At 64.5% G+C, this 56,962-nt stretch carries 47 protein-coding genes, 2 tRNA genes, 3 rRNA genes and 2 other RNA genes (2 of these 54 cut by a window edge); 11 read left to right on the top strand and 43 right to left on the bottom strand.

Features of this window, described 5'->3' with window-relative positions; all coding sequences use genetic code 11:
- From AC6CR5_RS24660 to AC6CR5_RS24640, 5 genes are all read right to left on the bottom strand, one after another.
- On the bottom strand, positions 1 to 11 hold the beginning of the coding sequence (locus AC6CR5_RS24660) for a tripartite tricarboxylate transporter substrate binding protein (protein ID WP_006388793.1). Its footprint begins 979 nt before the window's first position; the window shows 11 of its 990 coding nt (coding positions 1-11); it begins with the start codon at positions 9 to 11; its stop codon lies beyond the left edge, outside the window.
- Positions 8 to 751, bottom strand: coding sequence for a GntR family transcriptional regulator (locus AC6CR5_RS24655; protein WP_058665253.1), 744 nt, complete (start codon positions 749 to 751; stop codon positions 8 to 10). Before AC6CR5_RS24655 ends, AC6CR5_RS24660 begins: the two co-directional genes overlap by 4 nt.
- A 184-nt stretch (positions 752 to 935) precedes the next feature.
- Entirely contained in the window at positions 936 to 1,655 is a 720-nt protein-coding gene (locus tag AC6CR5_RS24650) for a VOC family protein (protein WP_437262836.1), read from the bottom strand.
- Positions 1,656 to 1,667: 12 nt separating this feature from the next.
- Positions 1,668 to 4,403, bottom strand: a complete 2,736-nt coding sequence (gene secA / locus AC6CR5_RS24645) for a preprotein translocase subunit SecA (protein ID WP_173000763.1) — start codon at positions 4,401 to 4,403, stop codon at positions 1,668 to 1,670.
- Positions 4,404 to 4,578: 175 nt separating this feature from the next.
- Complete coding sequence (locus tag AC6CR5_RS24640) at positions 4,579 to 5,562, bottom strand: M23 family metallopeptidase (RefSeq protein ID WP_006388789.1); 984 nt, start codon at positions 5,560 to 5,562, stop codon at positions 4,579 to 4,581.
- Between the two features lie 127 nt (positions 5,563 to 5,689).
- Here AC6CR5_RS24640 and AC6CR5_RS24635 point away from each other — a divergent pair, with 127 nt between their 5' ends.
- The gene (locus tag AC6CR5_RS24635; RefSeq protein WP_006388788.1) at positions 5,690 to 6,097 is read left to right on the top strand and encodes a flagellar hook-length control protein FliK; all 408 of its coding nucleotides are present in this window, start codon (positions 5,690 to 5,692) and stop codon (positions 6,095 to 6,097) included.
- Between the two features lie 199 nt (positions 6,098 to 6,296).
- On the opposite strand, the gene lpxC is transcribed toward AC6CR5_RS24635, so the two are convergent.
- The 16 genes from lpxC to rnpB all read right to left on the bottom strand — a co-directional run bounded on the left by lpxC (position 6,297) and on the right by rnpB (position 25,346).
- Positions 6,297 to 7,220, bottom strand: coding sequence for a UDP-3-O-acyl-N-acetylglucosamine deacetylase (gene lpxC / locus AC6CR5_RS24630; RefSeq protein ID WP_006388787.1), 924 nt, complete (start codon positions 7,218 to 7,220; stop codon positions 6,297 to 6,299).
- A gap of 239 nt (positions 7,221 to 7,459) precedes the next feature.
- Entirely contained in the window at positions 7,460 to 8,644 is a 1,185-nt protein-coding gene (gene ftsZ, locus AC6CR5_RS24625; RefSeq protein ID WP_020925134.1) for a cell division protein FtsZ, read from the bottom strand.
- 191 nt (positions 8,645 to 8,835) lie between these two features.
- On the bottom strand, positions 8,836 to 10,062 hold the full coding sequence (gene ftsA, locus AC6CR5_RS24620) for a cell division protein FtsA (protein WP_006217473.1): 1,227 nt from the start codon (positions 10,060 to 10,062) through the stop codon (positions 8,836 to 8,838).
- Positions 10,063 to 10,066: 4 nt separating this feature from the next.
- Positions 10,067 to 10,891, bottom strand: a complete 825-nt coding sequence (locus AC6CR5_RS24615; protein WP_047992646.1) for a cell division protein FtsQ/DivIB — start codon at positions 10,889 to 10,891, stop codon at positions 10,067 to 10,069.
- A gap of 12 nt (positions 10,892 to 10,903) precedes the next feature.
- The gene (locus AC6CR5_RS24610; RefSeq protein WP_024067750.1) at positions 10,904 to 11,854 is read right to left on the bottom strand and encodes a D-alanine--D-alanine ligase; all 951 of its coding nucleotides are present in this window, start codon (positions 11,852 to 11,854) and stop codon (positions 10,904 to 10,906) included.
- Positions 11,851 to 13,257, bottom strand: a complete 1,407-nt coding sequence (murC, locus tag AC6CR5_RS24605) for a UDP-N-acetylmuramate--L-alanine ligase (RefSeq protein ID WP_054439604.1) — start codon at positions 13,255 to 13,257, stop codon at positions 11,851 to 11,853. Before murC ends, AC6CR5_RS24610 begins: the two co-directional genes overlap by 4 nt.
- Positions 13,254 to 14,333 carry an undecaprenyldiphospho-muramoylpentapeptide beta-N-acetylglucosaminyltransferase gene (murG, locus tag AC6CR5_RS24600; RefSeq protein ID WP_020925138.1) on the bottom strand — a complete coding sequence of 360 codons (1,080 nt, stop codon included), beginning with the start codon at positions 14,331 to 14,333 and terminating at the stop codon, positions 13,254 to 13,256. Before murG ends, murC begins: the two co-directional genes overlap by 4 nt.
- Complete coding sequence (gene ftsW, locus AC6CR5_RS24595; RefSeq protein ID WP_006388781.1) at positions 14,330 to 15,523, bottom strand: putative lipid II flippase FtsW; 1,194 nt, start codon at positions 15,521 to 15,523, stop codon at positions 14,330 to 14,332. The genes murG and ftsW overlap by 4 nt, the downstream gene beginning before the upstream one ends.
- Entirely contained in the window at positions 15,520 to 17,052 is a 1,533-nt protein-coding gene (murD, locus tag AC6CR5_RS24590) for a UDP-N-acetylmuramoyl-L-alanine--D-glutamate ligase (protein WP_107315855.1), read from the bottom strand. The genes ftsW and murD overlap by 4 nt, the downstream gene beginning before the upstream one ends.
- A complete protein-coding gene (mraY, locus tag AC6CR5_RS24585; RefSeq protein WP_006388779.1) occupies positions 17,049 to 18,218 on the bottom strand; it encodes a phospho-N-acetylmuramoyl-pentapeptide-transferase in 1,170 nt (389 codons plus the stop codon). Before mraY ends, murD begins: the two co-directional genes overlap by 4 nt.
- Positions 18,208 to 21,072, bottom strand: a complete 2,865-nt coding sequence (gene murF / locus AC6CR5_RS24580; RefSeq protein ID WP_054513492.1) for a bifunctional UDP-N-acetylmuramoyl-L-alanyl-D-glutamate--2,6-diaminopimelate ligase MurE/UDP-N-acetylmuramoyl-tripeptide--D-alanyl-D-alanine ligase MurF — start codon at positions 21,070 to 21,072, stop codon at positions 18,208 to 18,210. The genes mraY and murF overlap by 11 nt, the downstream gene beginning before the upstream one ends.
- A complete protein-coding gene (locus tag AC6CR5_RS24575) occupies positions 21,069 to 22,796 on the bottom strand; it encodes a peptidoglycan D,D-transpeptidase FtsI family protein (RefSeq protein WP_006388777.1) in 1,728 nt (575 codons plus the stop codon). The genes murF and AC6CR5_RS24575 overlap by 4 nt, the downstream gene beginning before the upstream one ends.
- Positions 22,793 to 23,083 (bottom strand): cell division protein FtsL, encoded by a 291-nt coding sequence (gene ftsL / locus AC6CR5_RS24570; protein WP_006388776.1) that lies wholly within the window; start codon positions 23,081 to 23,083, stop codon positions 22,793 to 22,795. The genes AC6CR5_RS24575 and ftsL overlap by 4 nt, the downstream gene beginning before the upstream one ends.
- A complete protein-coding gene (gene rsmH, locus AC6CR5_RS24565; RefSeq protein WP_054473194.1) occupies positions 23,083 to 24,180 on the bottom strand; it encodes a 16S rRNA (cytosine(1402)-N(4))-methyltransferase RsmH in 1,098 nt (365 codons plus the stop codon). The genes ftsL and rsmH overlap by 1 nt, the downstream gene beginning before the upstream one ends.
- A 7-nt stretch (positions 24,181 to 24,187) precedes the next feature.
- Positions 24,188 to 24,616 (bottom strand): division/cell wall cluster transcriptional repressor MraZ, encoded by a 429-nt coding sequence (gene mraZ / locus AC6CR5_RS24560; protein WP_006392946.1) that lies wholly within the window; start codon positions 24,614 to 24,616, stop codon positions 24,188 to 24,190.
- A gap of 324 nt (positions 24,617 to 24,940) precedes the next feature.
- Positions 24,941 to 25,346: RNase P RNA component class A (gene rnpB, locus AC6CR5_RS24555), an RNA gene on the bottom strand.
- Positions 25,347 to 25,454: 108 nt separating this feature from the next.
- Between rnpB and AC6CR5_RS24550 the strand changes: the two genes are divergently transcribed.
- Entirely contained in the window at positions 25,455 to 27,290 is a 1,836-nt protein-coding gene (locus AC6CR5_RS24550; protein WP_006388772.1) for an ATP-binding cassette domain-containing protein, read from the top strand.
- A 47-nt stretch (positions 27,291 to 27,337) separates the two neighbouring features.
- Here the strand turns inward: AC6CR5_RS24550 and pyrC are convergent, their stop codons facing one another.
- Positions 27,338 to 28,402, bottom strand: a complete 1,065-nt coding sequence (gene pyrC, locus AC6CR5_RS24545; protein WP_006388771.1) for a dihydroorotase — start codon at positions 28,400 to 28,402, stop codon at positions 27,338 to 27,340.
- Between the two features lie 11 nt (positions 28,403 to 28,413).
- Positions 28,414 to 29,607, bottom strand: coding sequence for a M20 aminoacylase family protein (locus AC6CR5_RS24540; protein ID WP_006388770.1), 1,194 nt, complete (start codon positions 29,605 to 29,607; stop codon positions 28,414 to 28,416).
- Positions 29,608 to 29,754: 147 nt separating this feature from the next.
- Here AC6CR5_RS24540 and AC6CR5_RS24535 point away from each other — a divergent pair, with 147 nt between their 5' ends.
- Entirely contained in the window at positions 29,755 to 30,033 is a 279-nt protein-coding gene (locus tag AC6CR5_RS24535) for an SWIB/MDM2 domain-containing protein (protein ID WP_006217453.1), read from the top strand.
- A gap of 313 nt (positions 30,034 to 30,346) precedes the next feature.
- On the opposite strand, the gene gcvA is transcribed toward AC6CR5_RS24535, so the two are convergent.
- A complete protein-coding gene (gene gcvA, locus AC6CR5_RS24530) occupies positions 30,347 to 31,252 on the bottom strand; it encodes a transcriptional regulator GcvA (RefSeq protein WP_045952873.1) in 906 nt (301 codons plus the stop codon).
- A gap of 100 nt (positions 31,253 to 31,352) precedes the next feature.
- On the opposite strand from gcvA, the gene AC6CR5_RS24525 reads away from it, so the two are divergent.
- Complete coding sequence (locus AC6CR5_RS24525) at positions 31,353 to 31,988, top strand: LysE family translocator (protein WP_235442372.1); 636 nt, start codon at positions 31,353 to 31,355, stop codon at positions 31,986 to 31,988.
- A gap of 124 nt (positions 31,989 to 32,112) precedes the next feature.
- On the opposite strand, the gene AC6CR5_RS24520 is transcribed toward AC6CR5_RS24525, so the two are convergent.
- The 7 genes from AC6CR5_RS24520 to AC6CR5_RS24490 all read right to left on the bottom strand — a co-directional run bounded on the left by AC6CR5_RS24520 (position 32,113) and on the right by AC6CR5_RS24490 (position 39,921).
- Complete coding sequence (locus AC6CR5_RS24520) at positions 32,113 to 32,478, bottom strand: DUF4870 family protein (RefSeq protein ID WP_006388767.1); 366 nt, start codon at positions 32,476 to 32,478, stop codon at positions 32,113 to 32,115.
- 334 nt (positions 32,479 to 32,812) lie between these two features.
- Positions 32,813 to 32,925 (bottom strand): 5S ribosomal RNA (rrf, locus tag AC6CR5_RS24515).
- Between the two features lie 201 nt (positions 32,926 to 33,126).
- Positions 33,127 to 36,007, bottom strand: a 23S ribosomal RNA gene (locus AC6CR5_RS24510).
- Positions 36,008 to 36,290: 283 nt separating this feature from the next.
- A tRNA-Ala gene (locus tag AC6CR5_RS24505) sits at positions 36,291 to 36,366 on the bottom strand.
- 30 nt (positions 36,367 to 36,396) lie between these two features.
- Positions 36,397 to 36,473: transfer RNA gene (locus AC6CR5_RS24500), tRNA-Ile, on the bottom strand.
- A gap of 130 nt (positions 36,474 to 36,603) precedes the next feature.
- Positions 36,604 to 38,134, bottom strand: a 16S ribosomal RNA gene (locus tag AC6CR5_RS24495).
- Together the 16S, 23S and 5S rRNA genes with 2 tRNA genes alongside form the textbook arrangement of a ribosomal RNA operon.
- 1,310 nt (positions 38,135 to 39,444) lie before the next feature.
- On the bottom strand, positions 39,445 to 39,921 hold the full coding sequence (locus tag AC6CR5_RS24490; protein ID WP_026382449.1) for an Lrp/AsnC family transcriptional regulator: 477 nt from the start codon (positions 39,919 to 39,921) through the stop codon (positions 39,445 to 39,447).
- Positions 39,922 to 40,077: 156 nt separating this feature from the next.
- Between AC6CR5_RS24490 and hppD the strand changes: the two genes are divergently transcribed.
- Complete coding sequence (gene hppD / locus AC6CR5_RS24485) at positions 40,078 to 41,190, top strand: 4-hydroxyphenylpyruvate dioxygenase (RefSeq protein ID WP_024067744.1); 1,113 nt, start codon at positions 40,078 to 40,080, stop codon at positions 41,188 to 41,190.
- A gap of 85 nt (positions 41,191 to 41,275) precedes the next feature.
- Here hppD and msrA read toward each other — a convergent pair whose 3' ends face one another.
- From msrA to ilvD, 3 genes are read right to left on the bottom strand one after another with little or no spacing between them, the layout of a single operon-like run.
- Entirely contained in the window at positions 41,276 to 41,830 is a 555-nt protein-coding gene (gene msrA, locus AC6CR5_RS24480) for a peptide-methionine (S)-S-oxide reductase MsrA (RefSeq protein ID WP_020925148.1), read from the bottom strand.
- Positions 41,831 to 41,868: 38 nt separating this feature from the next.
- Positions 41,869 to 42,204, bottom strand: a complete 336-nt coding sequence (locus tag AC6CR5_RS24475) for a c-type cytochrome (RefSeq protein WP_006388761.1) — start codon at positions 42,202 to 42,204, stop codon at positions 41,869 to 41,871.
- Positions 42,188 to 43,873: a dihydroxy-acid dehydratase gene (gene ilvD / locus AC6CR5_RS24470; RefSeq protein ID WP_054448775.1), complete on the bottom strand. Its 1,686-nt coding sequence runs from the start codon at positions 43,871 to 43,873 to the stop codon at positions 42,188 to 42,190. The genes AC6CR5_RS24475 and ilvD overlap by 17 nt, the downstream gene beginning before the upstream one ends.
- Positions 43,874 to 43,963: 90 nt before the next feature.
- Between ilvD and lgt the strand changes: the two genes are divergently transcribed.
- Positions 43,964 to 44,752 (top strand): prolipoprotein diacylglyceryl transferase, encoded by a 789-nt coding sequence (lgt, locus tag AC6CR5_RS24465; RefSeq protein ID WP_054448774.1) that lies wholly within the window; start codon positions 43,964 to 43,966, stop codon positions 44,750 to 44,752.
- Here lgt and AC6CR5_RS24460 read toward each other — a convergent pair.
- The 4 genes from AC6CR5_RS24460 to AC6CR5_RS24445 all read right to left on the bottom strand — a co-directional run bounded on the left by AC6CR5_RS24460 (position 44,727) and on the right by AC6CR5_RS24445 (position 46,557).
- Positions 44,727 to 45,497, bottom strand: coding sequence for an SIMPL domain-containing protein (locus tag AC6CR5_RS24460; protein ID WP_054448773.1), 771 nt, complete (start codon positions 45,495 to 45,497; stop codon positions 44,727 to 44,729). The genes lgt and AC6CR5_RS24460 overlap by 26 nt on opposite strands.
- Positions 45,498 to 45,571: 74 nt before the next feature.
- Positions 45,572 to 45,756, bottom strand: a non-coding RNA gene (gene ssrS, locus AC6CR5_RS24455) — 6S RNA.
- A gap of 43 nt (positions 45,757 to 45,799) precedes the next feature.
- Entirely contained in the window at positions 45,800 to 46,111 is a 312-nt protein-coding gene (locus AC6CR5_RS24450) for a cell division protein ZapA (protein WP_006388757.1), read from the bottom strand.
- The gene (locus tag AC6CR5_RS24445; RefSeq protein ID WP_020925151.1) at positions 46,111 to 46,557 is read right to left on the bottom strand and encodes a hypothetical protein; all 447 of its coding nucleotides are present in this window, start codon (positions 46,555 to 46,557) and stop codon (positions 46,111 to 46,113) included. The genes AC6CR5_RS24450 and AC6CR5_RS24445 overlap by 1 nt, the downstream gene beginning before the upstream one ends.
- A 484-nt stretch (positions 46,558 to 47,041) precedes the next feature.
- Between AC6CR5_RS24445 and AC6CR5_RS24440 the strand changes: the two genes are divergently transcribed.
- From AC6CR5_RS24440 to AC6CR5_RS24425, 4 genes are all read left to right on the top strand, one after another.
- Positions 47,042 to 47,506, top strand: coding sequence for a tripartite tricarboxylate transporter TctB family protein (locus AC6CR5_RS24440; protein WP_054446657.1), 465 nt, complete (start codon positions 47,042 to 47,044; stop codon positions 47,504 to 47,506).
- A 13-nt stretch (positions 47,507 to 47,519) separates the two neighbouring features.
- The gene (locus AC6CR5_RS24435; protein WP_047993450.1) at positions 47,520 to 49,025 is read left to right on the top strand and encodes a tripartite tricarboxylate transporter permease; all 1,506 of its coding nucleotides are present in this window, start codon (positions 47,520 to 47,522) and stop codon (positions 49,023 to 49,025) included.
- Between the two features lie 203 nt (positions 49,026 to 49,228).
- On the top strand, positions 49,229 to 50,833 hold the full coding sequence (locus AC6CR5_RS24430; protein ID WP_047993451.1) for a gamma-glutamyltransferase family protein: 1,605 nt from the start codon (positions 49,229 to 49,231) through the stop codon (positions 50,831 to 50,833).
- A 52-nt stretch (positions 50,834 to 50,885) separates the two neighbouring features.
- Positions 50,886 to 51,791: an NAD(P)-dependent oxidoreductase gene (locus AC6CR5_RS24425; protein ID WP_006388752.1), complete on the top strand. Its 906-nt coding sequence runs from the start codon at positions 50,886 to 50,888 to the stop codon at positions 51,789 to 51,791.
- Between the two features lie 52 nt (positions 51,792 to 51,843).
- Here AC6CR5_RS24425 and AC6CR5_RS24420 read toward each other — a convergent pair whose 3' ends face one another.
- Positions 51,844 to 52,476 (bottom strand): FMN-dependent NADH-azoreductase, encoded by a 633-nt coding sequence (locus AC6CR5_RS24420; RefSeq protein ID WP_006388751.1) that lies wholly within the window; start codon positions 52,474 to 52,476, stop codon positions 51,844 to 51,846.
- 124 nt (positions 52,477 to 52,600) lie between these two features.
- Between AC6CR5_RS24420 and AC6CR5_RS24415 the strand changes: the two genes are divergently transcribed.
- The gene (locus AC6CR5_RS24415) at positions 52,601 to 53,542 is read left to right on the top strand and encodes a LysR family transcriptional regulator (RefSeq protein ID WP_006388750.1); all 942 of its coding nucleotides are present in this window, start codon (positions 52,601 to 52,603) and stop codon (positions 53,540 to 53,542) included.
- Here AC6CR5_RS24415 and AC6CR5_RS24410 read toward each other — a convergent pair.
- The 4 genes from AC6CR5_RS24410 to AC6CR5_RS24395 all read right to left on the bottom strand — a co-directional run.
- A complete protein-coding gene (locus tag AC6CR5_RS24410) occupies positions 53,536 to 54,465 on the bottom strand; it encodes a 2-hydroxyacid dehydrogenase (RefSeq protein WP_047993452.1) in 930 nt (309 codons plus the stop codon). The genes AC6CR5_RS24415 and AC6CR5_RS24410 overlap by 7 nt on opposite strands.
- 111 nt (positions 54,466 to 54,576) lie before the next feature.
- Positions 54,577 to 56,100 (bottom strand): tripartite tricarboxylate transporter permease, encoded by a 1,524-nt coding sequence (locus AC6CR5_RS24405; RefSeq protein WP_047993453.1) that lies wholly within the window; start codon positions 56,098 to 56,100, stop codon positions 54,577 to 54,579.
- A gap of 6 nt (positions 56,101 to 56,106) precedes the next feature.
- The gene (locus AC6CR5_RS24400; RefSeq protein WP_006388747.1) at positions 56,107 to 56,586 is read right to left on the bottom strand and encodes a tripartite tricarboxylate transporter TctB family protein; all 480 of its coding nucleotides are present in this window, start codon (positions 56,584 to 56,586) and stop codon (positions 56,107 to 56,109) included.
- A gap of 212 nt (positions 56,587 to 56,798) precedes the next feature.
- A protein-coding gene (locus tag AC6CR5_RS24395) for a sensor histidine kinase (protein WP_026382455.1) crosses the window boundary here: on the bottom strand, positions 56,799 to 56,962 show its end. Its footprint extends 1,369 nt past the window's final position; only the last 164 of its 1,533 coding nucleotides appear in the window; its start codon lies off the right edge, out of view; the stop codon is at positions 56,799 to 56,801.

Here is a 56,962-nt window from a genome sequence, read left to right as displayed (position 1 = left end):
GTGTAGGTCATGTGTTTTCCCCTGCTGTTGTGGTGTTGGCCGGCGCTGCGATAGCGGGTTCGGCCTGGTCCCGCATGTAAATCGTGGAAAAGCCGGTGCGGATGACATCGGTGATCTGGTCCAGCCGCCGGCCGATGTGGCTGCGCATCATGTCCGGCAAGGCGTCGACGTCGCGCCGCTCCAGCGCCTGGACGATGCGCATGTGTTCGCCCTGGGTATGGCTGCGGCGCCCCTGCTGCATGTCGATCCAGCGCACGAAATGGATGCGGGCATTGACGCTTTCCAGCGCCCGCACGAATTCGTCGTTGCGCGAGTAGCGCGCCAGGGTCAGGTGAAACGCCTCGTCCAGTTCCAGCAGGCGGGTCGCATCGCTGTCTTCGGGCACGTCGCGGGACCGTTCGACAAAGGCCCGCAAGGCTGCCAGTTCCTCGTCGGTGGCGCGTTCGCAGGCAGCGCGCACGATGCCGGCTTCGAGCACCGCGCGGTATTCATAGAGACTGTGAATCTGCTTGGCATCCAGCAGGCGGGCGATGAACCCCCGATTGACCGAGCGGGTCAGGAACCCTTCCACCATCAGCTGGTTGAGCACCTCGCGCAGGGGCGTGCGGCTCACGTTGAACCGTCGGGCCAGTTCGACTTCGTTGATGCGCTCGCCTGGCTTGAATTCGAAACTCACCGCCATCGCCTTGACGGCGTGGTACAGCTCGGCCTGGCCGGCCATGGTGCGGGCTGCGGGTCGGGATGAGGTCATGAGCGTGCGGGCCGCCAGGGCGCTCCGGGGTGGGGATAAAGTGCATACTAAAGTGCATACACTTTGCCTCACAACCCGGGTTTGCCCGCAACGCGCACGGCCACAATCCGTCCCCCAAGAAGGGTGAGCGGGAAGATTTCAGGAAGGGGAAGGCGCCCGCCCGGCGATCGCGGGCGGGACAGGATCAGACGCCGGTATCGAGCGTGTAATGGGCGCCGTCGCGATTTTCCAGCGTCAGCGTGGACAACACCGGCGTCGCCGCCATGGCGTCTTCCCGCACGTGGATGCGCAGGTTGGCCAGCGGCACGTCCCAGCCGCCCGCGGCGGCCTCGGCCGTCACGCCTGCCACCAGGGCCAGCCGCTCGGCCACCTGGCGCGGCTGCGCGGCGCGGGCGTCGATGCGAAGCAGACTACGGGCGCCGTTGGGATGCGCCATCAGTGCGGGCGACCAGACGCACTCGGGCGTCAGGTGGCGGCAGAAATACATGCGGATGCCGGGCAGCGGCTGCTCGGCGAAACGCACGGTATGGAAACGGGCCTCGACTTCCTGGCCGTCCAGCATCGCCGGACGGGACAGTTCCTGCATCGGATTGACGGCGAAGCCGGCCGCGAGCAGGCGCTCGCGGGTGGCCTCGGCGTCATAGGTGCGGAACACCAGCGCTTCGAGCCCGAAGGGCGAATCGGCGATTTCCTTGCGCGCCGGCGGCGCGCCGGGCGGCCAGCCCAGCAGTTCGACGTAGGTGCCTTCGAGCACGATCAGGCGGTTGCACGAACCCAGGTTGTGCACCGCCTTGTCGCTCAGGTGAAAGCCCTGGCGCTCGAAGTGCGGCGCCAGCGCATCCAGCCGGTCGCGCACCATGACCACCGCGTGGTCGAACTCGGTCTGGCCGACGGCATGCAGCATGGCGTTATCCGCTCAGACCAGCTTGCCGTGGCACTGCTTGTACTTCTTGCCGCTGCCGCACGGGCACGGATCGTTGCGGCCCACCTTGGGCAGCGCATTGCGCACCGGCTGGGCGCCCGTGTCCTCGGCCGACTGGGCCAGGGCTTCGTCGTAGTCGGAGTGGTGGTACTGCACGTTCTGCACGTGCGACTGGGCCGCTTCGGCCTCGGCCTGCTCGACCTGCTCGGACGACTGCACGCGCACCGTCATCAGCACGCGCACCACGTCGTCGCGGATGCGGTCCAGCATGCCGGAAAACAGTTCGAAGGCCTCGCGCTTGTATTCCTGCTTGGGGTTCTTCTGCGCATAGCCGCGCAGATGGATGCCCTGGCGCAGGTAGTCCAGCGCCGACAGGTGCTCGCGCCAGTGCGTGTCGATCGCCTGCAGCATGATCGAACGCTCGAACTGCGACCACGATTCGGTGCCGACCTGGTCGACCTTGGCCTGGTAGACGTCGCGGGCCGCGGCGACCACGCGTTCGCGCAGGTCTTCGTCGGTCAGGGAAGCTTCCTTCTCGAGCATCTCGGTCAACGGCAGATGGATCTGCCAGTCGGCCTCCAGCGCCTTCTGCAGCGCCGGGATGTCCCACTGCTCTTCCACCGATTCCGGCGGCACGTAGGTGTTGAACAGGTCGACCACGGCGGCATCGCGCAGGTTCTCGACCATCGCGCCGACGCTGGCCGCTTCCAGCACTTCATTGCGCTGCGAGTACAGCACCTTGCGCTGATCGTTGGCGACGTCGTCGTATTCCAGCAGCTGCTTGCGGATGTCGAAGTTGCGGCCTTCGACCTTGCGCTGCGCGGTCTCGATCGAACGCGTCACCATGCCAGCCTCGATCGGCTCGCCCTCGGGCAGTTTCAGGCGTTCCATGATGGCGCGCACGCGGTCGCCCGCGAAGATGCGCATCAGCGAATCTTCCAGCGACAGGTAGAAGCGCGACGAACCCGGGTCGCCCTGGCGGCCAGCGCGGCCGCGCAGCTGGTTGTCGATACGGCGCGATTCGTGGCGTTCGGTGCCGATGATGCGCAGGCCGCCGGCGGCCTTGACCTGCTCGTTGAGCGGCTTCCAGTCGGCGCGCACCTTTTCGATGCGGGCGGTCTTTTCGGCTTCGGACAGCGATTCGTCGGCGCGGATCAGGTCGACCTGCTTGTCGACGCTGCCGCCCAGCACGATGTCGGTGCCGCGGCCCGCCATGTTGGTGGCGATGGTGATGTGGCCCGGCTTGCCGGCTTCGGCGACAATCTCGGCTTCACGCGCGTGCTGCTTGGCGTTCAGCACTTCGTGGGGCAGCTTGGCCTTTTTCAGCAGGCCCGACAGCAGCTCGGAGTTCTCGATGCTGGTGGTGCCCACCAGCACCGGCTGGCCGCGCTCGTGGCAATCGCGGATGTCTTCGAGAATGGCGTTGTACTTTTCCGTGTCCGTCTTGAAGACCTGGTCGTTCTGGTCCTTGCGGATCATGGGCTTGTTGGTCGGGATGATGACCGTCTCGAGCCCGTAGATTTCCTGGAATTCGTACGCTTCCGTGTCGGCCGTGCCGGTCATGCCGGACAGCTTCTCGTACATGCGGAAGTAGTTCTGGAAGGTAATCGAGGCCAGCGTCTGGTTCTCGTGCTGGATCTTCACCCCTTCCTTGGCCTCGACCGCCTGGTGCAGGCCGTCGGACCAGCGGCGGCCCACCATCAGGCGGCCCGTGAATTCGTCGACGATGATGACTTCGCCGTCCTGCACCACGTACTGCTGGTCGCGGAAGAACAGCGTGTTGGCGCGCAGCGCCACCATCAGGTGGTGCATCAGCGCGATGTGGCGCGGGTCGTACAGCGATTCGCCTTCGGGCAGGATGCCCAGGCGCGCCAGGATGCCTTCGGCATTGACGTGGCCGGCTTCCGACAGGTAGACCTGCTGGCTCTTTTCGTCGACCCAGTAGTCGCCCTCGGGTTCCGGTTCCTGCGGCTTGGGCTCGCTGGCCATGCGGGTCAGCAGCGGCGGCACCGCGTTCATGCGGATGTAGAGTTCGGTGTGGTCTTCGGCCTGGCCGGAGATGATCAGCGGCGTGCGCGCCTCGTCGATCAGGATCGAGTCCACTTCGTCGACGATCGCATAGAACAGCGCGCGCTGGCGCCGGTCCTCAACACGGTATTCCATGTTGTCGCGCAGGTAGTCGAAACCGAATTCGTTATTGGTGCCGTAAGTGATGTCGGCGGCGTAGGCGGCCTTCTTTTCCTCGTTCGGCTGCTGCGGCACCACCACGCCCGTGGTCAGGCCCAGGAACTGGTACAGGCGCCCCATCCACTCGGCGTCGCGGCGGGCCAGGTAGTCGTTCACCGTGACCACGTGCACGCCCTTGCCCGCGATCGCGTTCAGGTAGACCGGCAGCGTCGCCATCAGCGTCTTGCCTTCACCGGTGCGCATTTCGGCGATCTTGCCGCTGTGCAGGGCAATGCCGCCCAACAGCTGCGCATCGAAGTGGCGCATGCCGAACACCCGCTTGCCCGCCTCGCGCACGACGGCGAAGGCTTCGGGCAGCAGGTCGTCGAGCGACGTGCCCTGGGCATGACGGGAGCGGAACTCCTCGGTCTTGGCCGCCAGCTCCGCATCGGAGAGCGCGGAGATCTTGGGCTCCAGCCCGTTGATCTGGGTTACCAGCTTGCGATACTGCTTAAGCAGCCGGTCGTTGCGGCTGCCTATGAGTTTTTTGAGCAGAGAAACCATGCGTATGTCGGCCGCACGAGCCCCGCCGCGCCCGCGATGGGCAGAGGGCGGCGTCGCCCGTGACTTGATGTTATTGGTTGAGCGGGGGTCCGCTGGGAAACGAACCAGTTTAACGCACCTGGCGCGTAATAGCCTGGCACTATGGTCAGGCAGGCACTGTAGCCCGGATCGGGATTCAGCGCGCGGCCGTGCCGGCGCCGGCCTGGGCCACCGTCGGCGGCGCGTTCTGCTGCGGCCCCAGGAACAGACGCGGATCCAGTGGCTGTCCCGCCAGCCGGACCTCGAAATGCAGGTGCGGCCCGGTGGAACGGCCCGAGGATCCGACGCGCGCCACTTGCTGGCCGCGCTCGACCAACTGGCCCTGTTTGACCATCAGCGACGAGGCGTGGGCGTAACGCGTAATCAGACCATCGCCATGGTCGATTTCGACCATGTTGCCGTAGCCGGGATGGAATTTGGCTTCCAGCACCACCCCTCCCGAGGCGGCCAGGATGGGCGTGCCCGGCGGCGCGGCGAAATCCAGCCCTTCATGCATGGCGGAACGTCCGGTCACCGGATTGCGGCGCCAACCGTAGGAAGAACTCAGGTAGGGATAGTCGGTGATCGGCATCGCCGTTGGCATGCGGGCCTGGTCGGCCGAGCGCCGGGTCAGCGCCGCATCCAGCAGCTTGAGGTTGTCGGTCTGCAGGGCCAGCCGTTCCTGGATCTCGTCCAACTGGCGTCCCAGCTCCTCGGCCGAGGCCGCGGAAGGCGGCGTGCCCTCGGTGAAAAGATCATCCATGACCTGGGTGGCTTCGGGCGCATGGGGCGCCTCGGCTGGCGCGGAGGCCAGTTGCTTGGCCACCTCAGGATCGGTGTAGGCCACCCCGGCGACCTGGGCCACCCGCTGGCCCAGCCCGTCGATGCTGGCCAGCTTGGCCTGCAGCGCGCCCACCTTGGCGGCCAGCAGGTTCATGTTGCCGCGCAGGAAATCGGCGTCGCGCCCCGGCTGTTCGGACAAAGGCCATCCCACCGTATGTACGGCGGGCAGGATGGGAGTAATGTAGCGCTGTAGCGCGGCGCCGAAGATGGCGGCCGTCACCAGGGCGCCCCCCAGAAACAACGCCAAGCGCGCGCCTCCCAGGGTGAAATGCCCGTCCTGCCCGTCGCGGGCGTGCATAATCACGATTTTCAAGGTTTGCTTCCTAATTCTCAGAGCCGGGATGAATAGACCCACTTCATACCGTCAACGTTCCAGTTCCAGCCGGCGAGGGGAAAATACCGCCCTGGGATGGCTGGGTCATGACATGCGGGGCGCCGGGGTACTGGCGACCGCCCGCAAGCACTTGCAAATCCAATATGCGGTGGCGGCGATCCTGCCCGCCCCGTTGGGCTCCGTCTGCCAGGTAGGCAAGCTGGAAAACCAGCGCCTTCAACTGGTGGTGCCCAGTGCCGCGCACGCGGCGAAGATGCGTCAATTGGCCCCGCGCATCGCGCAGGCCTTGGCCGACCAAGGCTGGAACCTTAACGAAATTGCCGTGAAGGTACAAGCCGGCCTGCCCAAGCCCGGCGCCCGCAAGCCGCTGCCTCCCAAAGAGGCGCAACCGCTGGGAGACGCGGCGCTGGGCGCCTTTGAAACCCTGCACGACAACCTGCGTCCCGGCCCGCTGGCCGACGCGGTCGCCAGGCTATTGAAGCACCACAAGAGTAGCTGAGATAGCCGGGCTTGTCCGGATGCCAGTCTTTCGGATGGCCGCAATGGCCGGATGGCGCGACAGGATGAGCCCACGGCCTGCACCCGCAGGGTGTGGGCGCGACGGTCGGATGGCAACCATCGGCGCCATCCAAATGAAAATGGCCGGTAGTCAGCCGGGGACGGCCCCCGGCGCACCGACCATCAGCGGCAAGCCGGCCTCAGGCCAGCTGCCATTCGTGCCGGAACGCCTGGGGCGCCTCGGCCTGCGATTCGTAGCTCACCAGTTCCCAGGCATCGCGCTGCGCCAGCAGCGCGCGCGCCAGCTGGTTGTTCAGGCCGTGGCCCGACTTGCAGGCCACGTAGCGCGCCACCAGGGGCTTGCCCAGCAGATACAGGTCGCCGATGGCGTCCAGGATCTTGTGCTTGACGAATTCATCGTCGTAGCGCAGCCCATCGCTGTTCAGCACCCGGTATTCGTCCATCACGATGGCGTTGTCCAGGCTGCCGCCGCGGGCCAGGCCCATCGAGCGCAGCGCCTCGACTTCGTTGACGAAGCCGAAGGTGCGGGCGCGCGCGATCTCGCGCACGTACGAATGGGTGGCGAAGTCGATTTCGGCGAAATTGGCGGTTGAGTCGATGGCGGGGTGGCGGAAGTCGATCGAGAACGCCAGCGCGTACCCTTCATGGGGTTCGAGCCGGGCCCACTTCTCGTTGCGGCCTTCGCCCTCGCGCACTTCCACCGTTTTCAACACACGGATGAACTGCTTCGGCGCGTTCTGCTCGACGATGCCCGCCGAGCGCAACAGGTACACGAAGGTTGCCGCACTGCCGTCCATGATGGGGACTTCTTCGGCAGTGAGGTCGATATGCAGGTTGTCGATGCCCAGGCCGGCCAGCGCCGACATGAGATGTTCCACCGTGGACACGCGCACGTTGCCCTGCTGCAGCACCGAGGCCATGCGCGTATCGCCCACGCCCGTGGCCTGCGCGGGCAGGTCGACGACTTCGGGCAGATCGACGCGGTGGAACACGATGCCCGTATTGGGCGCCGCCGGACGCAGAGTGAGCTCGACCCGCCGTCCGGAGTGGACGCCGACGCCTGTCGTGCGGACGAGATTCTGAATGCTGCGCTGTCGGAACATGAGACTAAGGTATTTTGAGCCAGGAAGCCGGCAAGATGACAAGAGATTGCCAGCGTAACTGACGTATTGTAACTCTGTCCGGTTCTCAACGCCATCAAAGCGTCAGGACCGACCGATAAAACCGTCCCCGATTCACATCATACAAACGAAAAACGGACCGCTCCGCCTCCGGCCTGCCCGCGGGGACAGGCAGGCCGGAGATGAGGGAGTGCATAGGAGCCTGAAACCAGGCTCCAGGTTCAATCCGCCTGCTTGCGCAGGAATGCCGGGATGTCGAAGTGATCCATGCCCGAGCTTTCCAGCGCGCGCACCTGGGCCGACGCCTGGCTGCGCGGGTTGCGCATGACAGACGGCATGTCCAGATTGCGGTAGTCGCCCTGACCGGCGGCCGGCATCGTGCCCATGGGCAGGTTGTCGGTGCCGGTGCGCAGCGCCTCGGCGGTGTTCTGCACCAGTTGCGGACGCGCCTGCGCACGGCCCAGGCCGGTCGCAACCACGGTCACGCGCAGGTTTTCACCCATCGATTCGTCGTAGGCGGTGCCGAAGATCACGGTGGCGTCGTCCGAAGCGTAGCTGCGGATCGTTTCCATGATTTCGCGCGTTTCGCGCATCTTCAGCGAGCGGCTGGCGGTGATGTTGACCAGCACGCCGCGGGCGCCGTTCAGGTCCACGCCTTCCAGCAGCGGGCAGGCGATGGCGTGCTCGGCGGCGACGCGGGCGCGGTCAGCGCCCGAAGCCGATGCCGTGCCCATCATGGCCTGGCCCTGCTCGCCCATGATCGTCTTGACGTCTTCGAAGTCGACGTTGACGTTGCCTTCGACGTTGATGATTTCGGCGATACCCGCGCAGGCGTTGTGCAGGATGTCGTCGGCCGAACGGAAGCAGTCTTCCTGCGTCGCGTCCTCGTCCATCAGTTCATACAGGTTCTCGTTGAGCACCACGATGAGCGAATGCACGTGCTTGGCCAGTTCGGCGATGCCGTCCTCGGCCATCTTCAGGCGCTTGTTGCCTTCGAACGAGAAGGGCTTGGTGACCACGCCCACCGTCAGAATGCCCAGCTCCTTGGCGACTTCGGCCACGACCGGGCCTGCGCCCGTGCCGGTGCCGCCGCCCATGCCCGCGGTGATGAAGACCATGTGCGCGCCGTTCAGGGCGGCACGGATCTCTTCACGCGCGGTTTCGGCCGACGCGCGGCCTTGCTCGGGCTTGGCGCCCGCGCCCAGGCCGGTGCGGCCCAGGCGGATCTGCACCGGGGCGTTGGTCGCCGCCAGCGCCTGCGCATCGGTGTTGGCGCAGATGAAGTCCACGCCGTGCACGCCGCTGCGAATCATGTGCGCGACGGCATTGCCGCCCGCACCGCCCACACCAACGACCTTGATTACGGTCCCTTTGGTGTTGTTCTCAAGCATCTCAAAGTTCATCATGATGACTCCCTCACAAGTCCGATTTTGCAAATCACAAAAATTCCCCAACAACCTATATTTTGTGAATCGCCTCAAAGCCGAAGCCGACTGCTTTGGTCCGCAACGGGTTTGAGACGCCTCCCCTTTCTGGCCCGGCCCGCCCTACCGCCGCGGATCGTGCCAAGGAGCAGGCCCCAACCTGCCCCCCCTCTTCAATTCATGAACCATTCCTTCATGCGCGCCAGCAGGCTCTTGAAATTGCCGGTCTGCGCGGCCACCTTGCGGCCGCGCACGCGCTGCATGCGCGCTTCCTGCAGCAAGCCCATCACCGTCGAGAAGCGCGGATTGCGCATCACGTCGGCCAGGCTGCCTTCGTATTCGGGCACCGCCACGCGCACCGGCTTGAGGAACACGTCCTCGGCCAGTTCGATCATGCCGGGCAATTGCGCCGAGCCGCCGGTCAGCACCACGCCGGAAGCCAGCAGGTCCTCGTAGCCGGAGTCGCGCACCACCTGCTGCACCAGCGTGAACAGTTCTTCCACGCGCGGCTCGATCACGGCGCCCAGCGCCTGGCGCTTGACCTGGCGCGGGCCGCGGTCGCCCAGGCCCGGCACTTCCACGGACTCGTCCGGGCTCGCCAGCACCTGCTTGGCCACGCCGTAGCGCAGCTTGATTTCCTCGGCATCGGGCGTCGGCGTGCGCAGCATGGCCGCGATGTCGTTGGTGATCTGGTCGCCGGCGATCGGCAGCACGGCGGTGTGGCGGATCGCGCCGCCGGTGAAGATCGCCACGTCGGTGGTGCCGCCGCCGATATCCACCAGGACGACGCCCAGTTCCTTTTCGTCGGCGGTCAGCACGGCCAGGCTGGAGGCCAGCGGCTGCAGGATCAGGTCCTGCACTTCCAGGCCGCAGCGGCGCACGCACTTGACGATGTTCTGCGCGGCGCTGACGGCGCCGGTCACGATGTGCACGCGCACTTCCAGGCGCAGGCCGCTCATGCCGATCGGCTCGCGGATGTCTTCCTGGCCGTCGACGATGAACTCCTGCGTCAGCACGTGCAGCACCTGCTGGTCGGTCGGGATGTTCACCGCCTTGGCGGTCTCGATGACGCGGGCGACGTCGGTGGCGGTGACTTCCTTGTCCTTGACGGCGACCATGCCGCTGGAATTGAAGCTGCGGATATGGCTGCCGGCGATGCCAGTGTAGACGTCTCGGATCTTGCAATCTGCCATCAGCTCGGCTTCTTCAAGCGCGCGCTGAATCGAATTCACAGTGGTCTCGATATTGACGACCACGCCCTTGCGCATGCCGCGCGACTCGTGCTGGCCCAGGCCGAGCACTTCGAATCGCCCTTCGGGCAGGATTTCAGCCACCACAGCCACCACCTTGCTGGTGCCGATATCGAGGGCGACGATGAGGTCCTTGATGTCACGGGTCATGGCGTTAGCGTTTCTTGGGAGGTTTCGGTGTGGATTTGGGTTTGTTTGCCGACGCGGGCAACGGGGCCAGCGCCAGGGCGAAACCATTGGGATAGCGCAGGTCGGCCTGCGTGATGGTGCGCCCTTCCAGGCGCCCCGACACGGCGGGCCAGGCCTGCACAAAACGTTGAATGCGCGCCGCGAAAGGCAGCGCGCCGGGCAGGCCGTGCGGGTCCGGCGCATCGGCGCCCGGATCGCGGCCCAGGTCCAGCAGCATGCCGTTGGACAGCACCACGCGCCAGGCGTAGCGCGGACTCAGCTCCAGCTGCTTGACGTGCATATCGAGCGGCGCGAACCAGCGCGCCAGCTCGGCGTAGCGTTGCACCACCAGCGACTCGGTGCCCTCGGGCCCGGAGAACTGCGGCAGCACCGTCTCGTCGTCCACTTCGCCCGTGTTGGCCGTGAACGCCTCGCCCCAGGTGTTGATCATCTGGTTCTCGTTCCACAGCGCCAGCGGCTGCTGCTCCTCGATGCGCACGCGCAGCACATTGGGCCAGATCCGCCGCACCGTGGCGTGGCGCACCCATGGCACCGACTCGAAGATCTCGCGCGCGTCGTCCAGGTCCACCGTGAAGAAGTTGCCCTTGAAGCGCCCCGCGATCGCCGCGCGCACCGCGCCCGGCGAGACATAGTGCAGCTCGGTGTCCGGCGTGGACTCCAGCTCGATGGCCGACAGCGTGAAGTACGGACGCTGCGCCACCCACACCACGCCCGCCAGGAGCATGGCGCAGACCGCCAGCACGGCAAGCGTGTTGGCGATCAGGTTGGTAGTGCGAGCGTCGTTCCACACAGAATGTCCGGGTCAAGTATTGCGAGCGGCGCTGTGCAACTTGCACGAGGCGTCGGCCAGGATCGTCACGCACAGCTCGGCATAGCTCATGCCGGTGGCGCGGGCCGCCATCGGCACCAGCGAATGGCTGGTCATGCCGGGCGAGGTATTCATTTCAAGCAGCCAGGGGCGGTTGTCGGCGTCCAGCATGAAGTCGGCGCGACCCCAGCCTTCGCAGCCCAGCGCGCGATAGGCGCGCACCGCGATGTCGGCGACCTCCTCGGCAACGGCAGGCGGCAGCGCCGCCGGGCAGAAGTACTGCGTGTCGTCGGAGAAGTACTTGTGTTCGTAGTCGTAGTTGCCGCCGGGCGCGGCGATCTCGATCACCGGCAGCGCGCGCGCGCTCTTGCCGCCGCCCAGGATCGCCACGGTCAGCTCGCGGCCCTGGATGAACTGCTCGGCCAGCACCTCGGCGTCGAACTTGGCGGCCAGGGCATAGGCTTCCTTCATGTCGGAATAGCCCACCACCTTGGTGATGCCCACGGTCGAACCTTCGTGCGGCGGCTTGATGATCAGCGGCAGGCTCAGGCGGTCCGGCACCAGGCGCAGTTCGGTGTCGGCATCCAGCAACTCGAATTCCGGCGTGGGCAGGCCATGCTGCAGCCACACGCGCTTGGTCATGGTCTTGTCCATGGCCAGGGCCGAGGCCAGCGGGCCGCTGCCGGTATAGGGGATGCCCAGCAGTTCCAGCGCGCCCTGGATCGAGCCGTCCTCGCCGAAGCGGCCATGCAGCGCGATGAACACGCGCTCGAAGCCCTCGGCGGCCAATTCAGCCAGGCTGCGTTCACCGGTGTCGAACAGGTGCGCGTCGACGCCGGCGCTCAGCAGCGCCTGGTGCACGCCGGCCCCGGACATCAGCGACACCTCGCGTTCGGCGGAACGGCCGCCGTACAACACACCTACTTTTCCGAATTTCGCGCTCATGCCAATTCTCCAACTTGGGCCGGGACCTTGCTGATCGAGCCCGCCCCCATGACGATCACCACGTCGCGATCGCGCACGAAATCGACCACCGCCTGCGGCAGGTCGGCCACGTCCTCGACGAACACCGGCTCGACCTTGCCGGCCACGCGCAGGGCGCGCGACAGGGCGCGGCCGTCGGCGGCCACCAGCGGCGGCTCGCCGGCGGCATAGACCTCGGTCAGCAGCACCGCGTCGGCCGTGCCCAGCACGCGCACGAAATCCTCGAAGCAGTCGCGGGTACGCGTGTAGCGGTGCGGCTGGAACGCCAGCACAATGCGGCGGTCGGGCCAGGCGCCGCGGGCCGCGGCCAGCGTGGCGGCCATTTCCACTGGATGGTGGCCGTAGTCGTCGATCACCGTGAAGGTGCCGCCGCCATGCGCGGCCGGCACCGGGAATTCGCCCGTCTGCGTAAAGCGGCGGCCCACGCCCTTGAACGACGCCAGCGCGTCGCGAATGGCTTCATCGGACACGCCCAGCTCGGTCGCCACGGCGATCGCCGCCAGCGCGTTGCGCACGTTGTGCAGGCCCGGCAGGTTCAGCTCCACCTGCAGCGGCGGCAGCAGCGTGTCGCGGTGGCTGCGCTGCACGTTGAAGCGCATGCGCGTGCCGTCCGCCTGCACTTCGTAGCCGCGCACCATCGCGTCTTCGTTCAGGCCATACGAGGTAATGGGGCGCGACACGAACGGCATGATCTCGCGCACGTTGGCGTCATCGGTGCACAGCACCGCGCTGCCGTAGAACGGCAGGCGCTGGGTGAATTCGATGAACGCGCTCTTGAGGCGGGCCACGTCGTGGCCATAGGTGTCCATGTGATCCGCGTCGATGTTGGTCACGATGGCCATCACCGGCAGCAGGTTCAGGAACGAGGCGTCGGATTCGTCGGCCTCGACCACGATGTAGTCGCCCTGTCCCAGCCGCGCATTGGCGCCGGCGGAATTCAGGCGCCCGCCGATCACGAAGGTCGGGTCCAGGTCGCCGGCGGCCAGGATGCTGGCCACCAGGCTGGTGGTGGTGGTCTTGCCGTGCGTGCCCGCCACCGCGATGCCGCGCTTCAGGCGCATCAGCTCGGCCAGCATGATGGCGCGCGGCACCACCGGAATGCGCGCGGCGCGGGCCGCGATGACCTCGGGGTTGTCGCCCGCCACCGCGGTCGACGTGACGATGGCGTCGGCGCCGGTGACATTGCTGGCGACGTGGCCGATGGCGATGTTCACGCCCAGCGCGGCCAGGCGACGCGTCACGGCCGACTCGTTCAGGTCGGAGCCGCTGACGGTGTAGCCCAGGTTGAGCAATACCTCGGCAATGCCGCTCATGCCGGAGCCGCCGATGCCTACGAAATGGATATGTTGGATTCTGTGTTTCATGATGAACGCCCCGCTGCTTGTTCACAGACGTCGGCGATATGCGCCGCCGCTTGCGGGTGCGCATGCGCGCGGGCCCGTTCTGCGACGGCTTGCAGTTCTTGTCGATTGCGCTGGCCCAGCCAGTCCGCCAGCCACTCGGGGCTCAAGGCGTTCTGCGGCTGCAGCCAGGCGGCCTGCGCGTCGCTCAGGAAGCGCGCGTTGGCGGTCTGGTGATCGTCGATGGCATGGGGGAACGGCACGAACAGCGCCGCCACGCCCGCCGCGGCCACTTCGGACACCGTCATGGCGCCCGCGCGGCAGATCAGCAGGTCGGCGTCGCCCATGGCGCCGGCCATGTCGTCGATGAAGGCGCGGCAGTCGGCCGCCACGCCCGCCTGGGCGTAGGCCTGCTGCAGCGCCGGCAGATGTTGTTCGCCGGCCTGGTGCACCACCACCGGACGACGCTCCTGCGGCAGTCGCGCCAGCGCCTGCGGCACGGCGGTGTTCAGCGCCTGGGCGCCCAGGCTGCCGCCCACCACCAGCAGCCGCAGCGGGCCGCCGCGGCCGGCATAGCGCTGCGCCGGATCGGGCAAGGCGCACAGGTCGGCGCGCACCGGGTTACCCATGGCCTCGCCCTTGGGCAGCACGCCAGGGAACCCGCTCAACACGCGGCGCGCCATGCGCGCCAGCCACTTGTTGGCGGTGCCGGCCACGGCGTTCTGCTCGTGCACCACCAGCGGCGTGCCGCGTAGCGCCGCGATGACGCCGCCGGGAAAGGCGACATAGCCGCCCATGCCCAGCACCACGTCCGGCCGCACCGCCGACAACCGCGACCAGGCCTGCGCAAAGGCGCGCACCAGCAGAAACGGCAGCTTCAGCAGTGCAGCCGCGCCCTTGCCGCGCACGCCGGCGAAACGCAGCGGCACCAGTTCGATGCCGCGCGGCGGCACCAGCTTGCCTTCCATCTTGTCGGGATTGCCCAACCACAGCACGCGCCAGCCGCGCTGGCGCAGCACATCGGCCACGGCCAGGCCGGGCATGATGTGGCCGCCGGTGCCGCCGGCCATGATGAGGATGGTGCGCGACGACGCGGTCATACCCGTCCCCCGCGCATCATGATGCGGTTTTCCACATCCACCCGTATCAGCATGGCCAGGGCGCACAGGTTCATCACCACGCCCGAACCGCCATAGCTCATCAGCGGCAACGTCAGGCCCTTGGTCGGCAGCAGTCCCAGGCACACGCCCATGTTGATGAAGGCCTGCACGCCGAACCACATCGCCACGCCATGCGCCACCAGGCCCGCGAAAGTGCGTTCCATGGCGATGGCCTGGCGGCCGATGTCGAAGCCGCGGTACACGATGATGGCGAACAGCGAGATCACCAGCATCACGCCGGCGAAGCCGAGTTCCTCGCCCACCACCGCCATCAGGAAGTCGGTATGGGCTTCCGGCAGGTAGTGCAATTTCTCGACGCTGGCGCCCAGGCCCACGCCCAGCCACTCCCCGCGCCCCAGGGCGATGAGCGAATGCGACAGCTGGTAGGCGCTGCCGTAGGCGTTGTCTTCGTTCCAGGGATCCAGATAGGCGAACAGGCGCGCGCGGCGCCACGGCGACAGCCAGATCAGCATCAGGAAGGTGCCCACCAGCACCGCCAGCAGGCTGCTGAAATACTTGCCGTTGATGCCTCCCAGGAACAGGATGCCGATGGCGATCGCCACGATCACCATGAACGCGCCCAGGTCGGGCTCGAGCAGCAGCAGCATGCCGACGCCGGCCAGCGCGAACGCCATGGGCAGGAAGCCGCGGGCGAAGGCCTGCATGTGTTCCTGCTTGCGCACGGTGTAGTCGGCGGCATAGAGCAGCGCGGCCAGCTTCATCAGTTCCGACGGCTGGAAATTCAGCGGGCCCAGCGGAATCCAGCGATGCGCGCCGTTAACCTCGCGGCCGATGCCCGGAATCAGCACGGCCACCAGCAGCACCATCGCCACCACGAACAGCGGCACCGCCAGGCGCTGCCAGACACGGATCGGCACCGCCAGCACGACCGCGGCCGCCACCAGGCCGGCGCTGATGAACAGGCCGTGGCGGATCACGAAGTAGTAGCGGCCATAGGAGGCATAGCGCGGACCGTCGGCCAGCGCGATCGATGCCGAATACACCATCAGCAGGCCGAGCAGCAGCAAGGTCGACGCCGCAATCGCGAGCGGCATGTCGAAATTGCGCATGCGGGTACGGCCGGGCCGTACGGCATTGACGCTGGCGGTGAGATCGGCGATCAGGCTCATGCCACCTCTCCCCGGTCGCGGGCCAGGTCTTCGACCTCTTCCACGAACACTTGCCCGCGGTGCGGGTAATTGCGGAACATGTCCAGGCTGGCGCAGGCGGGCGAGAGCAGCACCACGTCGCCGGCCTGGGCCAGTTCGGCGGCGCGGCGCACGGCGTCGCGCAGCGATTCCACGGCGATGCAGTCGACGCCGGTGGCAGCCAGCACGCGGCCAATCTCGGGACCATCCTGGCCGATCAGCAGCACGGCGCGCGCATGGCGCGACACGACGGGGATCAGCGGCGAGAAGTCCTGGCCCTTGCCCTGGCCGCCGGCGATCAGCACCACCGGCTGGCCCATGCCTTCGAGCGCGGCCACGGTGGCGCCGACGTTGGTGCCCTTGCTGTCGTTGATGTAGTCCACGCCGCCGATACTGCGCACGAAGGCGGCGCGATGCGGCTCGCCCGCGTATTCGCGCAGGGCGCGCAGCATGGGGCCCCAACCGAGGTCGAGGCAGCGCGCCAGCTGCAATGCGGCCAGCGCGTTCAAGGCATTGTGGATGCCGCGGATGCGCAAGGCATCGACCGGCATCAGGCGGCTCATGCGGCCCTTGGCGCGAGTCGGCTCCGGCGCGTCCTTCTTGCGGCGCACCGGCGCCACCGGTTCGTCGAAATCGAGCGGCTCGGCCGCCACCAGCCAGGCCACGCCCTGGCCCAATTCCAGGCCCATGTCGCCGACCAGCTCGGGCACTTCGCGGCCAAAGCTGCGCACCGGCATGGCGGCCAGCGACGGCACCATGTCGACGGTATACGGATCGTCGCGGTTGACGATGGCGATGCGTGTCATCTTCAGCAGGCGCGCCTTGGTCCGCGCGTAGGCGTCCATGCCGCCGTGCCAGTCCAGGTGATCCTGCGTCACGTTGAGCACGACGGCCGCGTCGGCCATCAGCGTGTGCGAGGTCTCGAGCTGGAAGCTCGACAGTTCCAGCACCCACACCTGCGGCAGGTCGTCGGCATCCAGGGCCTGCATCAAGGCGGTCAGCGCGGCCGGGCTGATGTTGCCGGCGGCCAGCACCGACAGGCCACTGGCCGCCACCAGGTCGCGCGTCAGCGCGGTGACGGTGGTCTTGCCATTGGTGCCGGTCACGGCCAGCACGCGCGGGCGGTACTCGCGGGTCTCGGCCAGTTCGGCCAGCGCCCGCGCAAACAACTCGATCTCGCCGATGACCTCGATGCCGCGGGCCTTGGCCTCGCGCAGCAGCTCGCCGGCCGGCGCGCCGTCCGGCGCGAGCCCCGGGCTGACGACGACCTGGCTCACGCCGTCCAGCAACGCGACATCGAAAGACGTATCGCAACCCAGGCGGTATTCGACCTCGGCCTGCGCCAGCGCGTCGCGCAACGCGGACAGCCCACCCGGCTCCGCGCGCGTGTCGGCCACGCGCAGGCGGGCGCCCTGGCGGGCGCTCCAGCGTGCGGCGGCCACGCCCGACTCGCCCAATCCGAGGATCAGGACGAGCGGCGCATCGGCGCGGGAGGTTTCCATCGTGTTCATCGCAACTTCAGGGTAGAGAGGCCAATCAGCACCAGCATCATGCTGATGATCCAGAAACGCACGACCACCTGGGTTTCCTTCCAGCCGCCAACTTCGAAGTGATGATGCAGCGGAGCCATGCGGAATATGCGTCTACCTGTTCCATAACGTCGCTTGGTGTACTTGAACCACGTCACCTGGATCATCACCGACAGGGTCTCGACCACGAACACGCCGCCCATGATGAACAGCACGATCTCCTGGCGCACGATGACCGCGATGGTGCCCAGCGCGCCACCCAGCGCCAGCGCGCCGACGTCACCCATGAAGACCTGCGCCGGATACGCGTTGAACCACAAAAATGCCAGGCCCGCGCCGCCGATCGCCGCGCACAGCACCATCAATTCCGATGCCCCGGGGATGTACGGGAACAGCAGGTACTTCGAATAGTCGACACGGCCGACCACGTAGGCAAAGATGCCGAGCGCGCTGCCGACCATCACGGTGGGCATGATCGCCAGGCCATCCAGGCCGTCGGTCAGGTTGACGGCGTTGCTGGTGCCGACGATCACGGCCCACGTCAACGCCACGAAACCAAGCACGCCCAGCGGGTAGCTGACGGTCTTGAAGAACGGCACGATCAGGTCGGCGCGCGTCGGCAGCGACATCGTGAAGCCGCTGCCCACCCAGGCCTTGAACAGCGGCCACAGCTCGGTGTTGGCGGGCGCCGACACGGCGAACGCCAAATAGACCGCGGCCACCAGGCCGATGGACGCCTGCCAGAAGAACTTCTGGCGCGCCGGCATGCCTTCCGGATCGCGATAGACCACCTTGCGGTAATCGTCCATCCAGCCGATCCAGCCAAAGCCGAACGTCACCAGCAGCACCACCCACACGAAGCGGTTGGTCCAGTCGGCCCACAGCAGCGTGCTGATGGCGATGGAAATCAGGATCAGCACGCCGCCCATGGTCGGGGTGCCGGTCTTGACCAGGTGGCTTTCCGGGCCATACGAACGCACGGCCTGGCCGATCTTCATCTCGGTCAGCTTGCGGATCACGCGCGGGCCGGCCACCAGGCCGATCAGCAGCGCGGTGGCGCACGCCAGCACCGCGCGCAGCGTGATGTACTCGAACACGCCCAAGGCGCGCACATCATCGGAAAGCAGGCGGGCGATCTCAAGCAGCATGGTTGTCCCCCTGCCCCTTGGACGCCTGTCCGTCATTCGAAGTAAAAGCCGTCACTACCCGCTCCATGCGCATAAAGCGCGATCCCTTTATCAATACGCAGGACGCGCGCAGGCCGCGCAATGCGGCAACGACTTCGTCTACCGATGCGCAGGCGTGCGCGCCCGTGCCGAACGCGGCCGCGGCCGCCCGGCTGGCATCGCCTAGCGTGATGAGCGCGTCGAGGCCAAGCTCGCGCGCGTAATTGCCCACCTCTTCATGCATGGCGGGGCCGTTGTCCCCGACCTCGCCCATGTCGCCCAGTACCAGGACGCGGGTTCCGGCGATACGCGCCAGCACGTCGATGGCCGCGCGAACCGAGTCGGGGTTGGCATTGTAGGTGTCATCGATGAGCAACGTTCCGTCACTCAATTTCTTGTATTGCATGCGGCCCGCCACGGGGCTGAAACCGGCCAGCGCCCGTACCGCCACGTCCAACGGCGCCCCCGCGGCGATGGCACTGGCGATCGCCGCCAGCGCATTGCGCAGGTTGTGCACGCCGGGCACCGGCAGCGTCAGGTCGGCGCTGCCCACCGGCGTCACCACGCGGCAGCGCGTCGAATCGACGTCCGCCAGGATCTGCTCGGCGTAGACATCCAGGCCGGGCTGCAGGCCGAAACGCAGCGCGCGGCGCGGCGCGGCCAGCCTGTCCCAGATGGCCGCATAAGGCTCGTCGCCCGGATAGACCGCCACGCCGTCCGCCGGCAGCGCCGCGATGGCGGCGCCATTTTCCAGCGCCACCGCTTCCACGGTGTGCATGAACTCCTGATGCTCGCGCTGGGCATTGGTCACCAGCGCCACGCTCGGCGCCGCGATGGCCGCCAACTGGGCGATCTCGCCCGGATGATTCATGCCCAGCTCGAAAACGGCGGCGCGATGTTCCGGGCGCAGGCGCAGCACGGTCAACGGCACGCCGATGTCGTTGTTCAGGTTGCCGGCCGTGGCCAGGCGGCCGGCCTCGCCGCGCCAGCCGGCCAACATGGCCGAGATCATTTCCTTGGTGGTGGTCTTGCCGTTGCTGCCCGTCACCGCCACCACCGGCAGCTTGAAACGGGCGCGCCAGGCCGCGCCGATGCGCATCAGCGCCACGCGCGTATCGCCCAGCACCAGCTGCGGCAGGCTCGATTCCGGCACCGCGTGCGCCACCACCGCGGCGCAAGCGCCGCGCTCTGCGGCCTGGTCCAGGTAGTTGTGCGCGTCGAAGTTCTCGCCCACCAGCGCCACGAACAACTCGCCGGCGCCAATGCGTCGCGTATCCGTGGAGACGCCCTTGACCAGCGGCAGCAGCAGCGCCAGGCGCGCCCACTCGCGATCGTCGAAGGGCAGCTTCTCGCCGGCAATTTCCTGATAGGTCTCGTGGCCCTTGCCTGCCAGCAGCACCACGTCTTCGGGCGCGCTGGCCCAGATGGCCTGCATGATGGCGCGGGCGCGGTCGACCTGCACTTCGACCGCCACCGACGCCGGAATGCCGGCCAGGATCTGCGCCACGATGGCGTCGGGCGACTCGCTGCGCGGGTTGTCGCTGGACACCACCACATGATCCGCCAATTCGGCGGCGATGCGGCCCATCTCCGGGCGCTTGCCGGCATCGCGATCACCGCCGCAACCGAACACGCACACCAGGCGGCCCGCCCGCGCCTGGGCCACGGGGCGCAATGCCATCAGCGCGCGCGCCAGCGAATCGGGGGTATGGGAGTAGTCCACCACCACCAGCGCGCCCCGGCCCGCATGGGCCTGCGTGCTGGCGGCAACCGGTTCCACGGTCTGCAGGCGGCCGTCGACCGGATCGGTCGCGGCCAGTTCGCGCGCGATCTGCGCGAACGGCAGGCCCAGCTTGTACAGCACGCCCGCCACCAGCAACAGGTTGGAGACGTTGTGCGCCCCCAGCAGGCGCGTCACGATCTGGGCCTCGCCATGCGGCGACACCAGCGTGAAGATCTGGCCTTGCGCGGTGGCCTGCAAGTCGCGCGCGCGCATCGCCGCGGGAATCGCGGGATCCGCGCTCAGGCTGTAGCCCATCACCGACAGGTCCGCCGGCAGCGAAGCGATCAGGCGGCGCCCGGCTTCGTCATCGGCATTGACCACCGCAGCGCTCAGGCCGGGCCAGCGGAACAGGCTGGCCTTGGCCGCCTCGTAGCGTTCCATGGTGCCGTGATAGTCGAGGTGATCGCGGGTCAGGTTGGTGTAGGCAGCCAGCGCCACCCGCACGCCGTCCATGCGACCCTGTTCGATGCCGATCGACGATGCCTCCATCGCCACCGCCTTGGCGCCGGCATCGCGCATGGCGGCCAGCAGGCGATGCACGGTCAGCACATCCGGGGTCGTAAGATGGCCGCCCAGCGTCTGCCCGTCGGGCAGCACGGCGCCCAGGGTGCCGATGGTGCCGCAGGGCTTGTCGTTGCGGCCCAGTGCGTGGGCGATCCATTGCACCGACGAGGTCTTGCCGTTGGTGCCGGTCACGGCCACCACGGCCAGCGTGGACGACGGCCGGCCGTACCAGGTGTCGCCCAGCTCGCCCAGCAGGGCGCGCAGGCCGGTCACCGGCAGCATCGGCGTATCGCCGGCGGCGGCCGCGGCCTCGATGGCCGCGGTCGCGGGCGCTTCGAACAGCACCGCGCTGGCGCCCAGCGCCAGCGCCTTCTCTATATATAGACGGCCGTCGCTGGACAAGCCCGGGCAGGCGACGAACACGTCGCCCGGCTCGATCTCGCGCGAGTCCAGCTTCAGGTGCGCGGTCAACGACACGCGCGAATGCAACCACGCCACGGCTTGTTCGACCGTGGCGGCGGGGGATGAGAGGAAGCCCTTGGCGCTCATCTGCCTGGCTCCTTGATACCAGCAACAATTGTCGATTCGAAGGGCGCGTCCGGCCGCACCCCCATCAACCGCAGACTCCCACCGACGATATGGGAGAACACGGGCGCGGCGATCGCGCCGCCGTAATAACCGCCGACCGTGGGCTCGTCGATCGAGACGGCCACCACGATCTTGGGGTCGGACACCGGCGCAAAGCCGACGTACGAGCTGCGATAGCGCTGCATGCTGTACTTGCCGTCGACGATCTTGCGCGCGGTGCCGCTCTTGCCGGCCACGCGGTAGCCTTGGACCTGGGCGGCCTTGGTGCCTTCCGGGCCGGCAGCCGCTTCCAGCATGCCGCGCACCAGCGCGGTGGTCTTGGGCGTGTAGATCTTGACGCTGGTCGGATCGCTGTCGCGCTTGACCAGGGTCAGCGACACCATGTCGCCGTTGCGGGCGAACACCGTGTAGGCGCGCGCCACCTGCAGCAGCGACACCGACAGGCCGTAGCCGTAGGCCATGGTGGCCTTCTCGATCAGGCGCCAGCGATCCCACGGACGCAGGCGGCCGGGCGCCGCGCCGGGGAAGCCCACCTGGGGCGCCTGGCCCAGGCCCAGTTCTGTGAAGCGATCCCACATTTCACGGGATTCCAGCTTCTCGGAGATCATCGTCATGCCGATGTTGCTGGACTTGCGCAGCACGCCGGCCACGTCCAGCGTACCATTGCGGCTGACGTCGCTGATGGTGCTGCCCTGGTAGGTGAAGCGGCCATTGCCGGTCTCGAACAGGGTCGAGGTGGTGATGCGGCCCAGGTCCAGCGCCAGCGCGGCGGTGAACGGCTTCATGATCGAGCCGGGCTCGAACGTGTCGGTGATGGCCTGGTTGCGCAGGTTGGCGCCGTGAAAGGTCTCGCGCTTGTTCGGATCGAAGGTCGGCACGTTGGCCAGCGCCAGGATCTCGCCGGTATGCACGTCGACGACCACGGCGGTGGCGCCCTTGGCCTGATGCTTGTCCATGGCGTCCTTCAGTTCCTTGAACACCAGGTACTGAAGACGCGTATCGATCGACAGGCGCAGGTCGCGGCCGTCCACCGGCAGCGTCACGGCCTGCACGTCCTCGATGACGCGGCCCAACCGGTCCTTGATGACGCGGCGGCTGCCCGGCCGGCCCGACAGCTGCTGGTTGAAGGTCAGCTCGACGCCTTCCTGTCCCTGGTCCTCGACGCTGTTGAAACCCACCACGTGGGCCATCACGTCGCCGTCCGGGTAATAGCGGCGGGTCTCGGGCTGCTGGTGCACGCCCGGCAGGCCGAGCTGCTTGATCTTGTCGGCCACGTCCATCGCCACCTGACGCTTCAGGTAGACGAAATTCTTGTCTTCTTCCACCCGGCGGCGCAGGTCGGCCACCGGGGTTTCCAGCAGTTTGGCCAACGTATCCAGTTGGGCGGGCGTGGCCTGCTTGAGGTCTTCCGGGATCGCCCAGATGGCTCGCGCCGGCACGCTGGAAGCCAGCACGGCGCCGTTGCGATCCATGATCTTGCCGCGCGTCGCGGCCAGCGTCAGCGTGCGCTCGTAGCGGCGCTCGCCCTGCTGCTGCAGGAATTCCGTGGACAACCCTTGCAGGAACAGCGCGCGGCCGGCCAGCACGGTGAATCCGCCGAACAGCAGGATCAGCACCAGGCGCGCGCGCCAGGTTGGCAGCTGTCCGCGCAGCACCGGATTGTCGAAGAACGGAACGCGCTTCATTGGGCACCTCCGCTGGCCGGGACCGGCGCCTGATTCAGATACAGCGTGCGGTCAGGCACGATGGGAATCATCTTCAGGTTGTCGCGGGCGATCACGTCGACCCGGGCGTTGCGCGCCAGTTCGGCGCGTTCCAGCTGCAACCGCCGCCAGTTGGTTTCCAGGTCGCGCTCCTGCGCCTGATCGCGGCCCAGCTCCACGAAAAGCTGGCGCGACTGATACCGGCTGGTGACCAGGGAAATGGCCGACAGCATCAGCAGAGCCGCAACGATCAGGTTGACGCGACCCATCAGCGGCGCCCTCCCTTGCCGCCGCGGCGCGGCGGCGGAGCCAGGTCGCTGCCGGGCAGCGAACCGATTTTCACGAAAGCCATGCCGCCCTCGGCGGGCAAGGGCGTGGCGGTGCGTTCGGCAACGCGCAGCACCGCCGAGCGGGCGCGCGCATTGGCCGAAACCTCTTCGTCCTCGGCCAGCACGCGTCCCAGGGAACGCAGCACCGGCTGGGGCATTTCGCTTTCGCGCAGGGGCAGGCGCGCATGCGCGGCAGCCGGACGAGCCGCCGCCGCGATGCACTGCTTGACCATGCGGTCTTCAAGCGAATGAAAGCTGATCACCGCCAACCTCCCCCCCGGGGCGAGCAGGTCTAGAGCTGACGCGAGGGTGCGCGCGAGCTCTTCGAGTTCCCGATTGATGTAAATCCGTAGAGCTTGAAAGGTGCGTGTGGCCGGATGCTGCCCCTTTTCGCGCGTGCGGACGGCGCTGGCGACGCACTCGGCAAGCTCGAGCGTGGTGCGCAGCGGCCTTGTTGCGCGGCGAGCAGCAATCGCCTTTGCAACCTGAAAAGCAAACCGTTCTTCGCCATAATCCGCTATGACCTCCCGCATCTCATCCACACTGGCTTGCGCCAGCCAATCCGCCACCGTGGGTCCACGAGTGGTGTCCATCCGCATGTCGAGCGGGCCATCCCGCATGAACGAGAAGCCGCGCTCGGCATCATCGATCTGAGGCGACGACACGCCCAGATCCAGCATCACGCCATCGACCTTGTCGATGCCGAGCTGCCGCAACTCTTCGGCCATGGTGGCAAAGCCGCCATGCACCACCGTCACCCGGGAATCCGCCGCCGCCAACGCATTGGCCACCGCGATCGCCTCGGGATCCTTGTCGAACACCACCAGGCGGGCCGTCGGTCCCAGGCGGCCGAGCAGCTCGCGGCTGTGGCCGCCGCGACCGAAGGTGCCATCGACGAAGACACCCCGTTCCGCTCGCGTAGCCGCAGCCGGCTCGTCGCCGGGCTGCGACCGTGCCGCGCCCTTGCCGCCGAAATCGGCCAGCAACAGCGCGTCCACCGTCGGCTCCAGCAGGACGGGCCGATGTTCGAATTCCATAACTCTTTCAGAACGAAAACTGATTCAACACATCCGGCATACCCTTGGCCAGGTCCTCAGCCTCGCGGCTCGCCAGGGTAGCGGCATCCCACAGCTCGAAATGAGCGCCCAGACCGAGCAGCATCACATCGCGCGTCATACCGGAAGCGTTGCGCAGTTCAGGCGCGATCAGGACGCGGCCGGAGCCGTCCAGTTCCACGTCCTGAGCGTTGCCCAGCAACAGCCGCTGCAACGCGCGCGCCGTCATGGGAAAGGCGGCAATCTGCTCGCGCTTCTTTTCCCACTCGGGCCGCGGGTACACCAGCAGGCAGCCGTCTGGATGGCGGGTCAGGGTCAGGCGGCCTTCGGCCTGCGCCATCAGCGCGTCACGATGCCGGGTCGGAATCGAGATCCGTCCCTTGGCATCCAGCGTGAGCGCGCTGCTTCCCTGAAACACCACTTTTACCCCACTTAATTGCACAATTTCCTACTATTTCCCACTCTACGGTATGGCAATGGGGCGGTCAAGCGCGCGGTTGCAATTTTTTCAATCACAACAAGGACTTAGAGCAACTTGTAAATACGCAAAAAGAAAAACCTCCCAATAAATCAGGAGGTTGCGTCACTATCTAAAAGTGCTTCTTAAGAAGTGGCGGCTAACAATGCCTTTGCATTGTTTTACCCAGCCCGCTTGCCGAAGACTGGCGGGCGTTGCGCGCCAGGTGGCGGATGTCGGGGCGAAAAAAAAGCCCCCGAGGCGCCGCGCGCCGGTTGAAATCCAATGCAGGACGGATCTATAGGCCGGATTCTGTACACCAGGTTTCCCTGGCGGACGATCATTCCTCTGCGCGGATCATTGCTGAGCCGCTGTAGCCACCTACCCGCATGCTCGGACGGAGCCGCCCTTCGCGGCCCGAAAGCCGCACGCATGCCTATTTGATGTTGCTCCGGGTAGAGGTTGCCGCGTTTCACCCTGCGATGCCGCCGACCGTTACCGGCCGGCGCGATACGGAGATGGCCGTATCTGTGCGCGACTGGCGCGCCCGCCCCGCAGACTCGTCTCTGTGGCCCTATTCCTCGGCCGCGCCCGAAAACGCGGCCGGACGGCCGTTAGCCGCTACCCTGCCCTGTGGAGTCCGGACCTTCCTCGATGGACTTGCATCCACCGCGATCGCCCGATCCGCCCTGCGGTGCGTATTCTAGTACAGCTCTCCGCTCCGTCCCCGAACACCATCCCGGGTTCCTGCGACAATACGGCCTGATCCGCTTATCCGCCGCAAGAACGACCTCACTACATGGCCCTCGCAACGCTCATCACCCTGACCGACATCCAGCTGGCCTATGGCCACCATCCGCTGCTGGACCACGCCGACTTCGCCATCCAGGCCGGCGAGCGCATCGGCCTCATCGGCCGCAACGGCGCAGGCAAGTCCTCGCTGCTGCGGCTGCTGGACGGCCGCACCGTTCCCGACGACGGCGACATCGCCCGCAGTTCGGGGCTGCGCGTGGCCACGGTCGAACAGGAGCCGGAGCTGGACGAAAACGCCACTGTCTTCGACGTGGTCTGCAACGTCGAAGGCGACCACGAAGACTGGCAACGCCCGTCGCGCGTGCGCGCCATGCTGGAAAAGCTCGGCCTGCCCGCGGACGCCCAGATCGCCGGCCTGTCGGGCGGTACGCGCAAGCGCGTCGCGCTGGCCCGCGCCCTGGTCGAGGAGCCCGACCTGCTGCTGCTCGACGAGCCCACCAACCACCTCGACTTCGACGGCATTGCCTGGCTCGAAGAAATGCTGCGCGCCTGGAAGGGCGCCGCGGTCATCATCACCCACGACCGCCGCTTCCTCGATTCGGTGGCCACTCGCATCGTCGAACTCGACCGCGGCCGGCTGCTCAGCTTCCCCGGCAACTTCTCGCAATGGCAGGAACGCAAGGCCCAATGGCTGGAATCCGAGCGCCTCGAACAGGCGCGCTTCGACAAGCTGCTGGCCCAGGAAGAAGTCTGGATCCGCAAGGGTGTGGAAGCCCGCCGCACCCGCAACGAAGGCCGCGTGCGGCGCCTGGAACGCCTGCGGGTGGAACGCGCTGAGCGCCGCGAACGCGTCGGCGACGTATCGCTGGCCTTGGCCGAAGGCCAGCGCTCCGGCAAGCTGGTGGCCGAGCTGGAACACGTCGGCAAACGCTTCGGCGACAAGATCGTGGTGGACGACTACTCCACCACCATCCTGCGCGGCGACCGCATCGGCATCATCGGCCCCAACGGCGCCGGCAAGACCACGCTGCTCAAGCTGATCCTGGGCGAAATGCAGCCCGACAGCGGCAAGACCCGCACCGGCACCAACGTGTCGGTGGCCTATTTCGACCAGATGCGCGCCCAGCTCGATGAGAACGCAACGCTGGTCGACATCATCAGCCCGGGCAGCGAATGGGTCGAGATCGGCGGCACCCGCAAGCACGTCATGAGCTATCTGGGCGACTTCCTGTTCTCGCCCGCCCGCGCCGGCTCTCCGGTGCGCAGCCTGTCTGGCGGCGAGCGCGCCCGCCTGCTGTTGGCCCGCCTGTTCGCGCGTCCCGCCAACGTGCTGGTGCTGGACGAGCCCACCAACGACCTCGATATCGAAACGCTGGAACTGCTCGAGGAACTGCTGCAGGAATATTCGGGCACCGTCCTGCTGGTCAGCCACGACCGCGCATTCCTGAACAACGTCGTCACCCAGACCATCGCCTACGAAGGCAACGGCCACTGGCGCGACTATGTCGGCGGATACGACGAATGGGTCGCCCAGCGCCCCGCCCCGGCGCCCGCCTCCAGCGCGGACGACGATGCCGCCAAGGCGGCGCGCGCGGCGGACGAAGCCGCGGCCCGCGCCAAGGCCGCCAAGCCGAAACCGGCGCGCGCGGCGAAGATGAATTCGTGGGAATTGCGCGAACTCGAAGGCCTGCCCGATGCCATCGCCGCGCTTGAGGCGCAGCAGGCCGAACTGGCCGGCAAACTGGCGGACGGCAGCCTGTACCGCGATGCGCCCGCCGAAGTCGAACGCATCAACGCCGAGCTGTCCAAGCTGGAAAGCGAACTCGAGGAAAGATTCGCGCGCTGGGAATTGCTCGAGGCGCGCCGCGAAGGCGCCCTCTGAGATGACTCGACCGCCCTCTTATATATAGAGGGCGGCGGCCGGCGCGATCAGATGGCCGCGCGCCAGGTCAGCGTCTCGCCCGCCGCCAAGGGCACCAGCGCGGTATTGCCGAACGGCAGCTCTTCGGGAATCTGGAAGCTTTCGCGCACCAGCGTCAGGGTCCCGGTATTGCGCGGCAGGCCGTAGAAATCCGGACCATGGAAGCTGGCGAAACCTTCCAGCTTGTCGAGCTTGCCGACGGCGTCGAACGCCGTGGCGTAAAGTTCCATCGCGTGCAGCGCGGTATAGCAGCCCGCACAGCCGCATGCATGCTCCTTCAGGCCGCGCGCATGCGGCGCGCTGTCCGTGCCCAGGAAGAAGCGCGGACTGCCGCTGGTCGCCGCCTCCACCAGCGCCAGCCGATGGGTTTCGCGCTTGAGGATCGGCAGGCAGTACCAATGGGGCCGCACGCCGCCCTGGAAAATCGCGTTGCGGTTGTACAGCATGTGCTGCGGCGTGATCGTGGCCGCGATCGGGCCTTCGGCATCGCGCACGTACTCGGCGCCTTCCTTGGTGGTGATGTGTTCGAACACCACCTTCAGGGCCGGGAACGCACGGCGCAGCGGCTTCATCACGCGCTCGACGAAGATCGCTTCGCGGTCGAACACATCGATCGACGGGTCAGTCACTTCGCCATGGACCAGCAGCGGCATGCCGCATTTTTCCAGCGCTTCCAGGGCCTTGGCGCACTTGCCCAGCAGGTCGGTCACGCCGGCGTCGGAGTTGGTCGTGGCGCCGGCCGGATACAGCTTGACCGCATAGACCTGGCCCGATTCGTGCGCACGAAAGATTTCTTCGGCCGAGGTATTGTCCGTCAGGTACAGCGTCATCAGCGGCGTGAAGGCGTCGACCTTGCCACCGGCCTTGGCCAGCGCCGCCAGGATGCGGCCGCGGTAGGCCAGCGCCTGCTCGGTGGTGGTCACCGGCGGCTTCAGGTTGGGCATGATGATGGCGCGCGCGAATTGCCGCGCCGTATCCGCCACCACCGCTTCCAGCGCCGCGCCGTCGCGCAGGTGCAGGTGCCAGTCGTCGGGGCGGGTAATCGTCAGTTGGGTCGTGTTTTGCGTAGACATATGGAAGCTTCTTAATCTGCCAGCGGCATGCCCCGTTCGGCCAGCGCGCAGAACATCGCGCTCCCCAGGGGAATGACGGCATCGTTGAAATCGAAATGCGAGTTGTGCAGTACGCAGCCGGACTCGGCTCCGCCCTGGCCCAGCCGGAAGTAGGCGCCAGGCTTGCTTTGCAGCATGAAGGAAAAATCCTCCGATCCCATCGAAGGCACCAGATCGCGCACCACGTTTTCCTTGCCGATCATCTCGGTCGCGATATCCGCGACCAGATTGGCATGCTGCGGCGTATTCAGCGTGGCGGGATAGATGCGTTCGTAGGTGAGTTCGGCGGTGCCGCCGAACGCGCCGGCGATGGCCGTGACCAACTCGCGCATGCGTGTCTCGACCATCTCCTGCACCGACTTGCGGAAAGTGCGTACCGTGCCCACCAGGCGGGCCTCGCGCGGGATCACGCTCATCGCGCCCGGGTGACCGGCCTGCAGCGATCCGATGGACACCACCGCGGAATCCAGCGGATTGACGTTGCGCGACACGATCGTCTGCAATGCCGTGATGACCTGGCCGGCGATGGTGACCGGGTCAATGGTCTGATAAGGATGCGCGCCGTGTCCGCCGCGACCGGTGATCAGGATCTCGAACCGGTCGGCCGCCGCCATCATGGGGCCTGGATTGATGCCGATGGTGCCGGGCCGCAGGCCCGGCCAATTGTGCAACGCATAGATCGCGTCACAGGGGAAGGTATCGAATAACCCGTCCTCCATCATGGCTTTCGCCCCGCCTCGACCTTCCTCGGCCGGCTGGAAGATGAGCACGGCTGTCCCATCGAAATTGCGGGTCTGCGCCAGGTACTTGGCCGCGCCGATCAGGACCGCCGTGTGGCCGTCATGACCACAGCCATGCATCAGACCCGGCTTGGTCGACTTGTGGCCGAACTCGTTGTCTTCGGTCATCGGCAAGGCATCCATGTCGGCACGCAGGCCGATCATGCGCCCGCTATCACAGCGTCTGCCGCGGATCACGCCCACCACGCCGGTCTTGCCAATGCCCCGGTGCACCTCGATTCCCAGCGCTTCCAGCGCTCCCGCGACGATCCCGGAGGTCCGGACTTCTTCGAAGCCCAATTCAGGATGGGCATGCAAGTCGCGCCTCAGCGCCGTCAATTCGTCATGAAACAGGCGAATTGATTCCAAAGGAGAACGTGCGTACATAGGAGGTTACAGAATGACGTGGGAAGGGGGACGGTTGGGATATTTTAGTTGCTACAGAGGATAAATGCCTTTGTCTTTACGGGAGAGACACGTTATGCTCCGGCCGCAGGACAATTTTTCCAACAGCCAGAGAAGGAGCGCCGCATTATGGCCACAACCTCCAAACCCGCGACCGCGCGCAAGCCGAACGCTGCATTCATGAAGCCCCTGACTCCCAGCGCCGAACTGGCTGCTGTGATCGGTTCGGAAGCCGTGCCGCGCACCGAGGTCACCAAGAAGATCTGGGAATACATCAAGAAGCACAACCTGCAAGATGCGAGCAACAAGCGCAACATCAACGCCGATGCCAAGCTGCGCCCGATCTTCGGCAAGGATCAGGTCACGATGTTCGAACTGACCAAGCTGGTCAACGCACATCTGAAGTAAGCAGGCAAAGGGCGTACCCCGTACGTCCCTGCCTCGATACTGTCGCGACGCCCTGGCTTGAACGCCGGGCGGAACCGACTTCCTGTGGCACCTCCACGCCACAGCCAGGCAAGCATCCCCGCTTTGCCGCGCCAGTGCCATACACGCAATGGGTACATGGCCAAACTCCCCAACTTTTCCGCCCACCACGCATCATCATGCGCAATTGCAGCGCGCGAGCCGTGTCGTCAGTGCGCCATTGCACACCCGCAATGACTTCGCCACGCTCCGCAAGCAATCGCACGAATTGCCGCAAAGCCGCGCCACGCCTGGCTCATGCAACTTTCCCTGGATGTGGCGGCAAACGCGCTTGCTGCGCCTCTTGCAGCAACCAGTTCCGGAATGCCATGGCTTGCGGCCGTTGCAAGGCCGCGCGCGGATAGACTAGCCAGTAGCTGTAGTCATTGGCCAGCACCGTGTCGAACAACTGGACCAGGCGGCCCGCGCGCAGATCGTCGGCCGCCAGCAGCAGGCGTCCCAGCGCCACGCCTGCGCCATCGGCGGCGGCCTGCAACACCAGCGCGGCATCGCTGAATTGCACTCCCTGCTCCAGATCGAGCGACACGCCAGCCAGTTCGCACCATAGACGCCAGGCTGCGCGCGGTTCGTCATGCAGCAGCATGACCTTCGCAAGATCGGCCGGTTCGGTCAAAGCAGGCGGTCCTTGCGCCAGGTCCGGATGACATACCGGACTGAGATATTCCCGTGCGATCAAATCGGCTTTCAAACCTGGCCAGCGCCCCAGGCCGGACCGTATCCCCAGATCGAATTCATCGTTGCCCTCCCACAATCGCGTCGCACTGGAAACACGGAATTCAATCTCGGGGTGACGTTCGCGAAACGCCGGCAACCGCGGCAGCAACCAGCGCGACGCAAAAGATGGCAACACCGTGATCCGCAAAGGCCCGTCACGGCGCTCCCGCACCCGCTCGGTCGCCGCCGCCATCCGATCAAACGCGAGCGATAGCTCATCCAGGTAGGTCTCGCCCTTGCGGGTCAGGACCAATACATGGCCACGCCTTTCGAACAGCGGCCTGCCCAGCCATTGTTCGAGCTGTCGGACCTGGTGGCTGATGGCGGCCTGGGTCACGCATAGCTCCATTGCCGCGCGCGTGAAACTCAGGTGCCGCGCAGCGGCTTCAAAAGCGCGTAACGCACCCAACGGAGGCAGGCGTCGCATGGTCGATTAGCTGGAGTTATCGAAGGCATGAGAATAGATCGTTTGGCCACGCCGGATAAGCCTCTTCTAATGACGGCTCCGCCGGCAACCGAATCCCCGCGTGCCGGCTCATACACAAAAAGGAGCGGCGATGGCAGGTTGGGAGATATGGGCGGCATTCCTGGGCTACGCGGTACCCATGATCATCAGCCCGGGTCCCGGCAATACCTTGCTGGCCGCTGCGGGAGGCCGCCACGGCGTCGGCGGCTCGGTGCCATTCTGGGCGGGTTTCGAGGCAGCCAACCTGGCGTTGTGCCTGATTTACGGCCTGGGCCTGGGTGGTGCCCTGCATGAGCATCCGGAGATACACACGGCCCTGAAATGGGCCGGCGTCGCCTACCTTCTCTACCTGGCATGGGGGTTCTTCCGCGCCAGCGCCAAACCGGCCAACCAGGCAGCCGGCGGCAAGCGGCTCGGTTTCATCGACGGCTTCATCTGCGTGCTCTTCAACCCGAAGATCCATTCGATGATCGCGGTCATGTTCGCGCAGTTCCTGGCGCCCGACGCCAACCTGTCATCGCAGGTCGGCCAGCTCAGCGTCGCTTTCGTCGTACTGGGCCTGTTCTGCCATTTCCCGTGGATCTACGGCGGCAAGGTGATACTTGGACGCTTTGAATCGCCCCGCGCATTACGGATTCAGGCTGCGGTGCTTGGCACCTCCATGCTGCTGGTGGCGCTGTATGTCGTCTTGAACTGAGCCAGGCGTTCCTGGCGGGACGGCGGGCGACATGCCCTGGCTTGCGCAAACACGATTCCCCGGGCTCGCTGTAAATGAAAAAGGCCGACGGTGACGTCGGCCTGTCTACGGAAATCGCCCGGGATCAGGCGTAGCTGGTCGGAGCGGTACCTTCCAGCAGGGCCAGCCAACCCTTGATCAGGCGATACAGGCCCCAGACCACCGTCGCGACCACGCCGATCCATCCAATATAGATAACCAGGGCCAGGCCGCTGATGGCGAGCCACAACAGCGCCCACCAGAAAGTGCGCAGCAGCCAGTCGAAATGGGCGGCGTAGACGGTGCCGGCGGCATCCGAGCGCTTCAGATACATCAGCACGACGGCCGCCAGCGTGGCAATGCCCAGGAAACCACTGGTCAGAAAGCCCAGGGCAAACAAGCCATAGGCCACATGGGTCAGCGTGCGCAGGTCTAATGCCGTACCGGGCGCGGGGGTCTGGGTATCACTCACGATTACGCTCCAACAATTGACTCGGTCAATCTTACCGCACAAAGCCAGCCGGCCCACGAGCGTTGTTATTTAGGCACATTCAATGCTGGCGCGGCTTGCAGGCTTGCTCGAGGAGCTTTTGGCTGTCCATTTTCAGCGTCGGGAAGATCGCCGGAACGTCGATTGCGCGAGCTGTCGGGCCGCCTTGAAGGGAGCATCGCCGAGTTGAAACCGGCTTCGCGAACCATCGACCCAACAAACAAGAACCCCCGTGCGGCGCCAGCCGCACGGGGGTTCTTTTGGGGCAAAAACAAAACCCCACAGGCGCGAGCCTGTGGGGTTTTGAGCAATAAAAGCCTGACGATGACCTACTTTCACAGACGTCCGTCCACTATCATCGGCGCAAAGGCGTTTCACTGTCCTGTTCGGGATGGGAAGGAGTGGTACCACCTTGCTATGGTCGTCAGGCGTAACGGGTTGAGAGATTGTCTTTGAGGGACAACCGCTCCAATCTTGGAAGAAGCGCAACGTGTGGTGATCAGAGTGTGACTCGATGATCAACGCACAGTGGGTGTAATTGGTGTTGGCTGGCTGCTGACGGGGCAGCCAGATTTTGTATTGAACGACACTTGGAACGCTATATCACCAGGTCATAACCATCAGTGTTATAGGATCAAGCCTCACGAGCAATTAGTATCGGTTAGCTTAACGCATTACTGCGCTTCCACACCCGACCTATCAACGTCCTGGTCTCGAACGACTCTTTAGGGGGATCAAGTCCCCGGGATACCTAATCTTCAGACGAGTTTCCCGCTTAGATGCCTTCAGCGGTTATCTCTTCCGTACTTAGCTACCCGGCAATGCCATTGGCATGACAACCGGTACACCAGAGGTACGTCCACTCCGGTCCTCTCGTACTAGGAGCAGGCTCCGTCAAGTATCCAACGCCCACGGCAGATAGGGACCAAACTGTCTCACGACGTTTTAAACCCAGCTCACGTACCTCTTTAAATGGCGAACAGCCATACCCTTGGGACCGGCTACAGCCCCAGGATGAGATGAGCCGACATCGAGGTGCCAAACACCGCCGTCGATATGAACTCTTGGGCGGTATCAGCCTGTTATCCCCAGAGTACCTTTTATCCGTTGAGCGATGGCCCTTCCATTCAGAACCACCGGATCACTATGTCCTGCTTTCGCACCTGTTCGACTTGTCAGTCTCACAGTCAAGCACGCTTATGCCATTGCACTATCAGCACGATTTCCGACCGTACCTAGCGTACCTTCGAACTCCTCCGTTACACTTTGGGAGGAGACCGCCCCAGTCAAACTGCCCACCATGCACTGTCCCCGATCCGGATAACGGACCAAGGTTAGAACCGCAAACAAACCAGGGTGGTATTTCAAGGATGGCTCCACGTGATCTAGCGACCACGCTTCAAAGCCTCCCACCTATCCTACACAGGCCGGTTCACAGTCCAATGCAAAGCTACAGTAAAGGTTCATGGGGTCTTTCCGTCTAGCCGCGGGTAGATTGCATCATCACAAACACTTCAACTTCGCTGAGTCTCAGGAGGAGACAGTGTGGCCATCGTTACGCCATTCGTGCAGGTCGGAACTTACCCGACAAGGAATTTCGCTACCTTAGGACCGTTATAGTTACGGCCGCCGTTTACCGGGGCTTCGATCAAGAGCTTGCACCCCATCACTTAACCTTCCGGCACCGGGCAGGCGTCACACCCTATACGTCGACTTTCGTCTTTGCAGAGTGCTGTGTTTTTAATAAACAGTCGCAGCCACCGATTCTCTGCGACCCCATCATGCTAAGCGCGCAGGCGCTTCACACTACCGGGGTATACCTTCTCCCGAAGTTACGGTATCAATTTGCCGAGTTCCTTCTCCTGAGTTCTCTCAAGCGCCTTGGAATATTCATCCCGTCCACCTGTGTCGGTTTGCGGTACGGTCTCGTACAGCTGAAGCTTAGAGGCTTTTCTTGGAACCACTTCCAATCACTTCGCAAGCAATGCTCGCTCGTGCCGTACCCTTGATTTACGCGCCCGGATTTGCCTAAGCGCCATCTTCGATACGTCAACAGGGACATCCAACACCCTGATGATCTTCCGCGATCCGTCCCCCCATCGCACTGTACGACGGTGCTGGAATATTAACCAGCTTCCCATCAGCTACGCATCTCTGCCTCGCCTTAGGGGCCGACTCACCCTGCGCCGATGAACGTTGCGCAGGAAACCTTGGACTTACGGCGAGGGGGCTTTTCACCCCCTTTATCGCTACTCATGTCAGCATTCGCACTTCTGATACCTCCAGCAGCCTTTACAAGCCACCTTCGCAGGCTTACAGAACGCTCTCCTACCGCGTGCACAAAGTGCACACCCGCAGCTTCGGTTTATCGCTTAGCCCCGTTACATCTTCCGCGCAGGACGACTCGATCAGTGAGCTATTACGCTTTCTTTAAAGGATGGCTGCTTCTAAGCCAACCTCCTGACTGTCTATGCCTTCCCACTTCGTTTCCCACTTAGCGATAATTTGGGACCTTAGCTGGCGGTCTGGGTTGTTTCCCTCTTGAGTCCGGACGTTAGCACCCGGTGCTCTGTCTCCCAAGCTGTACTTGCGGGTATTCGGAGTTTGCCATAGTTTGGTAAGTCGCCATGACCCCCTAGCTATAACAGTGCTCTACCCCCCGCAGTAATACTTGAGGCACTACCTAAATAGTTTTCGGAGAGAACCAGCTATTTCCAGATTTGTTTAGCCTTTCACCCCTATCCACAGCTCATCCCCTAATTTTTCAACATTAGTGGGTTCGGTCCTCCAGCACGTGTTACCGTGCCTTCAACCTGGCCATGGATAGATCATCTGGTTTCGGGTCTACACCCAGCGACTGAATCGCCCTATTCGGACTCGCTTTCGCTACGGCTTCCCTATTCGGTTAACCTTGCCACTGAATGTAAGTCGCTGACCCATTATACAAAAGGTACGCAGTCACCCCACAAGGAGGCTCCTACTGTTTGTATGCATACGGTTTCAGGATCTATTTCACTCCCCTTCCGGGGTTCTTTTCGCCTTTCCCTCACGGTACTGGTTCACTATCGGTCGATCACGAGTATTTAGCCTTGGAGGATGGTCCCCCCATCTTCAAACAGGATTTCACGTGTCCCGCCCTACTTTTCTCACGCTTAGTTCCACACACAAAATTTCGTCTACAGGGCTATCACCTGCTACGGCCGGACTTTCCATTCCGTTCGACTATCTTGCATGCTAAAACGTGAAGGCTCTTCCGATTTCGCTCGCCACTACTTTCGGAATCTCGGTTGATTTCTTTTCCTCGAGCTACTGAGATGTTTCAGTTCACCCGGTTCGCTTCCACTGACCTATGTATTCAGTCAGGGATACTGCTTGCGCAGTGGGTTTCCCCATTCGGATATCTGCGGATCAAAGCTTGTTTGCCAGCTCCCCGCAGCTTTTCGCAGGCTACTACGTCCTTCATCGCCTGTGATCGCCAAGGCATCCACCATATGCACTTAGTCGCTTGATCCTATAACGCTGTAGGCTATAGGACCTGAGTATTAGCGTTTGTGCCGTTCATAAGTTTCAAAGCAGTCTGAGGTTATTCACCCCAGTCTTGAGAACTTGGAACAAAATTAATGCAATCACAACCCGTACCCATCTTCATCAGCAAGCTGATTACTCGATGAGCACATTTCGTTGTGCTTCTTCCAGATTGTTAAAGAACAAATATAGCTGTCAGGTAAAACCTAACTCATAGCACTGCTCGCAGTGTTATGAGTTAGCCTCTACATCCCACCAGGCACAGGTCTTGGTGGAGGTGAACGGGATCGAACCGATGACATCCTGCTTGCAAAGCAGGCGCTCTCCCAGCTGAGCTACACCCCCATATCCACGGCATCTCTACCTGCGAATACTTGGTGGGTCTGGTTGGATTCGAACCAACGACCCCCGCCTTATCAAGACGGTGCTCTAACCGACTGAGCTACAGACCCAAAACCTTCCCGGATCAGTAGTCAGAAGTCATGGACACAGGGAGGAGTCCCTCTACCCAAGCCCACAACCGATCCCAGCTATATCAAACAACCGATAAGAGTGGACGCTTAACACGAGCACTAAGCTCTGAAAGGAGGTGATCCAGCCGCACCTTCCGATACGGCTACCTTGTTACGACTTCACCCCAGTCATGAATCCTACCGTGGTAATCGCCCCCCTTGCGGTTAGGCTAACTACTTCTGGTAAAACCCACTCCCATGGTGTGACGGGCGGTGTGTACAAGACCCGGGAACGTATTCACCGCGACATGCTGATCCGCGATTACTAGCGATTCCGACTTCACGCAGTCGAGTTGCAGACTGCGATCCGGACTACGATCGGGTTTCTGGGATTGGCTCCCCCTCGCGGGTTGGCGACCCTCTGTCCCGACCATTGTATGACGTGTGAAGCCCTACCCATAAGGGCCATGAGGACTTGACGTCATCCCCACCTTCCTCCGGTTTGTCACCGGCAGTCTCATTAGAGTGCCCTTTCGTAGCAACTAATGACAAGGGTTGCGCTCGTTGCGGGACTTAACCCAACATCTCACGACACGAGCTGACGACAGCCATGCAGCACCTGTGTTCCGGTTCTCTTGCGAGCACTGCCAAATCTCTTCGGCATTCCAGACATGTCAAGGGTAGGTAAGGTTTTTCGCGTTGCATCGAATTAATCCACATCATCCACCGCTTGTGCGGGTCCCCGTCAATTCCTTTGAGTTTTAATCTTGCGACCGTACTCCCCAGGCGGTCAACTTCACGCGTTAGCTGCGCTACCAAGGCCCGAAGGCCCCAACAGCTAGTTGACATCGTTTAGGGCGTGGACTACCAGGGTATCTAATCCTGTTTGCTCCCCACGCTTTCGTGCATGAGCGTCAGTGTTATCCCAGGAGGCTGCCTTCGCCATCGGTGTTCCTCCGCATATCTACGCATTTCACTGCTACACGCGGAATTCCACCTCCCTCTGACACACTCTAGCCCGGTAGTTAAAAATGCAGTTCCAAAGTTAAGCTCTGGGATTTCACATCTTTCTTTCCGAACCGCCTGCGCACGCTTTACGCCCAGTAATTCCGATTAACGCTTGCACCCTACGTATTACCGCGGCTGCTGGCACGTAGTTAGCCGGTGCTTATTCTGCAGGTACCGTCAGTTTCGCGGGGTATTAACCCGCGACGTTTCTTTCCTGCCAAAAGTGCTTTACAACCCGAAGGCCTTCATCGCACACGCGGGATGGCTGGATCAGGGTTTCCCCCATTGTCCAAAATTCCCCACTGCTGCCTCCCGTAGGAGTCTGGGCCGTGTCTCAGTCCCAGTGTGGCTGGTCGTCCTCTCAAACCAGCTACGGATCGTCGCCTTGGTGAGCCGTTACCCCACCAACTAGCTAATCCGATATCGGCCGCTCCAATAGTGCAAGGTCTTGCGATCCCCTGCTTTCCCCCGTAGGGCGTATGCGGTATTAGCTACGCTTTCGCGTAGTTATCCCCCGCTACTGGGCACGTTCCGATACATTACTCACCCGTTCGCCACTCGCCACCAGACCGAAGTCCGTGCTGCCGTTCGACTTGCATGTGTAAGGCATCCCGCTAGCGTTCAATCTGAGCCAGGATCAAACTCTTCAGTTTAATCTCTGTATTTGTTTCGTATTTCTTAGTTCCGAAGAACCGAGTCATACGTCGCTACTCAAAGGAAGTGAGGTATGTGCTTAGACTTGACATCTAAGGTACTTCACTTCTAGTGAGCACTTGATTTCATTGTGCTTGTGAAAGGGTTTAAAACCCAATCACTGTGCACTCGCATCAAGCGCCCACACTTATCGGTTGTTTAATTGTTAAAGAGCGGTACTGCCAAATTCTGTACTACCAAACTACTTACTGCATCTTCTGCTTTCTTCGGCGATTTCGCTTTCGCGTCGATCGCTGTGTCAGCAGCAGAGAAACGAGATTATGAAGAAGTTTTTATCGTTTGTCAAGTCAGCGTCGCTTGCTTCACTTCGCCGCCTTGCCTACGACCCCTTCAGGCCTCACCAGGCTCGCACCCGGCTTTCTCTTTAGCAGCTATCGAAATATCAGGGTTAACCCTAAGTTTTCGGTAACTGCCAAGCCTGAAACTATAACACAACTTTTGCAGATTATGCAACCGGCTTTTGCCTAACTTGCACCTTATCTTGCAACCCCACCGCTTCGTGAATCGCTTCACTTCGCAGCAGCCCCGAATCGCTTCGGAGGTTGGTTACCGCCCCAGCTGGCTTGCAACGCTGACCAGACCACCCTACCGGGTAAACCCTGATTCGCCGTCACCAGCCAAGCCCAAAACTATAGCACAATTTTTGCAGATCGTGCAACTGGCTTCTGCCTGATTCGCACCATCCTATGCAAAACTCGCTGACCGCCGGTTCGAGAGAATCATCGCTGACTCACCGCCTTGCTGCCCTGCGGCAGATCTGCTTGCCTTAGCACTCGGATCCGTTGCACTTGCCTGGCCTCGCCGCTCAACAAAACCGCTTGAACTGCGAAGGAGCGAGACTATAGCACAGAATTTCGGCCTGTCACGCCGGCATGACAACCATTTTGCAGAAAGATGATGTTTTCCGGGGACGCACCCCGCATTTGCCATGGGAAAGTCATCCGTTCTGCGCCATTCGCTCTATATAGAGTACGTATCCATATGGCTGCTCCCTCTGGATTGCCCCTTGGCTGAAGGCTCCCACAGCGCGCCGAGATGGATATACGTCCCTATATAGATAGTAGATAGGCGTTCCCGTTTTTGGCCCCACTTATGTTTCGGTGGAAATCTACCTAGCCCCCTCTTCCTGATGACACCCTATATATACAGAGCATCACGGACGGGAAGCATCCAGCCGACCGCGGCGCTCTCCGATCTCTATATAGACACCTATATGGAAGACCAGGCAGGCAGGGGCTCATCCCGCTCGCTACAGCCGCAGCTCCGTCGTTTCCTTGATCTGCTGGAGCGCGAAGAATGACCGCATGTCGACCACGGCAGGATGGCGCATGAGGGTGTCCATGGCGAACTTGGAGAAATGCGCCAGGTCCGCGACCTGGATACGCAGCAGGTAGTCCATGTCGCCCGACATGGCATAACACTCGACCACCTCGGGCCAGAGCTGGACGTCGCGGGCGAAGTCGCTCATGGGCGCGTGGCTGGAACCGCTGTGCTTGTTCAGGCGAATGTTGACGTAGGCCAGCAGGCCCAGCCCGACCTTGTCGGCGTCGATCAGCGCCACGTACTTCTTGATGAAGCCCTTCTCTTCCAGCCGCCGCACCCGGCGCAGGCAGGGACTGGGCGACAGCGATACGCGGTCCGCCAGCTCCTGGTTGCTGAGGCGGCCGTCCCGTTGCAATTCGGCCAGGATCCTTATATCTGTCCTATCTAGCTCCATGTCAGACATTTTCAGCCCCATATTTTTTATCGTGGGCAATATTATTGCTCAACCTTGCCACTTTCGCGACATGTTTGCAATTGTCTGCCTGCCTTTCCTCCCTACAATCTTCATCCTAGACTTGAACGACAAGTCGCCTCTACAACGACTCAAGGGAGCAGACTCATGAGCAGCGCTTTCCAACCCTGGGACAACCCGATGGGCACCGCCGGGTTCGAATTCATCGAATATGCCGCGCCGGACCCCGCCGCGCTGCGCAAGGTGTTCGAACTGCTGGGCTTCAAGGCAATCGCCAAGCACCGCCACAAGGACGTGACGCTGTACCGCCAGGGCGGCGTGAATTTCCTGATCAACGCCGAACCCGATTCCTTCGCGCAGCGTTTCGCCCGCCTGCACGGCCCGTCGATCTGTGCGATCGGTTTCCGTGTCCAGGATGCGGCCGCCGCGTACAAGCGCGCGCTGGAGCTGGGCGCCTGGGGCTTCGACTCGCACAGCGGCCCGATGGAACTGAACATCCCCGCCATCAAGGGCATCGGCGATTCGCTGATCTACCTGGTGGACCGCTGGAACGGCAAGGAAGGCCACGGCGGCATCGGCGACATCAGCATCTATGACGTCGACTTCGTGCCGGTGGATCCGCAGAACGCGCAGGCCGACCTGAACCACCGCGGCGCCGGGCTGACGCTGGTCGACCACCTGACGCACAACGTGCACAAGGGCCGCATGGCCGAGTGGTCGGAGTTCTACGAGCGCCTGTTCAACTTCCGCGAAGTGCGTTACTTCGACATCGAAGGCAAGGTGACCGGCGTGAAGTCCAAGGCGATGACCTCGCCCTGCGGCAACATCCGCATTCCGATCAACGAGGAAGGCACCGAGGAGAAGGGCCAGATCCAGGAATACCTGGACCTGTACCGTGGCGAAGGCATCCAGCACATCGCCATGGCCACCGAAGACATCTACGGCACCATCGAGGCGCTGCGCGCCAATGGCGTGGTATTCCTGGATACGCCGGAAACCTACTACGAGCTGCTGGACCGCCGCCTGCCCAACCATGGCGAGGACGTGCCGCGCCTGCAGAAGAACCGTATCCTGCTGGACGGCGCCCCCGATGGCGGCCTGCTGCTGCAGATCTTCACCGAGAACCAGATCGGCCCGATCTTCTTCGAGATCATCCAGCGCAAGGGCAACGACGGTTTCGGCGAAGGCAATTTCAAGGCGCTGTTCGAATCCATCGAACTGGACCAGATGCGCCGCGGCGTGGTGAAGGCCGTCGACTGACCGCTTCCCCCTCCAGCGCCGGTACCCATGTGCCCGGCGCTGGCCTTGAAACCTCGCCTTGCGCGAGGTTTTTTTTTCGTCCCGCCTATTTCTTCAGGCGATCCTGGAACTGCTTGCGGAACTTGGCGACCTTGGGCGCGATCACGAACTGGCAATAGCCCTGCTCGGGATGCAGCGCGAAATAATCGCGGTGATAGTCTTCGGCCGGCCAGAATCGCGCGGGCGCCAGGAGCTTGGTCACGATGGGCGCGTCGTAGACCTTCTGCGCCTCGACCTCGGCGATCACGGCCTCGGCCTGCTCGCGCTGGGTTTCGTTCTGCCAGAAGATGGCCGATTCATACTGCGGGCCGATGTCGTTGCCCTGGCGGCCCGGGGTGGTCGGGTCGTGGGTGGCGAAGAACACGCGCAGCAGGTCGCTGTAGGACAGTTCGGCGGGATCGAACTCGACGCGCGCGACCTCGATATGCCCGGTGTCCTTGCCGCAGACCTGCTCGTAGCTGGGATTGTCGACGTGTCCGCCGCTGTAGCCGGGCAGCACGCTCTTGACGCCGCGCAGGTCGGTGAAGACCGCCTCGACGCACCAGAAACAGCCGCCGCCGAGAACGGCGACCTCATTGCCCGGGGAGGGGAGTTCTGCCATGACGATTCCTTTGCTGAAACTATCCAGAAACGATACGACTACTTCTTGGCCGGCGCCAGTGACAGGATCCATTCGGCCAGCAGGCGGGCGTCTTCCGGGCTGACATGGGTTTGCGCCGGCATGGGCACGGCGCCCCAGGCGCCACGGCCACCGCTGCGGATCTTGCCGGCCAGGTAATCCACCATGGCGTCGCCCTGCCCGGCGTAGCGTTCGGCCACGCTGGCCAGCGGCGGCCCGACGCGCTTGACGTCGACCTGGTGACAGGCCATGCAGGCCTTGCTCTTGGCCAGATCCAGGCCGGTGGTTTGCCCTTGGGCCGCGCCGGCGACCAGCAGGCCGGCGGCGACCGCCAACAGACTACGTATCAAATGCATCGGTTACTGCCCCACGGCTCGCGGTGCTGGCGAGCTTGCCGAACTTGGCAAGCACACCGCGTGTATAACGCGGCTTGGGCTGGACCCAGGCCTGGCGACGAGCCGCCATCTCTTCGTCGCTGATATTGAGCTGCAACAGCAGCTTGTGGGCATCGATGGTAACCGAATCGCCCTCGCGGATCAGCGCGATCGGGCCGCCGACGAAGGCCTCGGGCGCCACGTGGCCCACCACCATGCCCCACGTGCCTCCCGAAAAGCGGCCGTCGGTGATGAGGCCGACGGTTTCTCCCAGGCCCTGCCCCACCAGCGCGGAAGTCGGCGCCAGCATTTCACGCATGCCGGGTCCGCCCTTCGGCCCTTCGTAGCGGATCACCACCACGTCGCCATCGCGGATCTGGCGCGCCATGATGGCGGCCATGGCGTCGTCTTCGGAGTCGAAGACCCGCGCCGGGCCCGTGATCACCGGATTCTTCAGGCCGGTGATCTTGGCCACGCAGCCTTCCGGCGACAAATTGCCCTTGAGAATGGCCAGATGGCCCTGGGGGTAGAGGGCGCGGTCCAGCGGCATGATCACGTCCTGGTCAGCGCGCGGCGTATCAGGCACGTCGGCCAACGATTGCGCCACGGTCTGGCCGGTGATGGTGATGCAATCGCCATGCAGCAGGCCCGCGTTGAGCAACAGCTTCATGACCTGCGGAATGCCGCCGGCCCGGTGCAGGTCGGTCGCCACGTATTTGCCGGAGGGCTTGAGGTCGCACAGCACCGGCACGCGCTGGCGGATGCGTTCGAAATCGTCGATGGTCCAGGGCACTTCGGCGGCGTGGGCGATGGCCAGGAAATGCAGCACGGCATTGGTCGAGCCGCCCGTCGCCATGATGACCGACACCGCGTTCTCGATGGATTCGCGCGTGATGATGTCGCGCGGCCGCAGGCCGCGCCTGACCGCATCCACGAGCACCCGGGCCGATTCCGCGGCCGAGGCGACTTTCTCGTCGTCTTCGTTGGCCATCGTGCTGGAATACGGCAGGCTCATGCCCATGGCCTCGAAGGCCGAACTCATGGTGTTGGCGGTATACATGCCGCCACAGGAACCCGAGCCGGGAATGGCGCATTTTTCGATCTGCTTGAAGTCGGCCTCGGCCATGCGGCCCATGGTGTATTCGCCGACGGCCTCGAATACCGACACGATGGTCAGGTCCTTGCCCTGGTAATGGCCCGGCTTGATGGTGCCGCCATAGACGTAGATGCCCGGCACATTGGTGCGCGCCAGCGCGATCATGCCGCCCGGCATGTTCTTGTCGCAGCCGCCGATGACCACCACGCCGTCCATCCACTGGCCCTGGGCCGCGGTCTCGATACAGTCGGCGATGACCTCGCGCGACACCAGGGAGTACTTCATGCCCTCGGTGCCCATGGACATGCCGTCGGAAATGGTGGGCGTGCCGAACACCTGCGGATTGGCCTTGGCGCCCCGGATGGCCTCGATGGCGGCATCGGCCAGGCGCTGCAGGCCGCTGTTGCACGGCGTGATGGTCGAATGGCCGTTGGCCACGCCGATCATGGGGTTCTCGAAGTCGGCCTCCTGGTAGCCGAGCGCGTAATACATGGCGCGATTGGGCGCGCGGGCGACGCCGTGGGTGATATGGCGGGAACGTTCGTTGTGCGACATGGTCTGTTGTCTCCTGTCGGCCGTCAGGACGCGGGTCTACCGCAGGGCTCGCCGGTTATTATCATTCAACTTCATTGTGTCGGGCGGAACATGCTGCAATATCCAAAATTCGACCCCGTTGCCCTGCAGATCGGGCCGCTGTCCATCCATTGGTACGGGCTGATGTACCTGGTGGGCTTTGCGCTGGTTTATCTGCTGGGCCGGCGCCGCATCACCCGCGGCCACACCACGTCCCTGAACGTGCGCGACCTGGAAGACCTGATCTTCTATAGCGTGCTGGGGGTGGTGCTGGGCGGGCGGCTGGGCTACGTGCTGTTCTACAAGCCGAGTTACTACCTGGCCCATCCGCTGGAAGTGGCCTACCTGTGGGAAGGCGGCATGTCGTTCCACGGCGGGCTGATCGGCGTGATCGTGGTGATGCTGCTGTTCGCGCGCAAGAAAGGCCTGCCCTTTTTCGCCGTCAGCGACTTCATCGCGCCGCTGATTCCCCTGGGGCTGGGCTTCGGCCGCCTGGGCAATTTCATCAACGGCGAACTGTGGGGCCGCCCGACCGACGTGCCGTGGGCGATGGTGTTCCCGAGCAGCGGCGACGGCATCGCGCGCCATCCGTCCCAGTTGTATGAACTGGGGCTGGAAGGCATCGTGCTGTTCGCGCTGATGTGGTGGTTCTCTAGCAAGCCGCGCCCGCTGGGGCAGGTGAGCGCGGTCTTCCTGATGGGCTACGGAACGTTCCGTTTCCTGGTGGAGTTCACCCGCGAGCCGGACAACTTCCTGGGCCTGCTCGCGGGCGGACTGAGCATGGGACAGTGGCTGTCCCTGCCGATGGTCGCCCTGGGCGCCATCATGTTCGCGCTTACTGCAAAACGATCGTCCCGTTGACGGCGACGCTGACCGTGACGTCTCCCGCTTCCAGGGGGACGTCCGCGCTGAAGCCCGCGCCACCCGAGGCGTCCTTGGCCATGGCGCCCATCATGCGCGGCATAGGCGTGACGCCGCCGGAGCCGCCCAGTTCGAGCGTGCTCAGGCGGTAGCCCGAAAAGCCGAAGGCGTTGGCGGCAGCCAGCGCGCGATCCTTGAAGGCCTGCGCGGCTTCCTTGAGCAGCTTGCGTTCCTCGGCCTCGCGCACGGCGCGCGACAGCGAGAAGCTGATGTTGGAAATGGCGGTCTTGTCGGACAGCTTGGACGCGAGCGCGGCGGCGGCCGCGAAATCCTTGGATTCGAGGATGATCTCGCCCTGGCCACGCCAGGTGGTGCTGGTCTTGCCTTTGCTGCTGCTGGTGGAATTGGGCCAGACGTTGAAGCTGCCCGTGCGCACCTCGACACCCTTGGTGTCACGCGCGCGCTTGGCCACGTCGTCCAGCATCTCCGTCAGCTTCTTGCCGGCGGTGGGCTGGTCGGCGGCCTCGGTCTCGGCCGACAGCGAGATGCGCACCGTGTCCTGCTTGACCTCGGACGACGCGGTGGCTTGCAAGGTCAGCTCCGGCGACCGGTTGGCCGTGGCTTGCGCCGTGGCGGGAGCCGGCGCCTGGGCCTGCGCGAAGACGGGCTGCGCCATGGACAGAGCGGCCACGGCTGCGCACGCCGCGCCAAGTTTGGTCAGCGAAAAAACGGGGGATTTCGACATGGACTGGTCCTATGAGGGAGGACGATGGGGAGGCGCCCGACGCGGACCTGCGCTCGTGGCAGGCCCGCTGGGATAGATGCCCCGCCTGTGCCGTCAAGGCCGGCATCTCGAACCCTGAGGTTCAAGGTGGTCGCGTTCCGAAGAGCGTCGGGTTCGTCTACGAGAGACAATCGCTCCAGCTCTGCACTCCCGCAACCAATATGCCATAAGACATAGGTTCAGAGAATGTATGGCCAGGTCACGGACACGGCAGGGACAAACTGAAAATACTGAAAAACCTTGGTGAAAACCGCGTATGAACGTCAGAGCAGCTTTTCTTGCCCTGACAGGGCGTCGTCCAGGACTGCGTTCATGTCCTCGATTCTACGCTTGAAGTCGCCGACCGCCAAACCACCCAGCGGACCATCCGGCGCTTTCATGGCGAGCAGCTCGCCAGCCACCTGCAGCGCGGCCATCACGGCGATGCGCTCGTTGCTGGAGACCTTGCCGGTGCCCTGGATGCGCAGCATGAGCTGGTCGACGTGGCGCACCGCGGCCAGCAGCGTGGGCTTTTCCTCGGCCGAGCACGCCAGCGAGTAGTCGCGCCCGAGTATCGTTACATCTACGCGTTCCATCAGTGTTGCTCTCCGGACGGCGCACCCGGCAGACGGGCCAGGACGGCGTCGATGCGCTCGCGGGCGGCGGCGGCCGCCACGCGCAGGCGCTGTAGTTCGGTGTCGCTGCGTTGCAGGTTGCCCTGCAGTTCGGTTTCCCGGGCGGAGAAACGCGCCTCGAGCGACTGGCGCTCGGCGGTTTCGCGTGCGAGCTGTTCGCGCAAGGCGGCTTCGGCCTGTTGCGCCTGCTCAAGCATCGCGGTGACGGCGCCGTCGTTGTCCTGCAATTTGGCCTGCAGCGCGGCGATGTCGGCATCACGCTCGGCGGCGCGTTGCTTGAGCACACGCTGCTCGGTTTCGGAGTCGTTCAGGCGCGCGCGCAGCGCGTCACGCTCGGCGTGGAGTTGCCGGGTGCGTTGCACCAGTTGCCCGATACGGGCGGCGAGTTGGTCTAGGTCTTGCAGCATGGGCGCTATCGTAAACCATCCAGTGGGGAATCGGGCCTCTTCACGCAAGGTGAGAAACACGGCAATATTCAGTAGGAAATGCGGCGGTCATGCCGGCGGCGGGCAACATAACCGATCGAGCCCGACTAGAAAAGTCCCCCGCGCGGCAGGAACGCGACGACCACACCACGACCGCTTTCGCATTTCTTTCTATCAACTTTCACTTAGCTTTCAAAAAACCCTCAATTGGCCCTCCCCGTTACAACTGGGGATCGGGAGTTCCCCAATTTTAGGGAAAACCCCAGGCTTTCACCTAGCTTACAGGGTTTGCATCGCCGCGGGCGTCCATTACCATTCGCCCTTTCAAGAAGCCTCGCCGACGCTTTCAGAAGAACCCAAGGGCACCCCAGACGTGCCTTTTTTGTGCCTGTCACTCGCCTTTCGGGCGGCGTGGCGGACCACAAGCCCTTTTTATCTACATGCTGTAAACAGGAGCCAACCAATCATGCAGCTACGCAATCGACAGGACTTCTGGTCGGGGGTGATGTTCATCGCCCTTGGACTGGGATTCGCCTGGCAAGCCAGCAGCTACCAAATGGGTACTGCCGCCCGGATGGGCCCCGGGTATTTTCCTTTCTGGCTGGGCATTGTTCTCGCATTGCTGGGTGCCATCGTGCTGCTGGGCTCGCTGTCCAAGAAGGCCCATGAAACCCACGTCGACAAGTTCGACTGGCGCATCGTCGCGTTGGTGGTCGGCTCCGTGGTCTTCTATGGCCTGGTCCTGAAACTGCTGGGTATCTATATCTCGGTGTTCCTGCTGGTCGTCATCAGCAGCCTGGCCAGCCACGAGTTCAACCTGAAGGTCGCCGTCGCCAATGGCATCTTCCTGGTGGTGTTCTCGTATCTGGCGTTCGTCAAGGGGCTGGGGCTGATTTTCCCGCTGTGGCCGTCGTTTCTGGGCATGAATTAAGGAGCAAGCGGCCATGGAATTGATTGATCACCTGATGATGGGTTTCTCGGTGGCGTTCACGCCCGAGAACCTGCTGTACGCCCTGCTGGGCTGCATTCTGGGCACGCTGATCGGCGTGCTGCCGGGTATCGGCCCGGTCCCGACCATCGCGATGCTGCTGCCGATCACGTACGTGCTGCCCCCGGTGGCCGGCCTGATCATGCTGGCGGGTATCTATTACGGCGCCCAGTACGGCGGCTCGACCACGGCCATTCTGGTGGCGCTGCCTGGTGAGACGTCCGCGGTGGTGACCGTGCTCGACGGTCACCAGATGGCGCGCAATGGCCGTGCCGGCGCCGCCCTGGCGATCGCCGCGCTGGGCTCGTTCTTCGCGGGCTGCGTGGCTACGCTGCTGCTGGCCGCCTTCGCGCCCCCGCTGGCTGAAGTCGCGTTCAAGTTCGGCCCCGCCGAGTACTTCTCGCTGATGTGCCTGGGCCTGGTCGGCGCCGTGGTGCTGGCCTCGGGCTCGCTGCCCAAGGCGATCGCGATGATCATCCTGGGCCTGCTGCTGGGCATGGTCGGCACCGACGTCAACTCGGGCGTGGCCCGCTTCGACTTCGGCATCCCCGAACTGCAGGACGGCATCGACTTCGCCATCGTGGCCATGGGCGTGTTCGGCTTCGCCGAAATCATGACCAACCTGGAGCAGAAGGAAAACCGCGTCGACATCACCGACAAGATCGGTTCGCTGTACCCGAACAAGCAGGAGTTCAAGGAAGCCGCGCCTGCCGTAATACGTGGCACGGCCCTGGGTTCGGCCCTGGGCATCCTGCCGGGTGGCGGCGCGGTGCTGTCGTCGTTCGCGTCGTACACGCTGGAAAAGAAGATCTCGAAGAATCCGGAACGCTTCGGCAAGGGCCACCCGGCCGGCCTGGCGGGCCCGGAATCGGCCAACAACGCGGCCGCGCAGACCTCGTTCATCCCGCTGCTGACCCTGGGCATCCCGGGCAACGCCGTGATGGCGCTGATGGTCGGCGCGATGACGATCCACAACATCCAGCCCGGCCCGCAAGTGATGACGAGCCACCCCGAGCTGTTCTGGGGCCTGATCGCCTCGATGTGGATCGGCAACCTGATGCTGGTGGTGCTGAACCTGCCGCTGATCGGCCTGTGGGTCAAGCTGCTCAAGGTGCCCTACCGCATCCTGTTCCCGGCGATCCTGGTGTTCTGCACGATCGGGGTGTATTCGTTGAACTACAACACGTTCGACATCTTCACCACCGCCATCTTCGGCATCATCGGCTACGTCTGGTCGAAGCTGAAGTGCGAAGGCGCCCCGCTGCTGCTGGGCCTGGTGCTCGGCCCCATGATGGAAGAGAACTTCCGCCGTGCCCTGCTGCTGTCGCGCGGCGACTTCAGCACCTTCGTGACGCGCCCGCTGTCGGCCTCGCTGCTGGCCGTGGCGCTGTTCCTGGTGGTGCTGGTGGCCCTGCCGGCGATCCGCAAGAAGCGCGAAGAGACCTTCGTCGAAGAAGATTGAGGACAATGCCGCCGCGCGCGGCGGCATCGCGTCCCCTACCGACCCCCGGCTTGCCGGGGGTTTTTCTTTGCGCGCGCGGCTTGGCGGGCCGGCGCCGGCGCGAGCCGGCATACGAAACAAAGCACTACAACCCAATACAAGGTGTGCGCGCAAACACCGGCATCTACGTTAAGCTACGGGTTTACCCCACGCGACGATTCGACATGAATTTCGACTGGAACAACCCCTATCCCACGACGCGCACACCGGTCTTCGCCCGCAATATCGTCGCCACCTCGCAGCCATTGGCGGCGCAGGCGGGGCTACGCGTATTGGCCAACGGCGGCAACGCGGTGGATGCGGCCATCGCCGCGGCGGCGACGCTGACGCTGACCGAGCCGGTCAGCAACGGCCTGGGATCGGATTGCTTCGCCATCGTCTGGGACGGCTCGAAACTGCACGGCCTGAACGCATCGGGTCCCGCGCCCATGGCCTGGAACCCGGATTATTTCCGCCGCAGGCATCAGGGCGCGATACCGCCCCGCGGCTGGGACAGCGTCACGGTGCCGGGCTGCGTCGCGGGCTGGGCGGCGCTGCATGAAAAACTGGGCCGGCTGTCGTTCGCCGACGTCCTCGCGCCCGCCATCGATTACGCCGAGCGCGGCTTCGCCGTCAGTCCGATGGTGCATCGGAAATGGGCGGCGCAGGCCGACGTGCTGCAACCGCAGCCAGGCTTCTCGGAACACTTCCTGCCGCGTGGACGGGCTCCGCTGATCGGCGAGCACTTCATCCTGAAAGGCGCCGCCGCAACGCTCAAGCGCATCGCCGCAAGCGGCGGCCGTGATTTCTACGAGGGCGAAACCGCCCACAAGCTGGTGGCCCACGCACAGGCCCATGAGGCCGCCATGACGCTGGCCGACCTGCGCGATTTCGCGCCGGAATGGGTGACGCCGATCAGCCAGTCGTACCGCGGCCACACCCTGCACCAGATTCCGCCGAACGGCCAGGGCATCGCCGCCCTGATCGCGCTGGGCATCCTGCAGAACTTCGACCTGGCCGCACGGCCCATCGACCATCCCGACACGCAGCACCTGCTGCTCGAGGCCATGAAGCTGGCCTTTGCCGACGTCTATGCCCACGTCGCCGACGCCCGCCACATGCGCCTGGCGCCCGAGCAGATGCTGCGCGCCGACTACCTTGCCGAGCGCGCGCGGCTGATCGATCCCAACGTCGCCCAGGCGTTCGCCTGCGGCCACGCCCCGCAGGGCGGCACGGTCTACCTGACCGCGGCCGACCGAAGCGGCATGATGGTCAGCTTCATCCAGTCGAACTACATGGGCTTCGGTTCGGGCGTGGTGGTGCCGGGCACCGGCGTCAGCCTGCAGAACCGCGGCCACTGCTTCAGCACCCAGGCCGATCATCCCAATGCGGTGGCCGGCGGCAAGCGCCCATTCCACACCATCATTCCCGGTTTCCTGATGCGCGACGGCGCGCCGGTGATGAGCTTTGGCGTGATGGGCGGCAACATGCAACCGCAGGGCCAGGTGCAGACGCTGGTGCGCATGCTCGACTACGGCCAGCAGCCCCAGGCGGCCTGCGACGCCCCGCGCTGGAAGTGGAACCAGGGGCTGGCGGTCGACGTGGAGACCTCGATGCCCGCCGCCGTGACGCAGGGCCTGCGCGCGCGCGGCCACGTGCTTGAAGGCATCGACGACCCGTACATGGATTTCGGCTCCGGCCAGTTCATCTGGCGCCTGGGCGATCCCGCCGTCGACGGCTACGTCAGCGCCAGCGACAGCCGTCGCGATGGACTCGCCGCCGGCTATTGATTGCGTTAAGGTTACTGCCTCAGGTTTTCCTTTCCACAGCGGAGTCCCCTGCATGGCATCGATCGGTACCAAGAGCTACGACGCGGTCGTGGCCCAGAAAGTCGCATTCCTCGGCCTGGGCGTGATGGGCCTGCCCATGGCCGGCCACCTGGCCCGCGCTGGGCACGACGTCACCGTCTACAACCGCACGTCTTCCAAGGCCCAGGCCTGGGCCGCTGAATTCGGCGGCCGCAGCGCCATGACGCCGCGCGAGGCGGTCGCGGGCGCGCAGATCGTGTTCGCCTGCGTCGGCAACGACGATGACCTGCGCAGCGTCACCCTGGGGCCCGACGGCGCCTTCGCCGGCATGGCCCCGGGCGCGGTGTTCGTCGACCACACCACCGCCTCGGCGGACGTGGCGCGCGAACTTTACGCGCAAGCCAAGGATCTTGGCCTGAACTTCATCGACGCCCCGGTGTCGGGCGGCCAGGCCGGCGCGGTCAACGGCGTTCTCACCATCATGTGCGGCGGAGAACAGGCCGTGTTCGACGCCATCAAGCCGGTGGCTCAGGCCTTTGGCCGCGCCGTGACGCGCGTGGGTCCGCCCGGAGCCGGCCAGTTGGCCAAGATGGTCAACCAGATCTGTATCGCCGGCATCGTGCAGGGCCTGTCCGAGGCCGTGGCGTTCGGCCAGGCAGCCGACCTGGACATGAAGCTGGTGCTGGACGTGATCAGCAAGGGCGCGGCGCAGAGCTGGCAGATGGAAAACCGCGGCGGCACCATGGTCGACGACAAGTTCGACTTCGGCTTCGCGGTGGACTGGATGCGCAAGGATCTCGGCCTGGTGCTGGCCGAGGCCCGCCACAATGGCGCGCGCCTGCCGCTGACGGCGCTGGTGGACCAGTTCTACGGCGACGTGCAGAAAATGGGCGGCGGCCGCTGGGATACTTCCAGCCTGATCAAGCGCCTGCGGGATTGAACGCCCGCCGACATGAAAAAAGCGGACCTGCCGGGTCCGCTTTTTCGTGGCGTCAGGCGGCCTGCCGCGAGACTTGCGACGGCGCCAGGTCGAGCGCGTCGATGCGCTGGCGCGCCAGTGCCACGCCTTCGAGCGCCGCGACTTCGCCCATCGCCATGCCTTCGGCGGCGATAAACGTGACTTCATCCATGCCCAGGAAGCCCAGCATCTGCCGCAGGTACGGCGTCATGGTATCGGCGGGCGTGCCTTCCGCCTTGCCGCCGCGCGCGGTCAGCACGAACACCTGCTTACCCTTCACCAGGCCCTCGGCCACGCCTTCCGGCGTATAACGGAACGTGACGCCGGCACGGGCCACGTGGTCCAGATAGCTCTTGAATTGGGCGGGCAGGTTGAAGTTGTAGACCGGCACCGCGAACACGATGCGATCGGCCTGCAGCAGTTCCGCAACCAGCGCGTCGCTGCGTTCGACGATGCGTTGCTGCTCCAGCGTACGCGCATCGGCGGGCGTGAACAGGGCGCCGGCGGTCGCGCCGTCGAAGTACGGCAAGGGCTCGGCGCCGATGTCGCGGGTGGTGATGACGGCAGCGGGATTGGCCTGCTTGATGCGGGCCACCATGTGATCGGCCAGCTCCTTGCTGTGCGAGCGGTTGCCGAGAATCGAGGAAAGGATGACGAGGGTCTTCATGACGTGATCTCCAGTGCGGACCGCGAAGGGCGCGGGTCCTGAATGCATGGCGTCACTGTAGACCGCTTAATTGATCACATAAACCCGGGTATGATGAACTATTCGTTCCAGGCATAGAACAATCATGCAAGATCTAAACGACCTCTACTATTTTTCCCAAGTCGTCGAACAAGGCGGTTTCAGCGCGGCGGCGCGAGCCCTGGACATTCCCAAATCACGCCTGTCGCGCCGCATCTCGCACCTGGAGGAAAGCCTGGGCGTGCGGCTCCTGCAACGCACCACCCGCCGCCTGCGCCTGACGGCCGCCGGCGAACGCTATCTGCATTACTGCCGTGAAATGGCCGCCTCGGCGCGCGCGGCCGACGACGCCATGCGCCAGTTGCAGTCAGAACCCACCGGCCCGGTGGTGGTCAGCTGCCCGGTCTCTATCGCGCAGGACGTGCTGGCGCCGCTATTGCCGGAATTCCTGGACGCCTGGCCGGCCATTTCGGTGCAGTTGCTGGTGACCAATCGCCGCGTGGACCTGATCCGCGAAGGGGTGGACCTGGCACTGCGGGTGCGCACCAAGCTCGATACCGACGCGGAACTGGTGGTGCGGCACCTGGGCACGGCGCGCGGCACGCTGGTGGCCAGCCCGGGCTACCTGCAGCGCCACGGCGCGCCCGACACGCCCCAGGACCTGGCCTCGCACACCACCCTGAGCTTCAGCGATCCGCAGAACGAGGTGCGCTGGCCGCTGCGCAACGACAAGGGCGAAGAGGTGCACATCGAACTCAAGCCGCAGCTCTCGTGCAACGACTTCATCGTGCTGGTGGAAGCCGCCGTGCGCGGCCGCGGCATCGCGTTGCTGCCCTCGATCGCGACCCAGGAAGAACTGCGCCGCGGCCAACTGGTGCCGGTACTGCCGCAGTGGCAATCGCCGGAAGGCATCGTCCACTGCATCTATCCGTCGCGGCGCGGCATGATGCCGGCGGTGCGCACGCTGCTGGATTTCCTGTCGCAGCGCCTGCCCCCCACCTATCAGCGGCTGGAGAAGCAAGGCGCCACGGCGCCCGCCGCTCAGTAGCCGCGCTCGCGCTCGACCACGCCGGTGATGGGTTCGCCGCGCATCAGCCGGGCGACCTTGCCGGCGATCTGCTCGATGCTTTCGTCGCGCAGCGTGCGGGCGGCGATGTGCGGCGTGACATGCACGCGCGGATCGCGCCAGAAAGGATGATCCTTGGGCAGCGGTTCGGTGTGGAACACGTCGAGCGTGGCGCCGGCGATTTCGCCCTCTTCCAGCATCTGCACCAAGTCTTCCTCGACCAGGTGTTCACCACGGCCGACGTTGACTAGGTGCGCCTCGGGCAGCAGTTGGCCGAGCGTGCCGCGGTTGAGGATGCCACGGGTGTCGGGCGTGAGCGGCAGCACGTTCACCAGGAAGCGGGTGCGCGCCAGGAAGGCCGGCAAGGCGTCCTGCCCGGAGAAGGACTCCACGCCGGGGATCTCGCGCGGCGTGCGCGACCAGCCCGCCACCGGATAACCGAACTCGGCCAGCGTCTGCGCCACGCGCGCGCCGACCTGGCCCAGGCCCAGCACGCCCACCGGCCAATCGGCCTGGCGCGTGCCTTCGCGGGTATCCCAGTGCTGGCGCGCCTGCGACTCGTCGAAGGCCTGGAAATCGCGCGACACGCGCAGCAGCGCGTAAAGCGCGTACTCGGCCATCTGCACCGACATGCCGGCGTCCTCCAGCCGCACGATGCGCACGTGCGGCGGAATCTCCTTCATCTTGAGCAAGGCGTCCACGCCCGCTCCCAGGTTGAACAGCGTCTCGATGCCGGTCTCGTGCTGGAACAGCTCGACCGGCGGCTTCCATACCAGGGCGACCTCGGCGCCGGATGGCGGGCCGTCGGGATTCCAGACGGAAATGCGACAGCCGGGCATGGCGGCTTGCAGGCGCGGGACCCAGACGTCGGGGTCGTGCAGGGGGCAGGCGAAGAGGATATGCATGGCGTAGATCCGGACGGGCTCGGGAAATCGCAAGCATGGGGGAAGACGGCGCACAAATCAAACGGCCCGGCGTGAACGCCGGGCCGTTTGCGCTGCGGACAATGCCGGGGGTCAGGCCGCTTGCGGCAACTGCGGCTTGTTCTTGCCGCGGCTGCGGCGCGCGAAGGCCCACAACTGCAGCAGGATCAGCAAGGCGCTGGCGGCAATGAACCAGGCGCTGATCGGGCGTTGCACGAACACCGCCAGGTCACCGCGCGACAACAGCAAGGCGCGGCGGAAGTTCTCTTCGACCATGGGGCCCAGCACAAAGCCGAGCAGGATGGGCGCGACCGAGAATTCCAGCGTCATGAGGATGGCGCCGATCACACCGAAGGCCAGCACTTCCCAGATCTGGAAGAGGCTGTTCTGGGTACTGAACACGCCCACCGCGATGAAGAACAGCGCCGACGGGAACAGGTAGCGGTACGGCACCTGCAGCAGCTTGACCCAGACGCCGATCAGCGGCACGTTGAGCACCATCAGCAGCACGTTGCCGACCCAGAAGCTGGCGATCAGGCCCCAGAAGATGTCCGGATGCTCGGTGATAAGCTGCGGGCCGGGCTGGATGCCCTGGATCAGCAGCGCGCCCAGGATCAGCGCCATCACCGCGTCGCCGGGGATGCCCAGGCTCATCGTGGGGATGAAGTCGACCTGCGTCTTGGAGTGCGACGAGGCTTCGGGCGAGGCCACGCCCGCGATCATGCCGGTGCCGAACTTCTCGGGCGTCTTGGAGATCTTGCGCTCCAGCGCATAGGCCACGAAGGTGGTGATGGTCGGCCCGGTGCCGGGCATGGCGCCAAACAGCGTACCCACCGCGGTACCGCGCACCATCGGCCAGAAGGCCGTCTTCATTTCCTGCTTGCTGGGGCGCATGTCGCGCAGGCGCAGCTTGGCGCCGCTGCCGATGATGGTCATGCGGTTGACGCTCATCAGGAAGTCGGCAACGCCGAACAGGCCCATCGAGATCGCCACCAGTTCCAGGCCATCGGACAGGTCCAGCAGGCCGAACGAGAAGCGGATGGTGCCGGTGTTCACGTCGGTGCCGACCACGCCGCACATCAGGCCGAACAGCGTCATGGCCACGCCCTTGAGCGGCGAGCCGCGCGACATCGTGGCGCCGGCCAGCAGGCCCAGCAGCATGATCGAGAAGATCTCGGTCGGGCCGAACTTGAAGGCCACCTCGACCAGCAGCGGCGAGGCGAAGATCATGACGATGATGCCGACCGAGGCCGCGAAGAACGAGCAGATCATCGTGATGCCGAGCGCCGTTCCCCCCTTGCCCTGTTTGGTCAGTGGATACCCGTCTAGACACGTCACCGCGTGCGGCGGATGCGAAGGCAGGTTGAGCAGGATCGCGCCGATGGCGCCGCCGTACTGCGAGCCGTAGAAGATGCCGGCCAGCATCAGGATGGCGGGCACCGGCTGCATCACGTAGGTCAGCGGCAGCAGGATCGAGATGGCCGACAGCGCGCCCATGCCGGGCAGCACGCCGATGAGGTTGCCCACCAGCACGCCGAAGAACGACCACATCAGGTTATGGAGCTGGAACGCGACGCCAAAGCCGTACCAGAGATCGGTCAAAGCTTGAGAAATCATGGCGTATCAACCCCAGCGAAACAGCGGCAGCTGCAGTTGCAGCGCCCACCAGAAAACCACCACCGCGATCACGGACATGCCGATCGACAGCACGAATGCCTGCTTGACCGTGTTCTTGCGGTCGCCCAGGGCGGAGATGAACACGATGGCGAACGTGGCGGGCAGCAGGCCGCCGTAGTGGCCCAACAGCAGGAACGCCAGCGTCCCGAGCAGGATGCAGACGCTGCCGCGCAGGTCCGGCAGGCCGTGCGCGTGGCCATCGCCCGGCGCGGGCGGCGTGGATTCGCCGGAGCGCGCCGAGATCGCGATCAGGATCCCCGTCAGCGCCAGCAGGCCGCCCAGTGCCGCGGGGAAGAACCCCGGCCCCATGTGACTGAGCGTTCCGATGTGATAGTCCGTACCACCGTAGATCGCCCCCAACCCGACAAGGACCATCAGCGCGCCGCCGTAGTAGTCCTTTCTATTAATTGTTTTTTGCACTTCCATCCTCCTGGAGCAGGGCCGTGCGGGCCCTCGGGATGGCGCCAAGAGCGTGCGCCATCCGGCTCTTTACAACAAGCCGGCTGGCAGATTACGGAAGGAAGCTGCTAATTCGCTTTCTATGCGCTGTCGCGATCCTGAATCCGGGGGTTATCCCTGATGGAGAAAGATGCGTCGCGCCACGCGGCTCGGGGCGATGGAATGAAAGCTTGGCGGAATTATTGTTCGCCGGTGAACTCGACGTCGGCGGGACGCGGATACTGCGAGACGGTCGTGGCCAGCGGCAGCCACAGCACAGAAGCCAGGCCGACCCCGCCCTGCGCGTTGGGCTCGCCGTCGCGCAATTCGATGTCGCCATCGTTGCGGCGGGCATAGGCCCGGG

It is taken from the genome of Achromobacter sp. EG18 (genome assembly GCF_059759395.1).
This window is presented reverse-complemented; position numbering and strand designations above follow the sequence as displayed.

Bases quoted from the DNA above. Each gene is read 5' to 3' on its own strand.
- AC6CR5_RS24655 (WP_058665253.1), bottom strand. From the start codon at position 751: ATGACCTCATCCCGACCCGCAGCCCGCACCATGGCCGGCCAGGCCGAG.
- AC6CR5_RS24650 (WP_437262836.1), bottom strand. From the start codon at position 1,655: ATGCTGCATGCCGTCGGCCAGACCGAGTTCGACCACGCGGTGGTCATG.
- secA (WP_173000763.1), bottom strand. From the start codon at position 4,403: ATGGTTTCTCTGCTCAAAAAACTCATAGGCAGCCGCAACGACCGGCTG.
- AC6CR5_RS24640 (WP_006388789.1), bottom strand. From the start codon at position 5,562: ATGCACGCCCGCGACGGGCAGGACGGGCATTTCACCCTGGGAGGCGCG.
- AC6CR5_RS24635 (WP_006388788.1), top strand. From the start codon at position 5,690: ATGCGGGGCGCCGGGGTACTGGCGACCGCCCGCAAGCACTTGCAAATC.
- lpxC (WP_006388787.1), bottom strand. From the start codon at position 7,220: ATGTTCCGACAGCGCAGCATTCAGAATCTCGTCCGCACGACAGGCGTC.
- ftsZ (WP_020925134.1), bottom strand. From the start codon at position 8,644: ATGATGAACTTTGAGATGCTTGAGAACAACACCAAAGGGACCGTAATC.
- ftsA (WP_006217473.1), bottom strand. From the start codon at position 10,062: ATGACCCGTGACATCAAGGACCTCATCGTCGCCCTCGATATCGGCACC.
- AC6CR5_RS24610 (WP_024067750.1), bottom strand. From the start codon at position 11,854: ATGAGCGCGAAATTCGGAAAAGTAGGTGTGTTGTACGGCGGCCGTTCC.
- murC (WP_054439604.1), bottom strand. From the start codon at position 13,257: ATGAAACACAGAATCCAACATATCCATTTCGTAGGCATCGGCGGCTCC.
- murG (WP_020925138.1), bottom strand. From the start codon at position 14,333: ATGACCGCGTCGTCGCGCACCATCCTCATCATGGCCGGCGGCACCGGC.
- ftsW (WP_006388781.1), bottom strand. From the start codon at position 15,523: ATGAGCCTGATCGCCGATCTCACCGCCAGCGTCAATGCCGTACGGCCC.
- murD (WP_107315855.1), bottom strand. From the start codon at position 17,052: ATGAACACGATGGAAACCTCCCGCGCCGATGCGCCGCTCGTCCTGATC.
- mraY (WP_006388779.1), bottom strand. From the start codon at position 18,218: ATGCTGCTTGAGATCGCCCGCCTGCTTTCCGATGATGTGCGCGCCTTG.
- murF (WP_054513492.1), bottom strand. From the start codon at position 21,072: ATGAGCGCCAAGGGCTTCCTCTCATCCCCCGCCGCCACGGTCGAACAA.
- AC6CR5_RS24575 (WP_006388777.1), bottom strand. From the start codon at position 22,796: ATGAAGCGCGTTCCGTTCTTCGACAATCCGGTGCTGCGCGGACAGCTG.
- ftsL (WP_006388776.1), bottom strand. From the start codon at position 23,083: ATGGGTCGCGTCAACCTGATCGTTGCGGCTCTGCTGATGCTGTCGGCC.
- rsmH (WP_054473194.1), bottom strand. From the start codon at position 24,180: ATGGAATTCGAACATCGGCCCGTCCTGCTGGAGCCGACGGTGGACGCG.
- AC6CR5_RS24550 (WP_006388772.1), top strand. From the start codon at position 25,455: ATGGCCCTCGCAACGCTCATCACCCTGACCGACATCCAGCTGGCCTAT.
- pyrC (WP_006388771.1), bottom strand. From the start codon at position 28,402: ATGTCTACGCAAAACACGACCCAACTGACGATTACCCGCCCCGACGAC.
- AC6CR5_RS24540 (WP_006388770.1), bottom strand. From the start codon at position 29,607: ATGTACGCACGTTCTCCTTTGGAATCAATTCGCCTGTTTCATGACGAA.
- AC6CR5_RS24535 (WP_006217453.1), top strand. From the start codon at position 29,755: ATGGCCACAACCTCCAAACCCGCGACCGCGCGCAAGCCGAACGCTGCA.
- gcvA (WP_045952873.1), bottom strand. From the start codon at position 31,252: ATGCGACGCCTGCCTCCGTTGGGTGCGTTACGCGCTTTTGAAGCCGCT.
- AC6CR5_RS24490 (WP_026382449.1), bottom strand. From the start codon at position 39,921: ATGTCTGACATGGAGCTAGATAGGACAGATATAAGGATCCTGGCCGAA.
- hppD (WP_024067744.1), top strand. From the start codon at position 40,078: ATGAGCAGCGCTTTCCAACCCTGGGACAACCCGATGGGCACCGCCGGG.
- msrA (WP_020925148.1), bottom strand. From the start codon at position 41,830: ATGGCAGAACTCCCCTCCCCGGGCAATGAGGTCGCCGTTCTCGGCGGC.
- AC6CR5_RS24475 (WP_006388761.1), bottom strand. From the start codon at position 42,204: ATGCATTTGATACGTAGTCTGTTGGCGGTCGCCGCCGGCCTGCTGGTC.
- ilvD (WP_054448775.1), bottom strand. From the start codon at position 43,873: ATGTCGCACAACGAACGTTCCCGCCATATCACCCACGGCGTCGCCCGC.
- lgt (WP_054448774.1), top strand. From the start codon at position 43,964: ATGCTGCAATATCCAAAATTCGACCCCGTTGCCCTGCAGATCGGGCCG.
- AC6CR5_RS24460 (WP_054448773.1), bottom strand. From the start codon at position 45,497: ATGTCGAAATCCCCCGTTTTTTCGCTGACCAAACTTGGCGCGGCGTGC.
- AC6CR5_RS24450 (WP_006388757.1), bottom strand. From the start codon at position 46,111: ATGGAACGCGTAGATGTAACGATACTCGGGCGCGACTACTCGCTGGCG.
- AC6CR5_RS24445 (WP_020925151.1), bottom strand. From the start codon at position 46,557: ATGCTGCAAGACCTAGACCAACTCGCCGCCCGTATCGGGCAACTGGTG.
- AC6CR5_RS24440 (WP_054446657.1), top strand. From the start codon at position 47,042: ATGCAGCTACGCAATCGACAGGACTTCTGGTCGGGGGTGATGTTCATC.
- AC6CR5_RS24435 (WP_047993450.1), top strand. From the start codon at position 47,520: ATGGAATTGATTGATCACCTGATGATGGGTTTCTCGGTGGCGTTCACG.
- AC6CR5_RS24430 (WP_047993451.1), top strand. From the start codon at position 49,229: ATGAATTTCGACTGGAACAACCCCTATCCCACGACGCGCACACCGGTC.
- AC6CR5_RS24425 (WP_006388752.1), top strand. From the start codon at position 50,886: ATGGCATCGATCGGTACCAAGAGCTACGACGCGGTCGTGGCCCAGAAA.
- AC6CR5_RS24420 (WP_006388751.1), bottom strand. From the start codon at position 52,476: ATGAAGACCCTCGTCATCCTTTCCTCGATTCTCGGCAACCGCTCGCAC.
- AC6CR5_RS24415 (WP_006388750.1), top strand. From the start codon at position 52,601: ATGCAAGATCTAAACGACCTCTACTATTTTTCCCAAGTCGTCGAACAA.
- AC6CR5_RS24410 (WP_047993452.1), bottom strand. From the start codon at position 54,465: ATGCATATCCTCTTCGCCTGCCCCCTGCACGACCCCGACGTCTGGGTC.
- AC6CR5_RS24405 (WP_047993453.1), bottom strand. From the start codon at position 56,100: ATGATTTCTCAAGCTTTGACCGATCTCTGGTACGGCTTTGGCGTCGCG.
- AC6CR5_RS24400 (WP_006388747.1), bottom strand. From the start codon at position 56,586: ATGGAAGTGCAAAAAACAATTAATAGAAAGGACTACTACGGCGGCGCG.